The sequence below is a fragment of the Rathayibacter sp. PhB186 genome, from assembly GCF_003751825.1.
GTDB classification, from domain to species: Bacteria; Actinomycetota; Actinomycetes; order Actinomycetales; family Microbacteriaceae; genus Rathayibacter; species Rathayibacter festucae.
On sequence record NZ_RJKO01000001.1, the window covers coordinates 1016119 to 1071979 of the forward strand.

Here is a 55861-nt window from a genome sequence, read left to right on the forward strand (position 1 = left end):
AGCCCGAGCTCCTGCTCGTCGGTGAGGTTCGGCGGCACCTGGATCGTCATGTCCGCGCCGAGGACGAGGCGCGCGACGGCGACGTTCGCGACGTACTCCTGCAGCTCGAGGTCGACCTCGTTCTGCATCGCGGTCCGCGGCTTGGCGCGGAAGTTCTGCACGATGCACTCCTGCACGTGGCCCCAGAGCGCGTGCGAGTCGCGGATCGCGAACAGCGCGTCCGCCCGCTCCGCCGTGTTCTCGCCGATGCCCAGAAGCACGCCCGTGGTGAACGGGATCCGGCTGCGCCCGGCGTCGTCGAGCACCCGCAGCCGCAGAGCGGGGTCCTTGTCGGGCGAGCCGTAGTGCACGCCGCCCTTCTCGGACCACAGCCGTTCGGCGGTCGTCTCGAGCATCATTCCCATCGAGGGCGCGACCGGGCGCAGGCGCTGCAGTTCGGCCCAGGACATCACGCCGGGGTTGAGGTGCGTCACCATGCCGGTCTCGGTCATCACCAGCACCGCCATCGCGCGCACGTACTCGAGCGTCGAGGCGTAGCCGTGCTCGGCGAGCCACGCGCGGGCGACGGGCCAGCGGTCCTCCGGGCGGTCGCCGAGGGTGAACAGCGCCTCCTTGCAGCCGAGCGCGGCGCCCGCGCGGGCGACCTCGAGGATCTCCTCCGGCTCCATGAAGGTCGACTCGCGCTTCAGCGCCAGGCCGCCCGGCGTCTCGACGAACACGCAGTAGTGGCAGCGGTCGCGGCAGAGCTTGGTCAGCGGCACGAAGACCTTGCGGGAGTAGGTGATCACTCCCGGCCGGCCGCGGCGGGCGAGCCCCTCGTCGCGCAGCCGCCCGGCCGCCAGCAGCACCGCGTCGAGGTCGTCCCCGCGTGCCTCGAGGAGCACCTCGGCGCTCGCGCGCGTGATCGGCTCGCCCTCGGCGAGGCGGGCGAGGAGGGTGGGCACGGTCATGCGGAGGCGGCTCTTCCGGAGGGGTCGGTCGGCGGGCGCCGACGGGTCGGGGCACGGGAGGGTCGGACGGCCGGCGGCACTGCGCCGGCCGGTCGCGACGGAATCAGAGGGCGCGCAGGCGCGGCGCGAGGTCGCGCTCGAACGCGTCGAAGAATCGCTGCTGGTCGTCGCCCGGCGCGTGGAACACGAGGTGGTTGAAGCCCGCGTCGACGTAGGGCTTGATCTGGGCGACCGTCTCGTCCGGGTCCGAGCCGACGATCCAGCGCTTGGCGACCTGCTCGATCGGCAGCTCGTCCGCGGCGCGCTCCATGTCGACCGGGTCGGTCAGCGAGTGCTTCTGCTCGGGGGTCAGCGAGAGCGGCGCCCAGAAGCGCGTGTTCTCGAGCGCGAGAGCCGGGTCGGGATCGTAGGAGAGCTTGATCTCGATCATCCGGTCGAGTGCGGCGGAGTCGCGTCCGCCCGCCGCGATGCCCTCCTCGACCGCGGGGAGAAGCTTCTCGGTGTAGAGCTCCATGCCCTTGCCCGAGGTGCAGATGAAGCCGTCGCCCGCGCGGCCGGCGTACTTCGCGACGACGGGCCCGCCCGCGGCGATGTAGACGGGGACGCCGTTCTCGGGCTTGTCGTAGATGGACGCCTCATGGGTGGAGTAGTACTCGCCGTCGAAGGAGACGCGGTCGCCGGCCCAGAGGGCGCGCATGAGGCGCACGGCCTCGCGCAGCCGGGCGAAGCGCTCCTTGAAGTCGGGCCAGCTCTGCTCGCCGGCGCCCTGGTAGCCGGTCGCGACCTCGTTCAGCGCCTCGCCGGTGCCCACGCCGAGCATGATGCGGTCCGGGTAGAGCACGCCGAGCGTGCCGAACGCCTGCGCGATGACGGCGGGGTTGTAGCGGTAGTGAGGCGTCATCACCGAGGTGCCGAGCCGGATGGTCGAGGTGCGCTCGCCGGCCGCGGCGAGCCAGGCGAGCGAGAACGGCGCGTGGCCGCCGGTGTGGCGCCAGGGCTGGAAGTGGTCGGAGACCACCGCGCTCTCGAAGCCGTGCCGCTCGGCGCCGACGGCCAGCTCCACGAGCTCGCGCGCCCCGAACTGCTCCGCCGATGCCTTGTACCCGAGCGTGATCGTCATAGTGCCGCCTTCGTCAGAGGGAGGGGACCGCTCCGGACACCGGGCGGTCCCTCCATTCTGCGCCCGCGCGGGCGGCGATCGGGACGCTCAGGCGGACGCGCCCGAGATGTTGACCATCCAGTGCACGCCGAAGCGGTCGGTCAGCATCCCGAAGCGGTCGCCCCAGGGTGACGTGGTCAGCGGCTCCTGGACCGAGCCGCCGGCGGCGAGCCTGTCCCAGTAGCCGCCGAGCTCGGCGTCGTCGTCGCCGAAGAGCGCGACCGTGATGCGCGCGCCCTCCTCGAACGTCATCGAGCCCGGGGTGTCGGACGCCATCAGGATCAGCCCGTTCGGCGTGACCAGCTGCGAGTGCATGATCAGGTCCTGCTCGGCCGGATCCTCGCTCGCGTGGAAGTCCGCGAAGGTGCTGGACTGCAGCTCCCCGCCGAAGACCGAGTGGTAGAAGTCCATCGCCTCGCGAGCGTTGTCGCGGAAGCCGATGTAGGGGCTGAGACTCGTGGACATGACGGCGCCTTCCTGTCGAGGAGGGCCCCAGTATCGACCCGGCGACGATCCCGCTGCAACGGCCGCCCCCGCTGATCGCCCAGCCCGCGGAGCGGGGATCGCCATGCTGATCGGGCAGTCCGCGGAACGGGCATGCCCATGCTGATCGAGTAGCCCGCGCGGCGGGCGACCACATGCTGATCGAGTAGCCCGCGCAGCGGGCGTATCGAGATCCACGCGACCGGCAGGGACGGGTCTCGATACGCCGCCTGCGGCGGCTACTCGACCAGCATGAATGCCGCCACCTTCTTCTGATCGTCCCCGCATGCTGATCGAGTAGCCCGCGGAGCGGGCGTATCGAGATCCACCGGCGTCAGAAGGACGAGTCTGCAGACCCGCCCTGCTGAGGACGGCGGGTCTCGATACGCCCCTGCGAGGCCACTCGACCAGCATGGAGGGCCGCCGCCGCGTCCTCTGCCTCATCACCGAGACGCGAAGCGGTTCAACCGCTTCAACGACCGCCGCGGCGGCGCCGACACGACCGCACGCGGGAGGCATCGACGTAGAGAGCCAGTTCCGCTGCATCGACGTGACCGAAACCCGCGTCGTTCGCGACCAATCCGTTCGCGCCGACGTAGGCGGCAGTGGCGGCATGAGCGGCGTCGTACGACGCCAAGCCGTAGGCGGTCATGGTCGTCAGGACGAGGTCGGCGACCTCGTCGAGCTCGACGCGGAGATGGGGCACCGTCGTCAGCAGGTCACCCCAGGCGTCGAAGAGCTCCTTGCAGAGCCGACCGGCACGACGGCGGACTCGGCCGTCGGCGCGAAGTCGAGGCCACGCCTTCGCTCCGTGCTGCTCCTTGACGGCGATCTTGAACGCGATCTCGGCCAGCTCCAGCTCCAGCAGCCGGTTGTAGAAGACCGTGGAGTTGTTCTCCACCAGATCCAGCATGAAGCCGAGACTCGCGGCATGAAGGGGCTCGGTGGTCACCAGGACGTTCACCACGAAGGACGTGTCCAGCGCGACCTCAGCGGGAAGAACGAGCGCGGGATCCTCGTACGAGTACACGTTGCGAGGGAGCGCCGGTCGACCTGCAGGCACCTACTCGGCCCTGCGGCCGCGAGCCGCGTCCGTCGCCGCGTTCCTGCCCTCGGAAACAGCGAGTCGCCCCGACGCCGCCGCTCGCGCGACGATGCGCCCGCTCGCAGCGGATGCGGCGGCGCGACGCTGGGACGACGTCCCAGACGGTCTCACGATGCGCGACGCCTTGGCGCTCTCGCTCAACCGGTGGAGGGACATGGCGAAATCGTACGCCAAAGGCCTCGTCCGGCACCGAAGTGTTCGAGGATGCAGGGAGCGGTGTCGTGCGACGACGTGAGCCCGGGCCCGGCGGCCCGGCGCGCCCCCTACAGCTCCGCGCGGGTCGGGGGGTTCGCGCCGGAGCGGGAGGTGGTGATGCCGGCGACGCGGGCGGCCCAGTGGCCGATCGCGCGCAGTGACGGCTCGTCGAGGAGCAGGCCGTTCGGGGCGCCGAGACCCTGGCGGAACGCCTCGTCGAGGATCGCGCCCATCGCCGAGTCGCCCGCGCCGATGGTGTCGGCGACGACGATGCGGGCGGCCGGGACGGTGGCCCGGGCGACGGCGGAGGCGAGCAGCAGGCCCTCGCCGCCGCGGGTCACGACGGCGAGCCGGGCGCCCAGCTCCAGCAGGCGGGTCAGCACCTCGTCGAGCTGCATCGTCGGGTAGAGCCACTCCGCGTCCTCGTCGCTGAGCTTGACGATCTCGCAGGCCGCGGCGACGCGCTCGAAGCGGGCCAGTGCGTCGTTGTGCTCGCCGACGAGCGCGGGGCGGATGTTCGCGTCGACGCTCGCGGTGACACCGGCCGGCAGTGCCTCGAGCAGCTCGACGATCGCGGAGCCTCCCGGCTCGAGGTAGACCGCGATCGAGCCGGTGTGCACGTGGGTCGCGCTCGAGGGATCGGCGGCCGGCGGGTTCCAGGAGAGATCGAAGTCGTACTCGGCGGAGCCGTCCTCCTGCAGGCGGGCCCGGGCGGTCGAGGTGCGCTCGGCGTCGCCGTGCAGCACGGTGACGCCGGAGGCACCCAGGTGCTCGGCGATGCGGCGGCCGCGCGCGTCGTCGGCGATGTCGGTGACGAGGGTCGCCTCGCGGCCGAGGCGGGCGAGGGTGAGCGCGACGTTCGCGGGCGAGCCGCCCACGTGCTCGGTGCTCTCGCCGTCGCGCTCGACGATGTCGATCAGGGCTTCGCCGATGACGAGGATGCGGGGCGCCGCGCTGTCGCGGACGTCGGTGGAGGACATCCCGCCATCATGCCGGTCCGCAGGCCGTCGTCGCGAGACCTCCCGCGCGCTCACACTCCGGCACGGACGTCGGCCAGCACCTCGTCGACGGTCGTCAGGGTGATCAGCGGCCCGAACAGCGCCATCGCGTCGAGCGCGCGGGCGTGGTCGGCCTCGGAGGCGCCCGCGCAGGCGTCGGTCACGATCCGCACCTGCACGCCGGCGTCGGCCGCGGCGAGCGCCGTCGCCAGCACGCAGCAGTCGGTCGAGACCCCGGTCAGCACCATCGAGTGGGAGTCGTCGAGCAGCGCCTCGAGCTCGGGGCCCCACTTGCCGAACGTCGGCGCGGTGATCGTGCGGTGCCCCTCGAAGCCGGGGACCAGTGCGTAGAGCGGATCCTCGTCCGGGACGAGCGCGAACGGCCAGTCCCGGTAGTAGGGCACCCAGGCGCCGCGGGGCTCGGCCGGGGCGACGAAGCGAGTGGTGACCACCCGCTCGCCGAAGTGCGGGAGCAGCCGGGTCGTCCCCTCCGCCGCCCGGTCGAACTCCATCGACGCCCACGGCGAGGACGCGTCGGCGAAGACGTGCTGCAGGTCGATCGCGACGAGCAGGCTCACGCGTCGGCCTCCTGGCGCCGCACCGCGGAGCGCGAGAGGACGAGCGTGCCGGCGAAGCCGATCACGAGGGCGACCAGCACGCCGAGGTTCGCCCCGGCCCATTCGCCGTCGCGCCCGCCGATCGGGCCGAGCAGGTAGCCCTCCCACTCGAAGCCGGGGGAGTAGTTGACGACGAGGCCCCAGCCGATCACGGCGCCGATCACCACGAGCAGCACCGGCGCGATCGAGACGCTGCCGTAGCGGCCCCGCGAGTTGTAGAGCGCGTCCTGGTCGTAGTCGCGGCGGCGGAGGAGCAGGTCGGCCAGGAAGACACCCAGCCAGCCCGCGATCGGCACGCCGAGGGTGATGAGGAAGCCCTGGAACGGGCCGAGGAAGTCGCCCGCGACGAAGACGACGTAGATCGCGCCGAGCACCATCAGCACGCCGTCGATGCCGGCGGCCACCGGCCGGGACACCTTGAGGCCGGTGCTGAGCAGCGCGAGACCCGAGGAGTAGATGTCCATCACCGCGCCGCCGATCAGCCCCAGCAGGGCCACCACGATGAAGGGGAGCAGGAACCAGGTCGGCAAAATGCTCGCGAGCGCGCCGATCGGGTCGAGGCCGATCGCGTCGGAGAGCTCCTGCGAGGAGGCGGCGAGCAGCAGGCCGACCACCACGAGCACGACGGGCGCGACGGCGCCGCCGATCGTGGTCCAGCCGATGACCCCGGCGGTGCCGGCGGTGCGCGGGAGGTAGCGCGAGTAGTCGGCCGCCGCGTTCACCCAGCCCAGCCCGAAGCCGGTCATCATGAAGACGAGTCCGCCGATCACGGCTCCGGCCGAGCCCGAGGGCAGGCTGCCGACGGCGGCGAGGTCGATGCGGTCGAGCACGAGCACGACGTAGACGACGGTCAGCACGGCGGTCGCGATCGTGATCGCGAGCTGGAGCCGCATGATCAGCCGGAAGCCGGCGATCCCGGCGATGACGATCAGCGCCGCGACGACGATCAGCGCGACGACCTTGGTCAGCACGCCGCCGTCCCAGCCGAACTCCTCGAAGACGGTCGCCGTCGCGAGAACGGCGAGGGAGGCGAGCACCGTCTCCCAGCCCACCGTGAGGAGCCAGGAGATCACCGCGATCAGCCGGTTGCCGTCGACGCCGAAGGAGGCGCGGCTGAGCACCATCGTCGGGGCCGAGCCGCGCTTGCCGGCGACCGCGACGAAGCCGCAGAAGAGGAAGGAGACGACGATCCCGATCACGGCGACCGCGGTCGCCTGCCAGAAGGACAGGCCGAAGCCGAGCAGGAACGAGCCGTAGCTCAGCCCCAGCACCGAGACGTTGGCCGCGAACCACGGCCAGAACAGGTCGCGGGGGCGGCCGTGCCGCTCCGACTCCTGGATGGTGTCGAGACCGTTGAGCTCGATGCCGCCGGCGGGGCGGGGGGTCGGTTCGGGAGAGGTCATGACATCCCTCGTGTCGCGCGGAAGGCCCGGGCGAACGCCGGATCCTGTCGAATGTAGTGCAGGATCGGCGCCCGATCGCGGCGGGCCGGAAGACCGGTGGACGACTCCGCGAGGTCCGCTCCTGGGGAGGAGACCCGCGGCCGCGCCCGCTCAGTCCTCCGCGCGCTCCAGCAGCCCCCGCAGCGTCTCGAGGTCCGCCGCGACCCGGTCGCAGTCCTCGTCCCACTGCTCGAGCGTCATCCCGTCGTACCGGCGGACGGTGAAGGCGACCTCCGCGCCGTCGCCGTTGGCGAGGATCCGGAGCGGGTTGTCGAAGACCCGGCCGCCCTCGGTGATCACCCGGTGATCCGCCACGCCGTAGGGGTTCCGCGGCGCGAAGACGATCTCGACCCGGCCCATCGGCGAGTCGGCGAACCAGTGGCCGTCCACCTCCTCGACGGAGGCCTGCGCCAGCCCCGCCGCCCAGAGCGACAGGTTCGAGGGATCGACGACGAAGGAGTACACCTCGTCCGCCGGCGCGTCGATCACGACGCCGACCGGGCGCGACTCGTACAGGACCATCTCAGTCTCCCTCCGCGGCGAAGCTCGCCACCAGCAGCGCCGCGAGCGCGGTCCGCTCGAGCATCCCCTCGATGCTCACCGATTCTCCCCGGGCGTGCGCGCCCTCGCCAGGGGCGCCGAGCCCGTCGAGCACGGGGATCCCGAGCGCGGCGATCAGATTGCCGTCGCTGGCGCCGCCCACCGCCGTCTCGGTCAGCGGCAGGTCCATCGTCTTCGCCACCCGCTCGGCCCGGCGGTAGAGCGCGCCGACGGCGGCCGTCCGCTCGAAGACGGGCCGCTGCCACGAGCCGCGGACCTCGATCCGGATCCGCGGGTCCGACGCCTCGAGCGCGTTCATCTCGGCCTCCACCCGCGCCGCCTCGGCCGCGCCGCGGATCCGCACCTCGAGCTCGAGCCGCACCTTCGCGGTCGTGACGTTCACCCGGCTGCCGCCCTTGACCACGCCGATGTTGACGGTCGTCCCCGCCTCGGGCCGGGCGATGCCGAGCACGCGCGGGATCAGCGCGCCGAGCTCGTGGATCGCGCTCGCCCCCTTCTCCGGCTCGACGCCCGCGTGCGCCTCGACTCCGACGATGTCCACCACGAAGTTGCCGATGCCCTTGCGCGCCGTCTTCACCGCGGTGCCGATCGCCCCCTCGAAGACGAGCGCCGCCTCCGCCCCGCGGCTCTGGTGCTCGAGGAAGCTCCGCGAGGTGAGGCTGCCGACCTCCTCGTCGCCGTTCATCACCAGGCGGACGGCCGGGTGCGCGAGTCGGGCGTGCCGCAGCGCCAGCACCAGCCAGACCATCTGCACGAGGCCGACCTTCATGTCGTAGCTGCCCGGGCCGCTGAGGCGGTCGCCGTCGATCGCGAACGGCCAGCCGCGGGTGGTGCCGAGCGGCCAGACGGTGTCGTAGTGCCCCACCAGCGCCACGAACGGGCGGGACCCGCGCGGTCCGCGCCCCGGGGCGCTGCCCGGGAAGGTCCAGCTCGACGCGCTCGGGCAGTCCTGCTCGCGGAGGTGCTCGAGCTCGCCCGCGTGCCCGAGCCGCTCGCCGACCCAGTGCACGAGGAACGCGTGCAGCTCGTCGAGCGCATCGAGGGAGTCGCTCGGGCTCTCCATCATCACGAGGTGGCGGACGTCGTCGAGGATGCGCGCGCGCTGGTCGCGGAGGAAGGTGCGGACGCGGGCGGCGTCGGCGGCATCGGGGAAGGTCACCGCTCCGGAGTACCAGAGTGCGGCGCCCGGCGCGAACCGGGGCCGCGGGTGAACCGGACGCCGCCCCTCTACGTTGAAGGAGGAGAGGTGGAGATGTCCGAGGATCAGGCCGAGATGCTGCGTGCCCTGCACGACGAGCACTCGGCGGCGCTGTGGCGGTTCGTCCTCCGGCTCACGGGCGACCGCCAGCTGGCGGAGGACGTGGTGCAGGAGGCGCTGCTGCGCGCCTGGAAGCACCCGGAGATCCTGGCCCAGGGCGAGGCCGCGGCCCGCTCCTGGCTCTACACCGTCGCCCGCAACATCGTCATCGACGACCGCCGCAGCGCCCGGCACAACCGCGAGTTCGGCACCGATGAGGTGCCCGAGCGCGCGCACGGCGACCGCACCGACCAGGTGCTGGACGCCTGGCTGCTCTCGGAGGCGCTGAGCACCCTCAGCCACGACCACCGCGCGGTGATCGTGCACGCCTACTACGGCGGGCGCACGGTCGGCGAGATCGCCGAGCTGCTGGGCATCGCGCCCGGAACGGTGAAGTCGCGGATGCACTACGGGATGCGGGCGCTGAAGCTCGCCCTCCAGGAGAAAGGCGTGACCGAACCGTGAGCACCGAGCAGCAGAGCGACGACGCCTCCCGCGACGACGCCTTCCGCGACTGGGACGCGGCGTACCTCCTCGGCGCGCTCTCGCCCGCCGACCGCCGCGCCTACGAGCAGCACCTGCGGGTCTGCCCCGGCTGCCGCGAGGCGCTGGGCGAGTTCGTCGCGATCCCCGGCCTGCTCGCGCACCTGCCGCAGGAGGACGCGCTCGCGCTGCTCGAGACGGAGCAGCGCGTCGAGGAGTCCGCCCCGCCCGCCCTGCTCGCGCACCTCGCCCGGGCGACCGACGCGCTCCGCCGCCGCACCCGCTTCCGCATCGCCGGCCTCGTGCTCGCCGCCGCCGGGGTCTCCGCGGCTGCCGCGATCGCCCTCCCGCTCGTGGTCGGCACCCCGCCCACGGTGGTCGAGAACACGGTGGCGCTCGCCGCGGCGCCCGGCGTCCCGGTCGAGGCGTCGGTCCGCTTCGTTCCGGAGGCGTGGGGCACGCGGATCGACATGGACTGCAGCTGGGAGGAGAGCGGCGCGGCGACCGGGGGTGCGGCGTCCGTCGGCTACGTGATGTACGTGACCGACACGGCCGGCTCCACGGAGCCGATCGGCTCGTGGACGAGCACGCCCGGCTCGACGGTGGAGCCGAGCCTCTCGACCGGTCTGCCGCTGGCCGAGATCGCCTCGGTCGAGGTGCGCCTGCAGGGCTCCGAGCAGGTCGTCCTCACCGGCAGCCCCTGACGCGGGTCTCGCCCCGGCACGGGCAGCCCCTGACGCGGGGTCCGGCGCCGACCCCGATCTCCCAGGTGCGGAGCCCCGGGACTGAGTAGCTTCTCAGTCATGACGATCGCGACCCTCGCCCTCGCCCCTGCCTCCGTGACGGCGGCCTCCTCCACCGACAGCATCGACGAGCTCTCCGGTCTCGTCGGCGTCGCCGCCCGCGTGATCGCGGCACTGGGCGAGGCCGGGGTCGGTCTGCTGACACTGATCGAGACGGTCTTCCCGCCGATCCCGAGCGAGCTGGTGCTGCCGCTGGCGGGCTTCCTGGCCCAGCAGGGGCGGATGAACCTGGTGCTCGTCGTGATCACCGCGACCCTCGGCGCCTACCTCGGCGGCCTGATCCTGTACTGGCTCGGCTACCGCATCGGCACCGAGCGCTCGATCCGCCTGCTGTCCAGGCTGCCCCTGGTCGACCGCGAGGACTTCGAGAAGGCCGTCGGCTGGTTCCGCCGCCACGGCACCTGGGCGGTCCTGTTCGGTCGGCTCATCCCCGGCGTCCGGAGTCTGATCTCGCTGCCCGCGGGCGCCGAGCGGATGAACCTGCTGCTGTTCTCCGGGCTGACGATCCTCGGCTCCGGCGTCTGGAACGGCCTGCTGATCGGCCTCGGCGCGGCGCTCGGCACCCAGTACGAGCTCGTCGACCAGTACGCGGGCGTGCTCGACGCGATCATCTACGGCGCGATCGGCGTGGTCGTGCTGCTGCTGGTGGTCCGCAGCATCCGCCGGCACCGCGCCGCCCGCCGCACCGGGGCCGGCCGCCGGCACTGACCCGGGCCGCCGGCACCGCAGGGTAGCGGGCGCGCGGGCTGAGCGCGACCGCCCCCGTGTCCCGCTCGCCACGGGGCGGAAGTGCCCTAGCGTTCGAGGGGTCAGCCCCCGACGAGAGGACCCTCATGCCCGAGAACACGGCCGAGAACGCCGCCGCCGCGACTCCCTCTCCCGCACTCTCCCGCACCGCCGTCGAGCGCAGCTGGATCATCGGCGTCTCGCTGATCGCCATCGCCCTCGGCGTGATCGCGGTGCTGATCCCCGGCCCGACCCTGCTCACCGTCGCGATCGTCTTCGGCATCCATCTGATCGCCGCCGGCGTCTTCCGGCTCCTGCTGGCCTTCACCGCCACGCGCCTGCAGAACCGGGTGCGCTGGCTCGCGGGCCTGCTCGGCGCCCTGATCCTGGTCGCCGGCATCCTCTGCCTGTCCAACCCGTTCGAGTCGCTCAGCATCCTCGGCCTCGTGATCGGCCTCGGCTGGATCCTCGACGGCGTCTCGAGCATCACCAGCGGCCGCACCGTCGCCGGCCCGGTGTGGCTGCCGATCGCCGCGGGCATCGCCTCGGTGATCGCGGGCCTGCTCACGGTCATCATGCCGGTGCTCGCGCTGTCCGCCTTCGTCACCGTCGCGGCGATCCTGCTGATCGTCGTCGGCGTCTCCGGGCTGCTGCTGCTGCCGGGCCGGACGAGGACCGCGCCGGAGACCGCCGAGGCGCGCTAGACGCTCCAGAGCCCGAGCGCCTGCACCGGGATCGCGTAGGCGAACCAGGAGAGCGGCGCGAGGATCCAGTTCGCGAGGATCCGCCGCCGCCCGTCCGCGTGCGCGAGCACCACGGCGACCTCCGAGCGGGCGATCCGCGGGGAGTAGAGCAGGGGCGCGTTCGCGACGATCGACAGCAGCGCGCCGATGATCACGGGTCCGCCGGCGAGGACGAGGAGACCCGGCTCGGTCTGCAGCGCGAACGCGGTGGCGACGATCAGCCAGATCGCGAGCAGGGTCGCAGCGGTGGCCCGGGTCGCCCGCTGAGCGAGGCTGCGGCCGGAGGCGATCACCGCGTCGAGCGGCTGCGACCGGTCCGCCCGCACGGCGCGCACGGCGCTGAGGCGGAGCGCGACGGCGACGATCAGCGCGAGCACCGCATAGGGCAGGCCCGCCCGCGTCAGCGCCATCGGCAGCCACGGAGTGCTCAGGGCGAGGACGCTCCCGAAGAGGCCGCCGAGCACCAGCATCCCGACCGGGACGACGACCACCAGGCTGAGCGGGAAGCGCGGGGGCCCGTCGTGCGTCGCACGGACTTCCGCGTGCCCCGGCTCTCCGAACGGTCGCTCACCGGTCGCCTGCGCGGCCTGCTCGTGATCCCCGTCGTCCCCGACATCCGTGCTCCCGGCCCCCATGCCGTCGACCCTAGCCCGGCCGCCGTTCCGCAGCGGGTCCGTGGCGGGTCCGTGGCAGCATGGCGCCGTGACCGCCGTCGAGCCCGACTCCGCCGTCGAGCCCGACCTCGTCCCCGAGCTCCTCGTCGAGGACCTCGAGCGCAGCCTCGCGTTCTGGTGCGGCCCCTGCGGCTTCGCGGTCCGCTACGCGCGACCGGAGGAGGGCTTCGCGTACCTCGTCCGCGGCGGTGCCCACGTCATGCTCGACCGGATCGGCAGCACCCGCGACTGGATCACCGCGCCGCTGGAGCGCCCGCTCGGCCGCGGCGCGAACCTCCAGATCCGCGTCGACGACGCCGACGCCGTCGCGGCGGCCCTCGACGCGGCGGGGGTGCCCCTGTTCGCCCCTGCCGAGGCTCGCTGGTACCGGGTGGGGGAGGAGGAGGCGGGCGTCCGCCAGGTCCTCGTCACCGATCCCGACGGCTACCTCCTGCGCTTCCAGTCCTCGCTCGGGCGGCGCCGCGCGACGTGAGCCGAACGGCGCGCGCCATCATGCCAGCGGAGGACGCAGGAGACGGCCGCCGACTGGTTCCATCGGTTCCATGTCCACTCCGTCCACCGGCACCCTCGCGCTGCCGACCACCGACCCGGCCGCTGCTGCGCCTCCCGCTCCCGCCGCCCTCTCCGAGGACGACGAGGTCCTCCGCCCGGCCGATCTCGTCACCGCGCTGACCGGCGTCGCCCTCGGCTTCTTCGCCCTGTTCGTCCACGGCCTCACGCAGTGGTCGTACGTCGGGCCCACCGTCGAGCGGGCGGGCGTGCTCGGCTGGCTCGCGCCGGCGCTGGTCGGGCTGATCTGCGTCCTCACGGCCGTGACGTCGGTGGCGGTCCGCGCCGCCCGCCGGGCGAGCCGCGGGCCGTCCACGCCGACCGGAGCCGCCTCGTGACCGCCGCGCCCGCCGTCCCGTCCACCGCGACCCCCGCCGTCGCCCTCGCGCAGGAGCTGCTCCTGCGCACCGGCTGCGCCCGCCCGGGACTGCCGTGGGTCCGTGAGAGCGCAGCGGGATCGGCGGTCGACCTGGCGGTCCTCGAGCGCGGCGCGCACCTGCTCGACCTCTCCGAGGAGGCGGTCGCCCGGATCGCGCTGTCGCTCGCCACCGGCCTCCCGGTCGACCTGCGCGCGGCGTTCGGCCACCTGACCCGCGACCACGCCGAGGCCGTCATGATCGTCGTGGCCGCCGCCGGCGGGCACGACCGCGTCGAGAGCCGCGTCGTCGTCGTGGACGGCGAGCGCCGGGTCGAGAGCGTGCCCCCGCTCGGCGTGTGGCCCGATCGCGGAGCGCGATCCGGCGACGAGGGGCTCGCCCGCGCCGCGGCCTGACCGACCCGCACGACCCCCAGACGCGGGTGACGCGTCGGTCGTCCGGCCGATCCGAGTCGCTACGGCCTTTCGCAGATCCCCGGCTTAGGGTGTCCGTGTGCAACGTGTCGACGATTTCCCAGGAGCCGGACCGGTGGCGACCTCCCCCGAGTCCGGTGACCCGCGCGAGGCGTCCGCCCTCCAGCTCCCCTCCAACGCCACCACGCCCGTCCAGGTGACGAGCGGCGAGGCCGGCTACCAGGGCGGCAACGCGGCCGACCCGGTCTGGCAGTCCTGGCGGGAGGAGCTCGCCAAGGTCGGCGGCCCCTCGCCGCTCCTGCACTTCGTCGACTCCCCGCGCACCCGCATCGAGCTGTCCACCACGCACCCGGGCGGGCTGCCGCCGTTCATCTCGGGCAAGACGACCCTGCTCTCCTCCCTCATCCGCGACGAGCTGGCGCTGCGCACCGCGAAGAACGCCGCCGCCGCCATCACCGACAAGGGGATCGAGCTGCGCTCGGTCCGCGGCATCGAGGGCGTGCACCTCGCGATCGGCCTCGCCCAGTGGCGTGCCGGCGAGACGGAGTTCACCGCCCCCGTCCTGCTGCGCCCGCTCGCGATCCGCCGCTACGGCCGCGACTTCGAGCTCAAGCTGAAGGGTCAGCCCTACTTCAACCCGCAGCTCGCCCGCGCGCTCAAGCAGCAGTTCGGCATCACGATCGACCCCGAGCAGTTCGTCGAGCTCGCGGTGCAGAGCGGCGTCTTCAAGCCGCAGCCGGTCATCGACCAGCTCCGCGGTCTCACCTCGCACCTGCCCTGGTTCGCCGTGCACCCGCGCCTGGTGGTGTCGAGCTTCGCCGACGTCGCCGGCGACATGCTCCGCGACGCCCGGATGCTCGAGCACCCCGTCCTGGACGCGGTCGCCGGCAACCCGGCCGCCAAGCGCGCGCTGCAGCAGTCGCAGAAGGTGGCGTCGATCATCCCGCAGGACGAGCGTCCGCCGGCGACCGACAACCTCCTCCTCGACGCCGACGCCGAGCAGGAGCAGGTCATCGCGAACATCGCGGCCGGCAACTCGCTCGTCGTGAAGACCCTCCCCGGCACCGGCGGCACGCAGACGATCGTCAATGCGATCGGCGCGCTCGCCGCGCAGCACAAGCGCGTCCTCGTCGTCGGCGCCCGCCGCTCGAGCCTCGACAGCATCCACCAGCGACTGCTCTCCGCCGGCCTCGGCGGCATCGCCGTCAGCCCGCGCACGCTCCGCCGCGACCTGATCCAGTCGATCGGCCGCAACGAGAAGGCCGCGCGCCCCTCCGTCAGCGAGATCGACGACGCGCTGCTGCGCCTGCGCAAGGTGCTGCTCGACTACCGCGGCGCGCTCTCGCGTCGCGACCCCAGCTTCGGCGTGTCCGCGCTGCAGGCCCTCGAGGAGCTGGCGCGCCTCTCGCAGCTGCGCACGCCCCCGTCCACCGCCGCCCGCCTCGACCGCCGCGCCGTCACCGCCCTCGCGCACAGCCGCCCCGAGGCGACCCGGATGCTGATCGAGTCGGCCCGTCTCGGCGAGTTCCGCTACGGACCGGGCGACTCGCCCTGGTACGGCGCGCAGTTCGACTCGACCGCCGACGCGGAGGCCGCGCACGAGCTGGCCAAACGCCTGCACCTGCGCGACCTGCCGCGCCTGCTCGACCGCGCCCAGGACGTCATCGCGCAGACGCGCATGCGCCCGTTCGAGTCGGTCGCCGAGCTCGGCATCTACCTGCGCCTGCTGCAGGACGTCCGCGAGACGCTCGACAAGTTCCAGCCGGCCGTCTTCGACCGCTCGATCCAGGACCTCATCGTCGCCACCTCGCCGCGCCGCGAGGCCGCCGAGATGTCCTCGACCAACCGCCGCCGCCTGAAGAAGCTCGCCCGCGAGTACATGCGGCCCGGCGCGCACGTGACCGACCTCAACGCGTCGCTGCGCCGCGTGCAGCAGCAGCGCACGCTCTGGCAGCGCTACGCCGTCGCGGGCACCGTCCCCGAGGTGCCGGTCGGCGTCGCCGACGTCCAGGTCGGGTTCCAGCAGGTGTCCGACCAGCTCGGCCGGCTCGACGAGCCGCTCGGCCGTCGCGGCGGCAGCACGCCGCTCGCCTCCCTGCCGCTCGCCGAGCTCGTCTCGATGGTCTCCGGGCTCGCCGAGGACAGCGAGGTGCTCGCCAACCTGCAGGAGCGCACGACGCTGCTCTCGACGCTGCGCGAGTGGGGCCTGGACCCGCTGCTGACCGACCTCTCGCGCCGCCACGTGCCGGCCGAGCTGGTCGCGATCGAGCTCGACCTCGCCTGGTGGCGCTCGGCACTCGAGATCATGCTGACCGACGAGCGCGCCCTGCTCGGCGGCAACACCAGCGTGCTCGACCGCCTCGAGGCGGACTTCAAGCTCGTCGACGAGGCGCACGCCGCCTCCAGCGCCGAGCTGCTGGCCTGGAAGCTCTCGGAGACCTGGAAGATCGGGCTCGTCGACTGGCAGCTCGAGCGCGACGCCCTGCGCGCGCTGCTGCGCTCCGAGGCGTCGACCACGCCGCAGGAGCTGCAGAAGGCCGCGCCGCACCTCTCGCGGGTGCTCGCTCCGGCCTGGCTCGCCTCGCCCTACGAGGTGCACCGCATCGGCACCGAGACGACCTTCGACGCGGTCTTCCTCGTCGACGCCGGCGCCACGACCCTCGCCGAGAACGTCGGAGCGATCCGCCGCGCCAAGCAGGTCGTCGCGTTCGGCGACCCGGTGACGCAGACGCCGACGCCGTTCTCGCTCCGGGTCGACGAGACCGTCGAGTTCGGCAGCGCCGCCTCGCGCACCGACGTCGAGGCCCTGCACGCGCAGTCGGCGCTGGCCCGCCTCGGCGAGCTGCTGAACACCGTCACGCTCACCCGCAGCTACCGCGCGGGCGGCGAGGACCTCGCCGAGCTGGTGAACCGACGCTTCTACGGCGGCCGGATCGACTCGCTGCCGTGGGCCGGCTCGTTCCTCGGGCACGACTCGCTCCGCTTCCACTACATCGCCAGCGGACACGGCATGCCGGAGAACGACTCCGGAGCGGTCGAGTCCGTCGACGCCGAGGTCGCGAAGGTGGTCGAGCTGGTGCTCGAGCACGCGGTCATCCGGCCGCGCGAGTCGCTGATGGTGATCACCGCGAGCCCGCGGCACGCCGTCCGGGTCCAGCAGGCCGTGCTCACCGCGTTCGCGAAGCGCGCGGACCTCAACGACTTCATCCTCGGCGACCGGCCCGAGCCGTTCGCGGTGGTGACGCTCGAGCAGTCGGTGGCGCAGAGCCGCGACCGGGTGATCTTCTCGATCGGCTACGGCCGCACCCCGCACGGCCGCCTGCTCTCCAACTTCGGTGCGCTGGCCGAGCCGGGCGGAGAGCGCCTGCTCGCCGTCGGCATGACCCGGGCCCGCCGGTCGATGGACATCGTCTCCTGCTTCCGCCCCGGCGACATCGACGAGTCGCGGATGCGCTACGGCATGGTCGCGCTCGCCCAGGTGCTCCAGGAGGCGGAGGACCGCGTCCAGCCGAGCGACCGCGACGACTACTCCGAGCCGATGCTGGTCGACCTGGCCGCGCGCCTCGAGCGCCGTGGACTGCGCGTGAACATCGGCCACAAGGGCAAGCTCGCGCTGGTCGCGGCGCACGGCACCCGCGCCGTCGTCGTCGAGACCGACCGCGACGTCAGCACGCAGAGCCTCCGGGTCTCGCTGCGGCTGCGGCCGGAGCTGCTGCGCCGCCTGGGCTGGCACTACCTCCGCGTGCACAACTTCGAGCTGTTCGCCGACCCCGAGGCCGTGGCCGCGCGGGTCGCCGGGCTGATCGGCGCCCCGCAGGACGAGACGTCGACCGGTCCGATCGAGGTGCCGGTGGGCGCCGGCGCGCCGATCGTCGAGGACGCCGCCCCGGCGTCGAACGAGACGCAGCCGATCACGCCCCTGCCCGCCGACTGAGCGTGCCCGAGGACTCCCGGGCCGCCGCGCCCGCCGGCGCCGACCGACCGCTCCGGCGCTCGCGCGGCGGCCGGCGCGCGACCCTGCCCGCGAAGCCGGGCACCGACCCGTCGCCGCACGACGCCGTCGTCCCCGACCCCGAGGCGCCCGCCCTGCGCCCCGACACGGGCCCGAACGACGCCCGCCTCCGCCAGGACGTCCCCCCGCACTACTGACCCCCTCCGCGAGATGCCACTTGTGCGCGCGACACGCCGTGAAAAGCGTGCACAAGTGGCATCTCGCGGGCCGCGGACGACGGCGGCCCACCGTGCCGGAGCACGATGGGCCGTCGTCGTCGCGGGAGCGGGTCAGCCGCAGGTGCGGGCCGCGTAGGGAGCCTTGACCGTCGAGGTGACGGACTTGCCGCCGACGGAGGCGGTCGCCGTGACCGTCGCCTCGCCGGCCGCGAGCTGGGCGGCCCGGACGGTGAAGGCGGCGGAGGCGTTCGAGCCCGCCTTGACGCCGGCGAAGGACTTCGTGCCCGCCGTCGAGGTGACGGTGACGTCCATCGGGACGGTGTCGCCGTTGGTCGCGACGACCGTCAGCACCACCTTGCCGGCGACGCAGCGGGTGCTCGCCGCGGCCGTCAGCTTCAGCGACGACTGCACGGTGACCGTGGCGGTCACCGGCATCCGCGAGTCGTCCTGCGCCACTCCCCGCACCGTGAAGGTGCCGGCGGCGGCGTAGGAGGCGGGGGCGACGGCGTCCCACGTCACGGCGACGGTGCGCTTCGCGCCGTCCGCCGTCGTGAGCTCCGCGCTCGGCAGCACCGGGGCGACGCCGGCCGCGGTCGAGACCGCGATCGGAGCGACCGAGGTGACGGCGATCACCGGGGCGTACGCCTCGAGCATCCGCTGGTACTCGGCGCGGGTCACCGGGATGACCGTGCCGTGGCGGGGCTTGCCGCCGTCGGAGTTCTGCGGCAGGTTCTCCCGCAGCTTCGCTCCGAGCGGCTGCCAGGCGTCGGCGGCCAGGTCGTCGGTGCCGAACGGGATGTAGTGGTTCGGTCCCGCGTGGTAGTCCGGCTGGTCGATGAAGAGGAACCAGTCGAGGCCGTTCACGTCGCCCTCGTTCGCGGGGAAGACGTTCGGGCCCTCACCGCTGGTGAAGGTGCCGTTCGGCTCGCCGTTGGGCAGGCCGGAGGCGACGCGCTCCTTGACGAGGGTCCACTCGTCCGCGGGTCCGGAGGTGCCGGGCAGCGAGCCGCTGACCGTGGCGAGCAGGTCGGTGCTCTTCTCCTCGCGGAGCGTCATCGACGCCTCGTCCTTCGTGAAGCGGTAGTAGGTGTCGCCGTCCTTCGCGATGGTCGAGTCGATCGTGCCGCGGCCGGTGCCGCGCTGGACGTCGATCCACGGCTTCGCCTCCGAGAAGGTGACGAAGTCGTCGGTGGTCGCGTACATCATCTGGTTGTAGGTGACGGCGGTGCGGTCGGCCGCGTTCGTCGTCGGGTACATGTTCGAGGCCCAGAACACGACGTAGGTGTCGAGGTCGTCGTCCCAGTACGCCTCGGGCGCCCAGGTGTTGCCGGCGAAGTCGGTCGAGACCTTCACGTGGCGCTGCGCCGACCAGTTCACCAGGTCGGTCGACTCCCAGACCTCGATGTACTTCGAGCCCGACTTCTGCGCGGTGTCGAAGCCGCCGGCCAGGCCGTCGATCTTGAGGTCCGTCGCGAGCATGAAGAACGTGTCGCCCTCGTGCGAGCGGAGGATGAACGGGTCGCGCAGGCCCTTGGTGCCCTGGTCGGAGGTGAAGACGGGCTGTCCGCCGTTCAGGGTGTTCCAGTCGAGGGCGTCGTTCCCCTTCGAGGCGGCGAGGCTGACGCGCTCGGCGCCCGCGCCCTCACCGGTGAAGAAGGCCCAGACGTAGGCCTCGGTGTCGTCCGTGCCCGTGGGCAGCGGCTGGAGGCGGAGGGTGAAGTCGCGGGTGCGCGTCACCGATCCGCTGGTCGCGGTCGCGCGGACCGTCACGTCGACGGCCGGGCTGCCCGCGGCGGGGCGCTCGACGACGATGGTGCGGCTGTCGGCGGTGCTGCCGTCGCGGATCGTCGCGGCGCTCGAGCCGATGACGCTCCAGGCGATGCTCGAGCCGAGGGCGCCGCGCGCCGGGACCGAGATGTTGGTGCGGACGTCGCCGGCCTGGGCGACGGTCACGGCGTCGAGGTCGCGCTGGACCTTGTCGGCGTCGGCGAGCTGCGCGGTGACGAGCACCGGGTAGTCGACGGTGCGCGTGTCGCTGCCGGAGGTGAAGGTGGCGGTGAGCGTCACGGCGGCGTCGGGGGAGCCGGCGGCCGGTCGTGTCACGACGGCGCTGCCTCCGGAGACGGCGATGGCCGCGCTGCTCGAGCGCCAGGTCACGGCGACGCCGGCGCTGCTGGTGGGCAGCGCGAAGTCGGCGGTCGCGGTCGTCGGGATGCTGACGGAGACGACGGCTCGGTCGATCGCCTGGGACGAGTAGAGCGCGGTGACGGCGTCGGCGGTGAGCGCGCTGTCGTAGACCGCGAAGTCGTCGACGAGGCCGTTCCAGCCGGCGTCGTTGTAGGTCGAGCGGCCGAGGTAGCCGACCAGCGAGGCGCCGAAGGACGAGACGTTGCGCGCGATCGCGTTCTGGCCGATCCGGTTGCCGTTGACGTAGACGGAGAGCGTCCCGTTCGTGCCGTCGATGACCGTCGTGTAGAGCGAGTAGCCGGCGGGAGTGCGCAGGCCGGTGCTGGCGGCGTTCGTCGAGCCGGGGCCGACCTCGGTGCCCCACGGGGCGCCGGCGTTGGTCGCGTTCGTGACGACCGACTTGACGAAGCCGGCCGGGTTCGTCGGGTTGAGCAGGTAGTAGCCGGAGGAGTAGGACGCGCCGGCCGCGACCGGGGCGCCGAGGAACGCGGCCGCGGTGTTCGCGGGTCCGGTCCGGTTCGACAGCCAGGTGGAGACCGTGAGGTCCTTCTTGCCGACGAGGCCCGCCGTCGGGATGTCGACGTAGGGGGCCGCGGCGGCCGAGCCGCCCGGCAGGCTCAGAGCGCCCGCGGCGACGGTGGCGCCGCTGCCGCGCAGGGTGCCGTTGTAGCCGTTGCCGCTGGTGTCGGCGACGGTCGTGCCGGTCGGCGCGGTGTCGAAGCTGTAGTGGAGCAGCGGCTGAGCCGTCGCTCCGGAGGCGGAGACCGGGAGGGCGGCTCCGAGCAGCGCGGTGGCTGCGATCGTCGTGGTCGCCAGAGCGGTCCGCAACGTCGATCGTGATCGTCTCATGCAGGATTCCTCGTCGTCGAGAGGGCGACGAGGCCGCGGGCCCTCGGGAGTGAGGGTGCCGGTGCTCCGTCGCACGGGTGGTGAGGAACCACACACTAAAGGCTCGCGAGGGCGACACGCGAGCACTTTGTTACCGTTAACAAGAATTGACACGACGGACGCCGCGGGAGTGCGCTCCGCGGACACCGCCGGACGCGGCGAGAGGGGCGGCGACCTCGCGATCGCCGCCCCTCTCCGCCCGTCAGCGGGAGTCAGTCGACGTGCTTGCCGGAGTTCGCGGTGGTCGCGGTGCCGCCGTTGGCGAGCAGGTCGCGGATGTCGGCGAGGAGCTCGAGCTCGGTGGGAGCCTTGTCCTCGGCAGCCGGGGCGTCGTCCATCTTCTTCTTGAACGCGGCGTTCTTGAGGTGGTTGATCGGCAGGACGAACGCGAAGTAGAGCACGAACGCGACGATGACGAACTGGATCAGGGCGGAGAGGACGCTGCCCCAGGCGATGACCGACGCCTCCTGGCCGTTGCCCTCGGGGCGGATCGTCCAGACGAGCGTCTCGAGGGAGGAGGCGTCGAAGATGACGCCGATGATCGGATTGAAGATGCCCGTCACGATCGCGTTGACGATCGTGGTGAACGCGGCGCCGATGACCACGGCGACCGCCAGGTCGATGACGTTGCCGCGGAGGATGAACTCTTTGAAGCCGTTGATCATGATCTGTTCCGTTTCTGCCGGCGGGCGGAGTGAGGTGCGCGGAGGCGGGCTCGCTCCCGGGGGAGCGGCGGCCCTAGGAGGAGGAGGAGGAGGACCCCGACCCGGAGGACGAGGGCTTGGAGGAAGAGGAGGAGCCCGAGGAGCCGGAGCCGGAGCCGGAGCCGGAGCCGGAGCCCGATCCCGAGGACGAGGAGCCGGAGCCGGAGGATCCCGACCCGGAGGAGCCCGACGAGGCGCCGGAGCCGCCCGAGGACGACCCGCCGGAACCCGAGCCGGTCGACGCGGGAGCGGACGACCCTCCGCCCGACTCGCCCTTCGACTCCTTCGAGCCGGAACCGGACCCCGAGGCGCGCGAGTCGGTCCGGTAGAAGCCCGACCCGTTGAAGGTCACGCCGACCGCGCTGAAGACCTTGCGCAGCGCGCCCTGGCAGCTCGGGCACTCCGTGAGGGTGTCGTCGGTGAACTTCTGCTGGATGTCGAAGGCGTTGCCGCACTGGGTGCAGCGGTAGGAGTAGGTGGGCACTGGTGCTCCTGAAGCGGTGGCGGCGGCGGGGGAGAGAGGAGGAAGAGGGGGAGTGGATCAGCGGCGGATGTCGACGATGCCCGAGGGAGTGACGACGCCGTCGACCGCCTGGTCGTGCACCTCGCTGGGCACGTGCTCGACGAACTCGCTGTCGAAGACCACCGCGTAGACGGGCGGGCACTTCTCCATCGAGCCGAGCGTCTTGTCGAAGTAGCCGCGGCCCCAGCCCATCCGCATGCCCGAGCGGTCGACGGTGGCGGCGGGGACGATGATCAGGTCGACGTCGTTGATCGCGATCGGGCCGAGCAGCTGACCGACCGGCTCCGGCATCCCGAACAGGCCCTGGGTCTCGGTGTGGCCGTCGCCGACCGCCCAGTCGAGCAGGCCGTCCTGGCGGGAGATGGGGAAGAGGACCCGGATCCCGCGGCTCTCGGCCCAGCCGAGGAAGGGACGGGTGCTCGGCTCGTCCGGCGCCGAGAGGTAGCAGGCGATCGACCGTGCGCCGACCCGGGTCGCCAGCTCCTCGAGGTGCTCGGTGAGGTGCAGGGTGGCCTGCTCGCGGGCGGTGGCGGTCTGCGTGCGTCGGCGCTCACGGAGCTCGGCGCGCAGCGCCCGCTTCTCGTGGGTGATGTCGGCTGGCATGGGGCCCAGTCTAGATCGGGGGTGTCGGGCCGTCCTCGCGGCCGGAGCCGCGGTCGTGGAGGAGTCCGGAGTCGCGGTCGTGAGGAGTCCGGGGTCGCGATCGTGAGGAGTCCTGCGGCGGCTCTGTCCGCGAGCGGGGTACACCGTTGGCAAGCCCCTCTCGGGGCCGAAACGTGCCCGACCACGGCCGCCGCTAGTATGGCGCCCCATGGGCACTCGAATCCGCAAAGCCGTCATCCCCGCCGCCGGTCTCGGCACCCGCTTCCTGCCGGCGACCAAGGCCATCCCCAAGGAGATGCTGCCCGTCGTCGACAAGCCGGCGATCCAGTACGTGGTCGAGGAGGCCGCGGACGCCGGACTCCAGGACGTCCTCGTCATCATCGGGCGCAACAAGAACGCGCTCGCCAACCACTTCGACTCGGTCCCCGAGCTCGAGCAGAACCTCGCCAAGAAGCTGGACGACGCCAAGCTGGCGCACGTGCAGTACGCGAGCGACCTCGCCGACGTGCACTTCGTCCGCCAGGGCGAGCCGAAGGGCCTCGGCCACGCCGTCTCCCGCGCTCAGCGCCACGTCGGCGACGAGCCGTTCGCCGTCCTCCTCGGCGACGACCTGATCGACGCCCGCGACCCGCTCCTCACCCGCATGATCGACGTCGCGGAGCAGCGCGACACCACGGTCGTCGCGCTCCTCGAGGTCGACCCCGACCAGATCCACCTCTACGGCTGCGCCGCGGTCGAGACGACCGACGAGGACGACGTGGTGCGCATCACCGGCCTCGTCGAGAAGCCCTCCAAGGAGGACGCACCCTCCAACCTCGCGATCATCGGCCGCTACGTCCTCAAGCCCGACGTCTTCGGCGTGCTCGAGCACACCGCGCCCGGCAAGGGCGGCGAGATCCAGCTCACCGACGCCCTCGAGCGCATGGCGCAGGACCCGGCCGAGTTCGGCGGCGTCTACGGCGTCGTCTTCCGCGGCCGCCGCTACGACACCGGCGACAAGCTCGACTACATCAAGGCCATCGTGCAGCTCGCCTCCGACCGCGAGGACCTCGGCGTCGACCTCAAGCCCTGGCTGAAGGACTTCGTCGCGGGCCTCTGAGCGAGGAGCCCGCGGGGCGGGGCCCGCCCTTGAGCGGGGCCCGCTGCGCGGGCGCTGCTCTTCGCACGGCCCGCTGCGCGGCCCGCGCATGCTGATCGTGCAGCCCGCACAGCAGGCGTCCGTTCCATGCTGATCGAGTAGGCCGCGCAGCGGGCGTATCGAGATCCGCCGTCGTCTGCAGTCGGGTCTGCAGACTCGCCCTTCTGGTGGCCGTGGGTCTCGATACACCCCTCCGGGGCTACTCGACCAGCATGAAGTCCGACGGGTTCGCCTCTTCATGAGCGGGCGGGCCTCTGCATGCTGATCGAGTAGCCCGCGCAGCGGGCATATCGAGATCCACCGTCGTCTGCAGCTGAGCCTGCAGACCCGCCCTTCTGGCGGACGTGGGTCTCGATACGCCCCTCCGGGGCTACTCGACCAGCATGGAGTGGCGGCCCCCCGCTGCTCCGGCCCCTGCCGCGTTCCGGCGCTCCGGTCCACCCCCTTCGACCGCCGCGACCGCGCAGTAGGGTCAGCACATGCCGCTGCCGATACCGACGCTCACCGAGGGTCGTGTCACCATCCGCCCGATCCGGGTCCGGGACGCCCGCCCCCTCGAGCGCGAGCTGATCGCGAACCGCGCCTGGCTGCGGCAGTGGGAGGCGTCCGACCCGCGTGGCGGCGCGGCCTTCGACGTCCGGGCCAGCATCCGCTCGCTGCAGCAGAACGCGCGCGCCGGCGGCGGCGTGCCGTTCCTGATCGACTGGGACGGCGAGCTGGCCGGCCAGCTCAACATCTCCAACATCGGCTACGGCTCGCTCTCCTCCGGCTCGATCGGCTACTGGGTCTCCGAGCGCTACGCCGGCCGCGGCATCACCCCCGTCTCGGTGGCGCTGGCCACCGACCACGCCTTCTTCGACCTCGGCCTGCACCGGATCGAGATCTGCATCCGCCCCGAGAACCGGCCGAGCCTGCGCGTGGTCGAGAAGCTCGGCTTCCGCTACGAGGGCCTGCGCCGCCGGTTCATCCACATCAACGGCGACTGGCGCGACCACTTCTGCTTCGCCCTCGTGGCGGAGGAGGTGCCGCGCGGTGTCCTGCGCCGCTACCTCGAGGGCCAGGTGCCGAGCGACGTCGGCGTGCCGACCGACGCCGACCAGCGCGCCTCCCGCCGATCGGGCCTCTCCGGGCCGCCCGACGGCGCCGGTGTCCCCCCGACGGGGAGCCGATTGATCCGCGATCCGCACGGACACACCTACCCGTAATCACGGACGGGAGCGCCCCGTGCTCCTAGCGTTGGTCGCATGAGTAGCGACTGGCTGGGTGGGGGCGTCGTCTGGGCGCTCGCCGCCGTTCTGTGGGTCGCCTACCTCATCCCCGCGTGGATGCGCCGGCGGTCGTTCTACGCGACCGAGCGCAACGCGGTGAGGCTCCAGCAGACCCTGCGGATCCTCGCCGAGACCGCCGAGGTGCCCGAGCACGTGCGTGCGGAGGCGACGGCCCGCGAGGTCGCGCTGCAGCAGCGCACCCTCCGGGCGACCGAGACCAAACAACGAGCCGAAGAGAAGGCACAGGCGATGGAGCTGGCACAGGCGGAGAAGGCGGCGCGCGAAGCGCTGCGGCGGGCGGCCGTGAGCACGCGGCAGAGCACGCGGACGGCTCCCGGCGCGATGCGCTGGCGTCAGGGCGCGGCGCTGACGGTGCTGATCGGCCTCGTCGTCGCCCTCGTCGGGCTGGTCATGCTGCCCTTCGGCGGTGCGGGCGTCGTACCGCTCGTCGGCGTGCTGCTGCTGGCCGCGGGTCTGGGCACCCTGATCCTGCTCGCTCCGGGCCGGCAGCGCAGCGCTGCTCCCGCCGCGGTCTTGACCAGCACCGCCGAGGTGGCCCGCCGCCGCGCCGAGGTCTTCGAGGCCGAGCTCGCCGAGGAGGCCGCCGCCCCCGAGGAGGAGGCCGCCGCTGCCGAAGAGACGCGCTGGACACCGCAGCCGTTGCCGAAGCCGCTCTACCTGTCCCGCGGCACCGTCGCGGCCAGCGCGATGGCCTCGATCGACGCCGTGGAGCGCCTCCGCGCCGCCGCCGCGGACGCCGAGATCGCCCAGCGCGCCGCCGCGTCGGCCCCCGAGGTCGCGCCGATCCGCTCGCCGCGCACGACCGGCCCGGTCCCCGTCCCCGAGGCGCCCCGCCCGTCCTCGCGCTTCGCCTCGATGGGCGTCGTCGAGGGCGTCGACGCGATCGACCTCGACCAGGCCCTGCAGCGCCGCCGCGGAGCCTGACCGGTCCTCCGCCCCTCGGCCACGTGCTAATGTGGACGAGTTGTTCGGGCCGGTGACGGCTCGGAAGGCACGGGTCCGTGGCGCAGTTGGTAGCGCGCTTCGTTCGCAATGAAGAGGTCAGGGGTTCGAATCCCCTCGGATCCACCACCACACGGAAGGCCCGCTCGAGAGAGCGGGCCTTCCGTCGTTTCGGGGGCGGGATCGCTCGAGCGGGCGGCCCTCCCCGACTCTCGGGTGAGGCCGGCCGAGGATGCGGTGATCGACATGTCCGGGGAGTCGTGCGGGGGTGCGCGGCCGGGCTGCGTCTCGCGCCAGCGGCTCCACCAAGGGCAATACTCGTATTGACTCAGGGGAGTCGTTCGCGGGAGCGACGTGAACACTCCGGAGGTTGCGGGCATGGGTGGAGACGAGCCGACGGCGCAGGTGCGCTGGTGTGACGGTGACGGATCCGAGGCGACGACGCGTTGGCCTCGCTCGTCCCCGACTCCTTCCGTGGAGGTGCGTCATCGGGGCCCAGGCGACCGAGCGGATCGGACGACCGGGCCGTGACCATCGTCGCTCTCGTCGGAGGTCTCCTCGCGGGCCTGCTGATCGGAGGAGGGCGCGCACCGCGACGGCGGCAGGGCGTGCTCGCTGCAGGTGTCCTCGTCCTGGCCGTTCTCCTCGCGATGCTCGGTGCGAACTCCGTCGCCCTCGGGAACGCGCTGCTCGCGGGCACCGCCACCACCCTCGCCGCGACGGCGTACGGCGCCTCCGTCTGGAAGCGGCGGATCCCGGATCCGGAGGTCTCATGGGCCGGCTGGGCCTGGCGCGAGCTCGTCCACCCTCGGTGGGTCCGGGAGCGGTTCGAGCGGGTCGGTGGACGGTGACGCGTCGGACAGCGAGTCCCGCCCACCCCGTGCAGAGCCGGCCCGGCGGGCCGATCGGGAGGACGCTCGTCGCGCTGAGTGCCGCGCTTGTCCTCGGTCTGACCGCGTGCACGAGTGCCGCGGGTCCGGACGGGCAGTCCGAACCGGCTCTCGGCACGCCTGCTTTCAGTGGTCCTTGGGCATCGGAGTTCGCCGCCGCCTACGACCGGGCGACGGACGACTTCACCCGGTCCGTCATCGAGGACGGCGTGGTCTCGGAGCAGGAGCGCGCGGAGATGATCGACCGCTTCATCAGGTGCGTGGCGGACCTCGGCTACGGCATCGACGAGTACGCGCTCGACGGGTCGTTCCACCTGACGTTCGCTCCGGATACCGACGCCGACGCCGCCAACGAAGATGTGAAAGGCTGCTCCCGCAGCTCGGGCGAGACCGAGATCGGCGCCCTCTCCAGCTGGACGCACCGCAACCCCGAGCGCGCCGACGAGACCACGCTGGTCGTGGAGTGCCTCGCCCGCTCCGGCGTCGTGCCGACGTCGTACTCGACGTCCGACTACGCGAATGACGTCCCGCGTGACGACTACCCCTTCGCCGAGGAGGACGCGGGTCGGGAGGCGCTGCAACGGTGCCGCGTCGATCCCCTCGGTGTGGGCTTGTGACGCTGGTGCGGAGGGTCGGGGAGCCTTCTCCGGCGAAACGATAGGTCCTCGACCACTGCTGAGAGGAGCTTCGTAGCCCTCTCGGTGGTCGTGCTCACCACAGCCGCCGTCGCGATCGGTCGCTCCGTCGCTGGGATCGTGCTGTTGCTCAGCGGGCCGCCGCGTCAGGGTCGCGCCAGTTCTCGACGGTCTGCAGGATCCAGAAGGCGGTGAAGAGGGCGAGGGCGATCGCCTCGACGATCAGCAGCCACTGCTCGCCGAGGAGCTCTGAGGCCCGGCCGGTCAGCAGGAGGACGATCGCGGCGGCGTCGACCGCGGCCAGGAGGACGGCGAGCGCGGAGTAGGCGAGCGAGTAGGCGCGGAGCGAGCCCGGTCCGCGGACGCCCTGCGAGCGCACCGCGTGCGCGTGGATGCCGGCCACGGCGGCGATGAGCAGGAAGAAGAGCGCGGCGGCGGCGTAGTGGCCGAGGTCGGCGAAGGCCGGGGTGGTCGAGAACACTGCGAGGGCGGTGAGCAGCACGGCGGCACCGCCGGCGCGCAGCCAGGCGCCGCGGTCGAGTGCGCGGTCGACGGCGAGGAAGGCGAGCGAGGCGATCAGGGCCGCCGCGGCGACGGCGAGGTAGGCGAGCATTCCGACGGCGATCGCGTCCTCCGTGCCGGGGGCGACGCAGCGCGCGACGCCCGCGGGGCAGCCGGTGCCCGTCAGCAGCTCCAGCTCGTCGGAGGGGATCGGTGCGGGCACCAGGGCGATGACGGGAGCGGTGAAGCCGGCGATCACGAGCAGCGTGCGGCGGACGCTGCGCCCGGCGAGGACCACGAGGCCGACGGCGACGGCGAACAGCGAGCCGACGAAGATCGAGCGCACGGGGGTGTAGTAGGCGGCGCTGATGGAGCGCAGCGGGCCGAGCGTGACCAGGTGCCACGTCACTCCGACGCTGAGGAACAGCACCGCGGCCACGAGTGACACTCGGACGTAGCGGTAGGTCCGCAGCGACGAGACGGTGCCGTCGGCCCGCAGTGCGTCGGGGGAGTGCACGGGGCTAGTCCGCGCGCAGGCCCGAGGAGGCGAGGGCGAAGTCGACGTCGATGCGGATCGCGACGCGGAGCGGGTTCTCGCGGGGCGTCCGGTAGCGCTGCGAGTACAGCTCGACGGCGTGTGCGACGGCCTCGGGGTCCTCCTCGATCGAGGCCGGGCCGCCGAGGCTGAGCCAGCGGATGCCGTCGACCTGGCTGACAGTCGCGGTGCCGCCGCGGCGGACGTTGAGGACCTTCTGGCTTTCGCGCGAGGTGATGACGCGGACGACGCCGTCCTCGTAGGTGAAGCCGACGGCGACGACGTGCAGGCGTCCCTGCTGCCACGGGGTCGACAGGGTGGCCAGGTGCCGCTGGGTCACGAACTCGAGGCCGTCGGCGCTGAGGATGCTCATCCCGCGAGCGTAGCCGGGCCTGCTGACCCTCCCCGCGAGATGCCACTTGTGCACGCGACACGCCGCGAAAGGCGTGCACAAGTGGCATCTCGCGAGAGCCCGCCTGGCGTCGGGATCGACCAGGAGCGCAAACTGGGTATTGCCAGGCCTTGTGATGCAAGGCATTACGGCGGGCATGGCGACCGACACCGAGAAGATCCTCGCGAACCTCCGGAAGGGGGTTCTCGAGTTCTGCGTCCTGGCGGCCATCGCCGGGGGGCCGAAGTACGGGCGCGAGCTCGCGCTCACTCTCAGCCGCGCCGGCCTGATCGCCGGCGAGGGCACGCTCTACCCGCTCCTCTCCCGCCTGCGCGACAACGGACTGGTGTCGACCGAGCTCACCGACCCGAAGGAGGGACGCCAGCGGCGCTACTACTCGCTCGCCCCGGCGGGTCGGGCACGGCTCGACGATTTCCGCTCGGAATGGGCGCCGTTCCGCAGCACCGTTGACGACCTCCTGGAGACGAACCGATGACGACGACGCACACCACCGAGACCGGTCGGCGCGCTTACGACGCGCAGCTGCGACGCGAGCTCGCCGTCCTGCCGCGACGGTCGCAGCGGGGGCTCCTGCAGGACGCCGCCGAGCACGCGGCGGGGGCGGGAGACGAGGAGGGGTTCGTCGAGTCCTTCGGCGATCCCGCCGTCATCGCCCGCACCGCGATCGAAGAGCACGACCTCGATGCCCGCCGTCCGCTCCGTCCGAGCCTGCTTCTGCAGTCGAAACTCCTGCAGCTGGTCGCCGCCGTCGTGGCAAGCCCGTTCGTCGCGATCGCGCTGATCGCGGTCCTCGTCGACGGTTCCGTGTTCGGCCTGCCGAGCGTCGCGCTGTGGGCGCTCGTCACGCTCCCGCCGCTGCTGGCCCGCTGGACGGCGTGGTGGCGGACGTCCGTCGTCTGCACGATCCTGCACGCCTGTTTCCTCGCCGTGGGCCTCGTCATCCTCGTCGGGGGGATGCCGGTGCCGATGGCGGGAGTCGTCTTCCTGATGAGCGGCCCGCTTCTCGGCGCTCACTGCCTCTCGCTCGCGCTGTCGGTCCTGGCCCTCCTCCGGGCACCGAGGGTCCTCTGCACCCGCTGACGTCGCACCCGCGCACGGCGCCTTCCGCGAGATGCCACTTGTGCACGCGACACGCCGCGAAAGGCGTGCACAAGTGGCATCTCGCGGGGGCCGTCAGGCGCGGAGGAGGAGGGCCTCGCCCTGGCCGCCGCCGCCGCAGAGGGCGGCTACGCCGAGGCCGCCTCCGCGGCGGCGGAGGGCGAGGGCGAGGTGCAGGGCGAGGCGGGCGCCGGAGGCGCCGACGGGGTGGCCGAGGGCGATGGCGCCGCCGTCGAGGTTGACGGACTCGGGCGGCACGCCGAGGTCGTCGGTGGACCGCAGGACGACCGAGGCGAAGGCCTCGTTGATCTCGATCAGGTCGAGGTCGGCGACGGTTCCGCCGCGGCGGGCGAGGGCGCGGCGGATCGCGGCGGACGGCTGGGAGTGGAGCGAGTTGTCGGGGCCGGCGACCTGGCCGTGCTCGGCGATCTCGGCGAGCCAGGGCAGGCCGCGCGACAGGGCCCAGCTCTTGCTCGCGACGACGAGGGCGGCGGCGCCGTCGGTGATCGGGGAGGAGCTGCCGGCGGTGATGGTTCCCTCGGGGCTGAAGGCTGGGCGGAGGCCCGCGAGGATCTCGGCAGTGGTCTCGGGGCGGATGCCGTCGTCCTCGGACACCAGGAGGTCCGGGCCGCGGCGCTGCGGGACCTCGACCGGCACGATCTCCTCGGCGAGGACTCCGGAGTCGCGGGCCGCCGCCGCGCGCTGGTGCGAGAGGGCGGCGTAGGCGTCCTGGCGCTCGCGGCGGATCCCGCGCTCGGCGTTGCCGTCGTCGGTCACGCGGCCCATCATCCGGTCGTCGAAGGGGTCGAGGAGGCCGTCGTGCAGGAGCGCGTCCTCGAGAGGCCGCGCGCCGACGCCGAGGCCGGAGCGGGCGCCGAGCAGGAGGTGCGGGGTGTTCGTCATCGACTCCTGACCGCCGGCGACGACGACGGAGGCCTCGCCGGTGCGGATGAGGCGGGCGGCGTCGATCACGGCGGTGAGGCCGGAGAGGCAGAGCTTGTTGATCGTAATGGCGGGGACGTCCCAGCCGAGGCCGGCGCGGATCGCGGTCTGCCGGGCGGGGCCCTGGCCGGCGCCGGCCTGGATGACCTGGCCGAGGGTTACGGCGTCGATATCCGACGGCTGCGCGCCGGAGCGGGCGAGGGCCGCGCGGACGGCGGCGGCGCCGAGTTCGACCGCGGAGAGCGGGGCGAAGGCGCCCTGGAAGCGGGCGAAGGGGGTGCGGGCGCCGCCGAGGATGACGGGGGTGGTGTCGTCGGTGGTCATGGCGGGACTCCTTCGTCGGCGGGTGGATCTCGATACGCCCGCTGCGCGGGCTACTCGATCAGCATGGTGTGCGCGGGTCGCTCGATCAGCATGAGGTGCGCGGGGTGCTCGTGGTGGGTCAGGGGACGAGGAGGATCTTGCCGCGGGTGTGGCCGTCCTCGCTGAGGCGGTGGGCGTCGGCGACGTCGTCGAGGGCGAAACGCGGGCCGAGCTCGATCGAGAAGCGGCCGTCGGCGGCGAGCTGCGCGGCGCGGGGGATGCCCTCGCGGCGCAGCGCCTTCTCCTCGTCGGTCAGCGGGACGGGGCTGCCGCCCATCCAGGCGCGGATGCCCAGCTCGGCCGCCCGCGCGCCGACGACGACGGTGCCGACGTGCTGCGGGTCGCTCACGAGGGCGAGGGACGCGGCGAGCGCCTCGTCGGTGCCCGCGGCATCGAGCACGCGGTCCACTCCGCCGGGAGCCGCCGCGCGGAGGCGCTCCTCGAGGCCGGGTCCGTACGCGACGGGCTCGGCGCCGAGCTCGCGCAGCCGGTCGTGGTTGGCCGGGCTCGCCGTTGCGATCACGCGCGCACCCCGCTCCACCGCGAACTGCACCGCGGCCTGGCCGACGGCGCCCGCTCCCGCGTGCACGAGGAAGACGGAGCCCTCGGCGACGCCGAGCGAGACGACCGCCTGATAGGCGGTGCTGATCGGGACGCCGAGCGCGGCGGCCTCTTCGAAGCCGAGGCCCGCGGGCTTGCGGTCGAGGCTCTCGGGCGCGACGACGACGGACTCGCCGTAGGTGCCGACCGCGCTGCTCACGATCACCTCGTCACCGACGCTCCAGCCGGAGACGCCCGCGCCGACGGCGGTGATCACGCCGGCGCCGTCCGAGCCGAGGCGGCGGGGGAAGGGCGGCCCGGGGCGGATGCCGGAGCGCATCTTCCACTCGATCGGGTTCACGCCGGCCGCGCGGATCGCGACGACGACGCCTCCCTCGGGGGCCTCGGGCTCGGGCGCCTCGACGACCTCGAGCACCTCGGGGCCGCCGTTCTCGGTGTACTGCACGAATCGCGTCATGTCGTTCTCCTTCATCGGGCTGTGACCAGTCGGGCTACTACCCATCGAGCTGTGACCGGGAAGAGGGCGGAGCCGGCCGGCTCAGCCCAGCAGCGTCTCGCGCACCTCGCGGCGTAGCACCTTGCCGATCAGCGAGGTCGGCAGCGCGTCGGCCGTCACCACCCGCTTCGGCACCTTGTAGGCCGTCAGGTGCAGGCGGCAGAAGTCGCGCAGCGCCTCGGCCTCGACGACCGTCCCGGCGCGCAGCACGACCGCCGCGGCGACACTCTCGCCGCCCTCGGCACGGGGAAGTCCGACGACCGCGGCGCGCACGACGTCCGGGTGCGACTCGAGCACGCCCTCCACCTCGGACGGCGAGACGTTGAAGCCACCCGTGATGATCAGCTCCTTCGCCCGGTCGACGATCGTGACGAAGCCGTCTGCCGAGACCGTGGCGATGTCGCCGGTGCGGAGCCAGCCGTCGGGGAGCAGCGTCGCCGCGGTGTCCTCGGGGCGCTTCCAGTAGCCCTGGAACACCTGCGGTCCCTGCAGCAGCAGCTCGCCGGACTCGCCGGGTCCGCGGTCGACGGAGGGGTCCGCCGGGTCGACAAGGCGGATCCGGGTGCTCGGGAACGGCACGCCGACGGTGCCCGGCCGGCGGCTGGGGCCGACCGGGTTGCCGAGCGCGACGGGCGAGCTCTCGGTCATCCCGTAGCCCTCGACGAGGAGTCCGCGGCTGGCGCGCTCCCAGCGGTCGACGGTCGCGACGGGCAGGCTCATCGCTCCCGAGATCGCGAAGCGGATGCCGCGGAGGCCGAGCTCACCGCGCTCGGAGGCGCGGGCCAGCGCGTCGTAGACCGGCGGGACGGCGGGCAGGAAGGTGGGCGGCGACTTCTTCGCGGCGGCCTTGACCAGTCCGACGTCGAAGGTGGGGAAGAGCACGACCTTGGCACCGATGCTGATCGCGAAGGTGAGGCAGAGCGTGAGCCCGTAGGCGTGGAAGAGGGGGAGGACCGCGTAGAAGGTCTCGTCGCCCTCGCGCAGCCCGGGCACCCAGGCCTGGCCCTGCAGCGCGTTCGCGCGGAGGTTGGCGTGCGAGAGGATCGCGCCCTTCGGCGTGCCGGTGGTACCGCTCGTGTACTGGAGCAGCGCGGTGTCGGCGAGCGCCGGGCGCGGGTGCGAGCGGGCGATCTTCCGGCCGCCCAGGAGTCGGTCGAAGGGGATCAGCGAGCGGGTGCGCGGGCTCGTGGTCAGCTTGGCGCGCGCCTCCCGGGCCTTCTCCAGCGGGAGCCTCAGGGCGAGGCGCTTGCCGAGCGGGAAGGACGCGGTGAGGTCGACCGAGACGACGCGCTCGACGCCGAGGTCGGCGGGCAGCGCGGCGATGACGTCGGCGGTCTTGTTCCAGACCACCGCGACGCGGGCACCGTGGTCCTCGAACTGCCGGCGCAGCTCGCGCGGGGTGTAGAGCGGGTTGTGCTCGACGACGATCGCGCCGAGCCGCAGCACCGCGTAGAACGCGATCACGTGCTCGGGGCAGTTCGGCAGCACCAGGGCGACGCGGTCGCCGGCGCGCACGCCCAGGCGGCGCAGCCCCTCCGCGGCGCGGGCGACCTTCTCGCCGAGCTCGGCGTAGCTCGTCTCGGCGCCGAAGAACTCGAGCGCGATGCCGCGCTTGTAGCGGGCCACCGAGTCCTCGAGCAGATCGACGAGGGTCTGCGTGGGCGGGTCGATCTCGGCCGGGACGCCCTCCGCGTAGGAGGTCAGCCACGGCTTCATCGCCAGGTTCGAGGTTCCGGAGGTCACGGAGCGAGTATCCGGCACCCGCCTCCGGGGATCCTCCGAGCACTCGGCAGGGGGTGACGCGACACGGGCGCGGCGAGCAGACTGGCGGGATGACTGCAGCCATCGACCTCCTCCGCGACGCCTTCGACCGGGTGCACGGGACCGTGCACGCTGTCCTCGACGACAGCACCCCCGAGCGGCTCGGCTTCCGGGCCGACGCGCAGGCCAACTCCGCCGCCTGGCTCGTCTGGCACCTGACCCGGGTGCAGGACGATCACCTCGCCCCGCTCGCCGGCCGCGAGCAGCTCTGGATCTCCGGCGGCTTCCACGAGCGCTCCGGACTGCCGTTCCCGGCCGAGACGAACGGCTACGGGATGGAGCCTTCCGAGGTCGCGGCGCTCGCCGCGGTGCCGGCCGAGCTGCTCGCGGAGTACTACGACGCCGTGCACGAGCAGACGCTCGCCTACCTCGACACGCTGGAGGACGCCGACCTCGCCCGCGTGGTCGACGAGGACTGGGACCCGCCGGTGACCCTCGCGGTGCGGCTCGTCTCGGTGATCGACGACGACACGCAGCACGCGGGGCAGGCCGCGTTCTCGGCCGGCCTCGCGGAGCGCGCCGGGCTCTGAGCGACGCCGGCCGCCCCTACGGTGGGACGGTGCGGTGGGGGATCAGGGCGCGAGGGGTCGGGGCGGAGTCCATCCCGGCGAGCGCCGTCCTCCTCGTCGCAACCCTCCTGACCCTCCTCGGCTCCTGGATCCCCTCCTACTGGAACGACGAGGCCGCGACCCTCCGCCTCGCGCGGCTCCCGCTGCCCGAGCTGCTCGCCTTCGCGCAGCAGAAGGACGCCGTGCACGTCGTCTACGCGCTGCTGATGCACGGCTGGATCGCGATCGCGGGGGAGTCGGAGCTGGCCGTCCGCGCGCCGTCCGCCCTCGCGGCGGGGGCGGGAGCGGCGGGCGTGCTAGTGCTGCTGCGCTCGCTGGGCCGGCCGCGGGCCGCGCTGCTCGCCGCCATCGTGTTCGTGCTGCTGCCCCGGACGTCGTTCAACGGGACGGAGGCGCGCTCCTCCGCGCTCGCCACGGCGCTCGTCGTGTGGGCGGCGGTGCTGGCGGTCCGCGCGGCGCGGGACGGCGGGGTGCTGCGCTGGGCCGGCTTCGTCGCTGTGGCGGGGCTCGCGAACGCCGTCTTCCTCTACTGCGTGCTCGTGCTGCCGGCCTTCGTGCTGCTCGCGGCGGTCGTCGGGCCCCGGCGCGGCCGCGCCTTCGGTGCCGGCGTGCTCGGCGCGGTGCTGTCGGTCGGCGTCGCGAGCCCGGTGATCGTCACGGCGGCGGGCCAGAGCGGGCAGATCGGCTGGCTCCGCTCGCAGCCGGTCAACGCCTACACGGTGGTCGTCGAGTCGTTCTTCGGCTCGGCGTGGTGGCTGGCGGCGCTCGCCGTGGGGCTGCTGGTCGTCGCGGCGGTCCGGACGCGGGCGGTGCGGTCGCGCGCAACCGTGGCGGGGGCGGTCCACCCGCCGCTCGTCCTCGTGCTGGCCGTCTGGCTGCTCCTGCCGGCCGCGGTCCTGCTCCTCGGCACCGCGCTGATCGAGCCGATGTTCACCCCGCGCTATCTCAGCCTCAGCTCGCCCGCGCTGGCGACGGTGCTGGGGCTGGCCCTCGCCTCCTGGCGCCCGGTGACGGCGGGCGTCCTCGTCGGTGCCCTCGCCGTCGCGGCGCTGCCCGCCCTCGTCCTGATGCGGACGGAGACCGGGAAGCCGGCCGGACAGGACCTCCGCGCCCTCGCGCAGACGATCCAGGCCGGCGCGCGCCCGGGTGACGCGTTCCTCCTCGGCGACAGCGGGACCGTGTCGCTGCGGCCGCGGATCGCCCTCGCCGCCTACCCCTCGGCCTTCGCCGGGCTCGACGACGTCGCCCTCGAGCGCTCCTACGCCACGACGGGCACATACTCCGACGTCCTGGTCGGGGACGACGCGCTGCGCACCGCCCTCGCGGGCGAGCAGCGCGTCTGGACCGCCGCTCCCGCCTCCGACCCGGCGGCCTTCGACTGGCTCGCGGCGGAGGGCTTCGAGGCCGGCCTCGGCTCGACCGTGCCGACCGCGACGATCACGCTCTGGGAGCGGCGCTGACGCGTCCGCTCCGCCCCGAGCCGTTACCCTGGACCCCGGCACCGTCGCTGCGCGGCGGGGCTCGCGGTGCGAAGACCGCGCCACCGGAAGGACCTGCTCACGTGACGCTGCCCACCACCTCCACCCCCTCGGGCGAGACCGGCCTGAAGCGGAAGGGGCGCGACGTCGCCCCCGAGATCGCCCGCTCCTGGCTGCTGGTCAACGCGACCCGCACCGACACCTTCGACGCCGCGCACGCCTCGCGTGCCGACCAGGTCGTCCTCGACATCGAGGACGCGGTCGACCCGAAGGCCAAGCCCGAGGCCCGCGCCGACGTCGCCGCCTGGCTCAGTGGCGAGAAGCGCGCCTGGGTGCGCATCAACGACCACTCCACCCCGTTCTGGTCGGACGACGTCGACGCGCTGAAGGGCCTGCCCGGCCTGGCCGGCGTCATGCTCGCGAAGACCGAGGCCGGCGAGCACGTCACCGAGACCTTCGACCGCCTCGGCGGCGCGACCCCCGTGCTCGCGCTGGTCGAGTCGGCCCTCGGCATCGAGGAGGCGGTCTCGATCGCCCGCGCCCGCGGCACCTTCCGCCTCGCCTTCGGCAGCGGCGACTACCGCCGCGACACCGGCACCAGCGCCGACGACCTGGCGATGGCCTACCCGCGCTCGCGCCTCGTCGTCGCCTCGCGCATCGGCGACCTGCCCGGCCCGATCGACGGCCCGACCGTCTCCAACAGCCACCCGGTGCTGCGCGAGCAGTCCGCGCTCACCGTCTCGCTCGGCCTCACCGGCAAGCTCTGCCTCGACACCGAGCAGCTCGCGGTCATCAACGAGGTCATCAGCCCGACCCCGTCCGACGTGGCCTGGGCGCGCGACTTCCTCGACGACTTCGAGGCCCGCGGCCGCGTCATCCGCGACGGCAGCGACCTGCCGCGACTGGGCCGCGCGAAGAAGATCGACAAGCTCGCGACCGCGTTCGGGGTCAACCCGCTCTGACGCTCGAGCCGCTGACACGTCGGCGGCTCCGACCGCTCCGGCCCGCGACGGGGCACACTGGGGATCGACGAGGAGGCCGGCATGGGTGCAGTCAGCACGTTCCTGTGGTTCGACGACCAGGCGAGGGAGGCGGCCGAGTTCTACACCGAGCTCGTGCCGAACTCGCGGATCCTGAGCACCGAGGTGCTGCCCGAGGGCTCGCCCTCGCCGGGCACCGTCACCGTCGTGACCTTCGAGCTCGACGGGCAGCTCTTCCAGGCCATGAACGGCGGCCCCGGCTTCCCGTTCTCCGAAGCGGTCTCGATCTCGGTCTCGGTCGAGTCGCAGGCCGAGGTCGACCGGCTCTGGGACGCGCTGATCGCCGACGGCGGCGAGGAGAGCCAGTGCGGCTGGCTCCGCGACCGCTGGGGGCTCTCCTGGCAGATCGTGCCGACCGCGCTCGCGACCCTGCTCGGCGGCTCCGACGCGGAGGGCGCGGCGCGGGCGCTGCAGGCGATGCTCGGGATGACGAAGCTCGACGTCGCGGCCCTCGAAGCGGCCTATGCCGGCGCCTGAGCGGGGGCGCCCGCGGCGCTCGTCCACCTCGCTGCGCGCGGCGTACCTGCGCGACTACCGCTACGCCTACGGATCGCGGTTCACGCACCTGCGCGAGGGCTGGGACGTGTCGCGCTACGCCTCGGGCGACGGCGCGCCCGTCCTGCTGATCCCCGGGATCTACGAGACCTGGCAGTTCCTGCGGCCGATCGCCGACCGGCTGCACGCGGCCGGGCACCCGATCCACGTGCTGCCCGCGCTCGGCTACAACACCCGGCCGATCGTCGCGTCGGCAGCGCTCGGGCAGGAGTACCTGCGCGAGCACGACCTGCGCGGGGTCGTCGTCGTCGCGCACAGCAAGGGCGGCCTGATCGGCAAGCACATGATGGTCGTCGACGACCGCGACGAGGGCCGGATCGACCGGATGATCGCCGTCTCGACGCCGTTCAACGGCTCACCGCTCGCTCGCATCGCGCCGGCCCGGGCGCTGCGCGAGTTCGGCCCGCACCGGCCCGTGATCCGGACGCTGCTGGCCGAGCGCGACGCGGACCGCCGGATCGTCTCGATCTACGGGATGCGCGACCAGTACATCCCCGGCGGGAGCCGCCTCACCGGCGCGCGCGAGAACATCGCGGTGTCGGTGGTGGGGCACTTCGTGCTGCTGTCGCACCCGCGGGTGCTGGCGCTCATCGCGGCGCGGGTGGAGCCGGAGGGCGACGCGCCGGGGACGGACGACGTCGCTCCGGAGACGACCGTCGTCGCTCCGGAGTGACGGCCTGCCGGGTCAGGACCAGGGCGTGAGCAGCACCAGCGGGATCTGCCGGTCGGTCTTGGTCTGGTACTCGGCGTAGTCGGGCCAGGCCGCGACCGCGCGCTCCCACCAGGCGGCGCGCTCGTCGCCCTCGAGGACGCTCGCGGTGTAGTCCTTCTTCACCGGGCCGTCCTGCAGCTCGACGTGCGGCTCCTTGACCATGTTCAGGTACCAGACCGGGTGCTCGGGTGCACCGCCCTTCGAGGCGACGACGACGTAGGAGCCGTCGTGCTCGACGCGCATCAGCGCGGTCTTGCGCAGCTTGCCGCTGCGGGCGCCGACCGTGGTCAGGACGATGATCGGCTTGCCGCGGAGGAGGTTGCCCTCCGCGCCGCCGGTGGCCTCGTAGAGCTCCGCCTGCTCGCGGGCCCAGGCGGACGTGCTCGGTTCGTATTCTCCGGTGAGGGGCATGAGTCGATCGTATTGCGCGCAGAACATCAGCTGAGAAGGTCCTTCATCGGCGATGAGCGACGAACTCGGCTCGCAGCTGATGTTCTGCACCGCAGCCGCACCGTCCGGGCTCCGGGCGTGCACGAGGATGGAGCGGTGCAGCCAGCAGACCAGCTCGACCGAGCCCGCATCGCGCTCCTCGGCGACGACCTCTCCCGTGCCCGCTACCGCGTCGACGCCGTCCGCGAGCTGTGGGGCGAGGCCGCGGGCGAGGCGCTGCACCGCGGCGACCGGGTCCCGGCCCGGCGGGCGCTGGAGCGCAGCGGCGATCGCGGGCCGCTGGCCGTGCTGGCCCGGCTGTTCCTCCTCGCCGATCCGGTGCCGACGGAGCAGGCGGAGGCGGCGTTCCCGTCGCTCGGCCTCGACGGCGCCCTGGAGCTGGAGCTCGTGCGCTCCGAGGCCGGAGCGGTGGTCACCGCCGCGCTCGACCTGCGGCCCTACGACCTCGTCGACCTGCACGGCGCCGCCTCCTGGTGGATCGCCTCCGATCTCGGCGAGCTCGCGCTCGGCCGGCCGCTCGACGAGGACCACGTGCTCGGCGTCGGCGGAGCGAGCCTCACCCTGGCCGGGCTGATGATCCAGCGGCCGGTCGGCAGCCTGCTCGACCTCGGCACCGGCTGCGGGATCCAGGCGCTGCACGCCTCCCGGCACGCGGACCGCGTCGTCGCGACCGACATCTCGCACCGAGCGCTGGCGATCGCGGCCTTCAATGCGGCGCTGAACGGGATCGACTCGATCGAGTTCCGGCACGGCAGCCTCTACGAGCCGGTCGCGGGGGAGCGGTTCGACCAGATCGTCACCAACCCGCCGTTCGTGATCACGCCGCGGACCGCGGGCGTCCCCGCCTACGAGTACCGCGACGGCGGCCTCGAGGGCGACGAGATCGTCCGCCGCGTGATCGTCGGCGCGGCCGAGCACTTGGTGCCGGGCGGTGTCGCGCAGCTGCTCGGCAACTGGGAGTACCGGGCCGAGGCGGACGCCTTCGACCGGGTCCGCGCCTGGCTGGCCGACGACCGCAGCCCGCTCGAGCAGGCGCTCGAACCCGGGCACGCCGGACTCGCCGCCTGGATGGACGGCACCGCCTCGCCGCTCGACGTCTGGATCGTGGAGCGCGAGCAGCAGGATCCGGCGATCTACGCCGAGACCTGGATCCGCGACGGCGGAACCACGCGCGGCGCGGAGTCGGACGCCCTCGTCGACGCCTGGCTCGAGGACTTCGAGCGGCGCGGCGTGACCGGCGTCGGCTTCGGCTACGTGACCCTGCGGCTCCCCGCGACGCCCCGGCCGCCGATCCGCCGCCTCGAGCGGCTCGATGCGGCGTTCGCGACCGCGGGGCTGGGCGGGCACCTCGCGCACTGCCTCGACGCGCTCGACGCGCTGTCCGCGGTCGACGACGCCGACCTCTCGCGGCTGGCGCTCGTCGTCGCCGGCGACGTGACCGAGGAGCGGCACTACTGGCCGGGCAACGACGACCCGACCGTGCTGCGGCTGCGCCAGGGCGGCGGCTTCGCCCGGGTGGAGGAGGCCGACACGGCCCTCGCCGCGGTCGTCGGGGCGTGCGACGGCGAGCTGTCGGTGGCCGCGATCACGGCCGCGGTGGCCTCGCTCCTGCACGTGGAGGAGGCCGCCGTGCTGGACTCCGTGCTGCCGCGGGTGCGCGAGCTCGTCGCGACGGGGATGCTGCGGCTGCCCTGAGCGCGAGGTGCGCCCCCTCGGGTCAGAACAGGGTCGCGGGGGCGTCCTCGGTGTCGACGGCGGGGGTCACGGCGGGGGAGGCTCCCGGCCAGCCCGGACCGGCGTCGACGGCCGTGCGGCGCTGGTAGGCCGTCGCGGCCGCGCGGGCGCGCACGTCCGCGGCCTCGTTCATCCGGTGGTTGGCGTGCCCCTTCACCCACTCGAAGGTGACGGCGCGGCCCTGCAGCTCCTCGTCGAGCGCCTTGATGATCTCGACGTTCATCACCGGCTTGCCGTCGGCCTTCCGCCAGCCCTTCCGCTTCCAGCCCGGCAGCCACTCGGTGCAGGCCTTGATGGCGTACTGGCTGTCGCAGAGGATGTGCACGGGCTCGCTCTCCTGCGCGGTGGCGCGGAGCAGCTCGAGGACCGCGGTGAGCTCGCCGATGTTGTTGGTGCCGTGCGACCAGCCGCCGGCCGCCCAGCGCTCGTCGTCGACGTACCAGGCCCAGCCCGCGGGGCCGGGGTTGCCCAGCGCTGATCCGTCTGCGGCGGCGATGATGCTCACGTGCGGTCCTCCTCGAAGTCGGCGCGCCCTCGCGAGCGCCCTTCGAGGGTAGTCGCCCGCGCCGACGTCGGTCGCCGGGCGCAACCCGGTACCCGGTGTCGGGGGCCGCTGGCAGGGTGGAGGGATGACCAGCATCCCCACCCTCACTCTCAACGACGGCACGAGCATCCCGCAGCTCGGGTTCGGCGTCTTCCAGGTCGACCCCGCCGAGACGGAGCGCATCGTCTCCGAGGCGCTCGAGGCCGGCTACCGGCACATCGACACCGCCGCGATCTACGGCAACGAGGAGGGCGTCGGGCGGGCGCTCGCCTCCTCCGGGATCGCGCGCGACGAGCTGTACGTGACCACGAAGCTGTGGAACGACGACCAGGGCCGCGACACGGCGGCCGGGGCGCTCGACGCCAGCCTCGAGAAGCTCGGCCTCGACGCCGTCGACCTCTACCTCATCCACTGGCCGAAGCCGAAGCAGGACCGCTACGTCGAGAGCTGGGAGGCGATGCAGGAGCTGCAGGCCGCCGGACGCACCCGCTCGATCGGCGTCTCGAACTTCCTCGTGCCGCACCTGGAGCGACTGCTCGCCGCGACCGAGGTCGTCCCCGCCGTCAACCAGATCGAGCTGCACCCGTACCACCAGCAGCCCACGGTCACCGCGTTCGGTGCGCAGCACGGCGTCGCGACGGAGGCCTGGGGCCCGCTCGGGCAGAACAAGTACCCGCTGCTCGAGCTGCCGGTGATCACCGGCGCGGCTGAGGCGCACGGAGTGACGCCGGCGCAGGTCGTGCTGCGCTGGCACCTCGACCGCGGCCACATCGTCTTCCCGAAGTCGTCGACGAAGGCCCGCATCGTGGAGAACATCGACGTCTTCGGCTTCGAGCTCACGTCCGACGAGCGCGACGCGATCACCGCGCTCGAGCGCGCCGGCCGCGTCGGCGGCGACCCGAACGAGGTCTGACGCTAGGGTCTCGATACGCCGCTGGCGCGGCTGCTCGACCAGCATGATTCGACTCACGAGGCGGCCGTTCCATGCTGATCGAGTAGCCCCGGAGGGGCGTATCGAGATCCACATGTTCGGAGTGCGGTGGGTCTCGATACGCCGCTGGCGCGGCTGCTCGACCAGCATGCTCTGCGCCTGCGTTGCGCGGCTCAGCAGGTTCTGCGCCCGCCGTGACGCCCGGCGGAGCAGGAGCGGCATCCCGCTAGGAGGCGCGGTGGGCGATCGTGACGCGGGTCGCGTACGGCATGGCGACGCGGTCGCCGGGCAGTGCGTCGACGACCTCGCCGACGGCCGCGAGGACCGCGGCGCGCTCCTCCTCGGGCATCGCGATGACGTAGCTGCGCGAGGCGAACATGTCGAGCAGCGCCGGACGGTCGAGCTCGTACTTCAAGTCGAACTCGGCGTAGGCGACGCGCTCCAGCGCCGAGCCCAGCGGCGGCTGCACCGTCTCGAAGCGCTCGGCGGCCGAGGAGCCGGCGACCTCGCCGAGGCGCCGCACCCACGGCACCGACTCGTCGCGGATGTTCCAGACCAGCGCGAGCACGCCGCCCGGGACCAGCACCCGCGCGACCTCGGCGCTCGCGCGCTCGGGGTCGACCCAGTGCCAGGACTGCGCCGCGGTGACCAGCTCGACGGACGCGTCCGGCAGCGGGATCGCCTCGGCGGTCCCCGCCAGCGCCCGCACCGACGGCAGCTGTGCGGTCAGCCGCCCCAGCATCGCCGCGTCCGGCTCCACGGCGGTCACGTCGAGACCGCGCGCCACCAGAGACGCGGTGAACTTCCCGGTACCTGCCCCGAGGTCCGCGACGCGTACCCGGTCGGAGGCGTTCGCCCCGGCCGCCCGCGCGCGCTCGGGCACGAAGGCACCGGCCACGCGGGCGGGCGCGTGCCCGATGAGCCAGTCCACCGCGTCGTCGGGGTAGCCCGGGCGCCCGCGGTCGTAGGCGTCGACGGCCGAGCCGAAGGAGCGGCCGAGCTCGGCGGGAGAGGCGGAGGGTGTCGCGTCGGAGGGCGTCATGCTCCCGACGCTACGCCCCGGCGACTCGCCCCGGAGCTACGCGTCCGGAGCCGTCGCCCCCAGGGTCCGCGCGAGGACGTCCACCGCGTAGCCGTAGCCCGCGATGCCGGCGCCGACGATCACGGCGACCGCGATGTCCGACAGGTAGGAGTGCCGCCGGAACTCCTCGCGCCGATGCACATTGCTCACGTGCACCTCCACCAGCGGCAGCTCGGTGGCGAGGACGGCGTCGCGGATCGCGATCGAGGTGTGGGTGTAGGCGCCGACGTTGAGCAGCAGGCCGGCGGCCGTGCCGCGCGCCTCGTGAAGGCGGTCGATGATCGCGCCCTCCGAGTTGCTCTGGAAGAACTCGATCTCGAGGCCGAGCCGCTCCGCCGCGCGGGTGGCGAGCGCCTCCGCATCCGCGAGCGTGTCGGAGCCGTAGACCGCGGGCTCGCGGGTGCCGAGGAGGTTCAGGTTCGGGCCGTTCACGACGAGGATCTTCACGCTCCGACCCTAGCGACCCGGGAGTGCCGACCGGTCAGGCGAGCGTCGCCGCGATGCCGACCGGCAGCGCCGGCAGCTCGGCACGCAGCCGGATCAGCTCCCGCGCGTGCTCGTCCAGGCGGCGGTCCTCGTCGCTCCGCGGCTCGAGCGCCGGCACAGCCTCGGCCGCCCCGTCGTCGCCGCGCACCACGAACACGCTCATGCACTGCGTCGTCAGCTCGAGCTCGCCGGTCCGCGGGTCGCCCGAGCGCACGTGGATCGCGAGGTGCATCGAGCGCGGCCCGGTGTGGATCAGCCGCGCCTCCACCTCGACGAGGTGCCCGATCCGCACCGGCCGGTAGAAGTGGATGCCGCCGGAGTAGACGGCGACCGCGTCGCGGCCGCTCCAGCCCTGCGCGACGGCGTTCGCGGCCTCGTCGATCCAGCGCATCACGATGCCGCCGTGCGCGTTGCCGCCCCAGTTGACGTCTCCGGGCGCCGCGAGGAAGCGGAAGACGATCCGCGGGCCGGTGCCCGCCTCCGTGTACTCCTGCGCGCGCATCACCTCGTGCAGCGCGCGCCGGCCGTCGATGCGGGCGGCGGCGCCCTCGGCCAGGGCGAGGTCCTCGATCGTGCGGGGGCTCCACTCCGGCACCGGGCGCGGGCGCTTCTCCTCGTCGACGGCGACGAAGATCAGGAGGCAGTGCGTCGCCTCCTCGTAGCGCCCGGTGCGCGGGTCGGCCTGGGCGACGCGCACCAGCACGTGCATGCTCGTGCGGCCGGTGTGGATGACCTGCGCGGTCGCCTCGATCAGGTTGCCGACGGCGATCGGCCGGGTGAAGTGCACGTTGCCGACGTAGGCGGTGACGCAGTAGCCGCCGCTCCAGCCGACGGCGCAGGCGTAGCCGGCCTTGTCGATCCACTCGAGCACGCGGCCTGCCTGGGCGCTCCGGCCGTCGGCGGTCGCGTCCTGCGGCGCGGCGAGGAAGCGGAGGGTGATGCGGTCGTCCATGGTGCCCGTCTGGTCGTGCGGTGGGTGGGGGATCTCCACATGCTGGTCGAGTAGCCGCGTCAGCGGTCCTCACATGCTGGTCGAGTAGCCGCGGCAGCGGCGTATCGAGACCCACGTGCTCGGCGGTGGTGGATCTCGATACGCCCCTGCGGGGCTACTCGATCAGCATGAGGCCTGCCCTCCGGGCGGGGCTGCTCGATCAGCAGAGCGGGAGTGGACCCGCGGAGGGGGATGCGAAGAAGGGGATGGTTCCCCTCCGCGGGCCACAGGGGCGCCGGCGCGCGGCCGGCGGGATCCGGGTTCAGGCCGCGTGGGCGGCCGGCAGCTCCTCGGCGAGCAGCCGGAGCCGCAGCGCCCGCAGCTCGGCGGTCAGCTCGGGCGGCAGGCGGTCGCCGAAGCGGGCGAAGAACGCCTCCGTCAGGGCGCACTCGTCGAGCCACGCCTCCACCGGGACGGAGAACAGCTCCTCCTTCGCGGCGGCCGAGAGGTTCAGCCCGTGCGTGTCGATCGACAGCGGCAGGTCGCCGATCGCGCTGGGCCGCGACTCCGCGAGCCCCTCGATCCGCCGGACGAGCCACTGCAGGACTCGGGCGTTGTCGCCGAAGCCGGGCCAGAGGAAGGAGCCGTCGGCGCCCTTGCGGAACCAGTTGACCTGGAAGATCGCGGGCGCCTTCTCGCCGAGGTCCGCGCCGACCGCGAGCCAGTGCGCGAAGTAGTCGGCCATGTTGTAGCCGCAGAAGGGCAGCATCGCGAACGGGTCGCGCCGCAGCTCGCCGACCGTCCCCTCCGCCGCGGCCGTCTTCTCGGAGGCGATGGTCGCACCCAGGAACACGCCGTGCTGCCAGGAGGTCGCCTGGGTCACCAGCGGCACGTTGCTCGCCCGGCGCCCGCCGAAGACGATCGCGTCCAGCGGCACGCCCTCGAAGGCGTCCCACTCGGCCGAGAGAGTCGGGCACTGCTGGGCCGGTGCCGTGAAGCGCGCATTGGGATGCGCGGCCGGGGTCCCGGAGGCGGGCGTCCACGGCTCGCCCCGCCAGTCGGTGAGGTGCTCGGGCACCTCGTCGGTGAGGCCCTCCCACCAGACGTCGCCGTCCTCGCGGAGTGCGACGTTGGTGAAGATCGTGTTGCCCCAGAGGGTGTGCACGGCGTTCGGATTGCTGCTCTGCCCGGTGCCGGGTGCGACGCCGAAGAACCCGGTCTCGGGGTTCATCGCCCAGAGGCGGCCGTCCTCGCCCTTCTTCATCCAGGTGATGTCGTCGCCGAGCGTCTCCACGCGCCAGCCGGGGATCGTCGGCTGCAGCATCGCCAGGTTCGTCTTGCCGCAGGCACTCGGGAAGGCGGCGGCGACGTGGTAGCTGCGACCCTCGGGCGAGACGATCCGGATCAGGAGCATGTGCTCCGCGAGCCAGCCCTCCTCGCGGCCCATCGCGGAGGCGATCCGCAGGGCGAAGCACTTCTTGGCCAGCAGGGCGTTGCCGCCGTAACCGGAGCCGAACGACCAGATCTCGCGCGTCTCGGGGAACTGGGTGATGTACTTCGTCGCGTTGCACGGCCAGGCGACGTCGTCGCGGGTCGTGCCGTCGGCGTCGCGGAGCGGGAAGCCCACCGAGTGCACGCCGCGGACGAAGGCGGTCTCCTCGCTGAAGGCGGCGAGCGGCTCGGCGCCGACGCGGGCCATGATCCGCATGTTGAGCACCGCGTAGGCGGAGTCGGTCAGCTGCACGCCGAGCTGCGAGAGCGGGCCGCCGACCGGGCCCATCGAGAACGGGACGACGTACATCGTCCGGCCGCGCATCGAGCCGGCGAAGTAGGGGGCGAGCTCGGCCTTCATCGCGGAGGGCTCGCGCCAGTTGTTCGTGGGGCCGGCGTCGGCCTCGTCCGTGGTGCAGAGGAACGTGCGGTCCTCGACGCGGGCGACGTCGTCGGGGTCGGTGCGGGCGAGGAACGAGCCGGGCCGCCACTCCGGGTTCAGGGCGATCAGCTTCCCCTCCTCGACCATCCGGGCGGTGAGGCGGTACCACTCGGCAGGGGAGCCGTCGCACCACTCGATCGCGTCGGGCTGGAGGATCGCGGCCGTCTCGCGCACCCAGCGGCGCAGGGCCAGCGGGGCGGGCGGCACGACCGGTGCGGCGACCGGGGTCGGCGCGGTCATGGTGGTCGTCTCGAGGAGGAGGGTGTTGCTGTAGATGCTCATGCTGGCTCCGCTTTCAGTGCAGTCGTCGTCGACGGGGTGGGGAGTCGGTCCTCGTGGCGGTCGTGATCCGACGGTGCGAGGGGCGCTCTCTGGCGCCTGAAGCCAGGATGGAGGAGGATCGAGGGGTATTTGCGAAGCCTTGACCGTCAAGAATCACGGTTTTTGCGCCTCCGTCACAACCGATCGCTGGAGCTCGCCGTGACCGACACCACCGACCCCGCCACCGTCCCCACCGCCGGGACCGATGCCGCCCTGCTCGGGCAGCGCATCCGGCACTTCCGCACCCGCCGCGGGCTGACCCTCGGGCAGCTCGCCGAGCGCGTGGGTGTCTCGGGCAGCCAGCTCTCTCTGATCGAGACCGGACGCCGGGAGCCGCGGCTCTCGCTGATGCAGTCGCTCGCCACCGCGCTCGGCATCGAGCTCGCCGCGCTGCTCTCGGACGAGCCGCCGAGCGAGCGCGCCGCCCTCGAGATCGAGCTGGCGCGGGTGCAGAAGGGGTCGCTCTACCGTTCGCTCGGGCTGCCGGAGTTCAAGGTCAACAAGAGCCTGAGCACTCCCGTCCTCGAGGCGTTCCTCGGCGTCTACCGCGAGCTGGCGCGCCGCAAGAGCGAGGCCAACGCGACACCGGAGGAGGCGCGGCGCGCCAATACCGCCCAGCGGCTGCAGCTGCGCGAGCGCAACGCGTACCTGCCCGAGATCGAGGCGGTCGCCGGCGAGATGCTCCGCACGGTCGGGCACCGCGGGGGCGCGCTGACCCACAGCTCGGTCTCGAAGATGGCGCGGCACCTCGGCTTCGAGATCATCCACGTCGGCGATCTGCCGCACTCGGCCCGCTCGGTGATCGACCTCGCGAACGGACGGATCTACCTGCCGCCCGCCTCGATCCCCGGTGGCCACGGGCTCCGGGCGCTCGCGCTGCAGGCGATGGCGCACCGGCTGCTCGGCCACGAGCGCCCGGTCACCTACGCCGACTTCCTCCGGCAGCGGCTCGAGATCAACTACTTCGCAGCGGCCTGCCTGATGCCGCTGGAGCCCGCCGTGGCGTTCCTGGAGGAGGCGAAGCGCGATCGGGACATCTCCGTCGAGGACTTCCGCGACGGCTTCGGCGTCACGCATGAGGCGGCGGCGCTGCGCTTCACCAACCTGCTGACCTCGCACCTCGACATCCGGATGCACTTCCTCCGCGTGCTCGGTGACGGCTCGATCCAGAAGGCCTACGAGAACGACGGCCTGCCGCTGCCGACCGACGTGACCGGTGCGGTGGAGGGGCAGACCGTCTGCCGCTACTGGTCGGCGCGCTCCGCCTTCAGCCGCACCAACCGGACGACGGAGTACTACCAGTACGTGGACACGCCGGCCGGCACCTTCTGGTCGGCCTCGCAGACCGGCACCACCGCCACGGAGGAGTTCTCGATCACGGTCGGCGTCCCCTTCGCCGAGGCGCGCTTCTTCCGCGGCCGCGACACCGACCGCCGCGAGCAGTCGCGCTGCCCCGACGAGTCCTGCTGCCGCCGCGCCCCCGCCGAGCTCGCCCAGCGCTGGGACGGCAACGCCTGGCCGAGCGCCCGCCTGCATGCGCACGTCCTCGCCCCGCTGCCCTCCGGCACCTTCCCCGGCATCGACGACGCCGAGGTCTACGCCTTCCTCGACACCCACGCCCGCGAGTCCTGACCCTCCTCCCCAGCCCTGCCGCCCTCCGCGAGATGCCACTTATGAGGTGATTCCTCGGCGTGTCGTGCTCATAAGTGGCATCTCGCGGGAGGGGGCTGTGGAGAACGCGCGCGGGGGAGCGCGGGGTGCGGCAGGGTCCTCGCATGCAGGACGACACAGAGACCCGGATCGTGAACGCGTCGACGAGCGAGCTCGCGCGGCACCGGCTTGTGGCGGAGTACCCGGTCGCCGTGTTCCGCGGGGCACGCGCGGCGGTCGCGCCGATGAGCTACGGGGAGAGGATCACCGCGTTCGCCGCAGTGATGCGGCCGGGCGAGTTCTTCTCGCATGTCACCGCCGCTCATCTCCTCCAGCTGCCTGATCGGCGGGCGACGGAGACCACTCCGCTGCACGTCGCGGTCACGCCGCCGATGCGGGCCGCGCGTCGGGTCGGGGTGAAGTCGCACCACCTCTGGGACGAGGCGGTGACCGTCGTCGACGCCGGCTATCCGGCGACGGACCCCGCCTCGACCTTCTGCCATCTCGCCGACTCGCGGTCGCTCGACGAGCTGGTCGTCCTCGGGGATGCTCTCCTGCGGCCCGACGAGGAGCTCGGTCGCCGCGGCCTCCGCGTCGATCTCGAGGTCCTCGCGGCGCGGGCGGCACGGTACCGAGGGCGGGGCGGCCGGCGCGCTCGGGAGGCGGTCAAGTTCGTCCGGGTCGGCTCCGAGTCGCCGAAGGAGACGCTGCTCCGGCTGCTGCTGATCCGCGCGGGGCTGCCCGAGCCGGAGCTCAACGTCGAGCTGTACGACGCGGACGGTGTCTTCGTCGCGCGGGTGGATCTGCTCTATCGAAATCAGTGGGTCGTCGTCGAGTACGACGGTGATCAGCACCGGACGGACACGCGGCAATACGAGCGGGACATCGCGCGCAGCGAGGCTATCCAGGCGCTCGGTTACCGCCACATCCGCGTGCGCCTCTCCGGCCTCGTCGACCACCCCGAGGCGACGGCCGCCCGCGTCCGCCGCGCCCTCGGCCTCTGACCCCCGCCGCGGCATGCCACTTATGACGCGATTCTGCGGCGTGTCGTGCTCAAAAGTGGCATCTCGCGGGAGGCGCCGGGGGTCAGCCGGAGATCAGGGCGCGGGCCGTGCCCTCGTCGAGGATGAGGTCGGTGAGGAGGCCGGCGGCGAGGGCGCCGCGCAGGCCCGGGAGCTTCGAGGCGCCCGAGACGACGCATATGCGGCGGGAGGCGCGGCGCACGGTGGAGAGGTCCGGGCCGCTTGCACGTTCGTTCATGGGGATGTCGTCCCAAGTGCCGTCGGCCCGGTAGAACACGGTGGCGACGTCGCCGACCACGCCGGACGCACTGAGCGAGGTGAAGTCGCTCGGCTCCAGGTAGCCGCCGATGTAGACCTTCGAGGGCACCGCCGCGAACGGCGAGCCGAGGCCGAAGAGCGCGACGTCCATCCGCTGCTGCAGCTCCAGCACCCGCTTGGTCGAGCGCTCGCGCCAGACCGCCTTCTTGGTCATCGGGTCGTCGAAGAACGCCGGCACCGGGAACTGCTGCACCTTCGCGGCGTACGCGTCGCCGAAGCGCCGCAGGATCTCGCTGGAGTAGTTGATGCCGGTGGTCTCGGTGTTGCCCGCGCCGTTGAGCTGCACGATCTGGGTGTTGTGCGTCTCCTTGGCGATCAGGTGCCGGCTCATCGCGCTCATCGTCGAGCCCCAGGCGATGCCGACGATCATGTTCGAGTCGATGAACGGCCCGAGGATCCGCGCGGCCGACAGCGCGACGCGCTCGAGCCGGTCGATCTCGCTGGTGTGGTCCGGCACCGGGACGATGTGCGCCGTGATGTCGAAGTGCGCGCGCACCTCCGCCGACAGGGCGCTCGCCCGGTCGAGGGGGGAGCGGATCTGGATGTCCACCAGTCCCGTCGCGCGGGCGTGCGAGAGCAGCCGCGACACCGAGGAGCGCGAGGTGTGCAGCTCGTGCGCGATGGCGTCCATCGTCAGGTCCTGCATGTAGTACAGCTGCGCGGCCCGGAGCGCGTCGCGCGTCTTGTCCGGGTGGGTCGCGTGCGTCGTCTCGTCCAGCTCGACGACCGGTCGGACAGGGGTCATTGCCACTCCTTGCACGTATTTCCACCCGTCTTGACCGGATGTGTTGTCGGGTCAAGGATGGCTGTATTCCCTCGCGATATCAACCGTCCATCTGGGGCGGCCACACTCGCACGAGGCATTCGACGCAACACCTACGACACGAAGGCGAGTACGAAGTGGCACAGTCTGTCGGAACTCCCGGAAGCTCCTCTCTCCGCGAGAGCGTCTCCGCACTGCGGGACACCCCCCGCGCGACCGTCCTCGTGATCGGCGGTGGCATCAACGGCATCGGGACGTTCCGCGAGCTCGCGCTCAACGGCGTCGACGTCGCCCTCGTCGAGCGCGGCGACTACGTCTCGGGCGCGTCCAGCGCCTCGAGCCACATGATCCACGGCGGCATCCGCTACCTCGAGAACGGCGAGTTCCGCCTCGTCAACGAGGGCGTGCACGAGCGCAACGGCCTGCTCAAGATCGCTCCGCATTACGTGAAGCCGCTGCAGACCACGATCCCGATCTACTCGACGTTCTCGGGCATCCTGGCCGCGCCGCTGCGCTTCCTCACTCACAAGTCCGGCAAGCCCCAGGAGCGCGGCGCGCTGCTGATCAAGGTCGGCCTGACCCTGTACGACTTCTTCTCCCGCGACGGCGGCGTCGTCCCGCGCCACCAGTTCCACGGCCGCAAGCGCTCGCTGAACGAGCTGCCCAAGCTCGACCCGAAGATCAAGTACACCGCCACCTACTTCGACGCCTCCGTGCACGAGCCCGAGCGCCTGGCGCTCGACGTGCTGCGCGACGCGCTTGTCGGCGGCACGAAGGCCCGCGCGGCCAACTACGTCGAGGCCGTCGGCACCTCCGAGGGCGGCGTGCTGCTGCGCGACCGCGAGAGCGGCGAGGAGTTCGCCTTCCAGGCCGACGTCGTCGTCAACGTCTCCGGACCGTGGACCGACTTCACCAACACGGCGCTCGGCACGACCACGAAGTTCATGGGCGGCACCAAGGGCTCGCACATCGTGCTCGACAACCCCGAGCTGGTCGAGGCCTGCGAGGGCCGCGAGATGTTCTTCGAGCACAGCGACGGCCGCATCGTGCTGATCTACCCGCTCAAGGGCCGGGTCATGGTCGGCACCACCGACATCGAGGCCGACCCCAACGAGCCGGCCGTCTGCACCGAGGAGGAGATCGACTACTTCTTCGACCTGGTGAACCACGTGTTCCCCTCCATCCCGGTCACCCGCGAGCAGATCGTCTTCAAGTTCTCCGGCATCCGCCCGCTGCCCCGTCACGACGACGAGACCCCCGGCTTCGTCTCCCGCGACTACCGCATCGAGCCCTCGACCCTCCCCGGCGGGAAGACCCCCGTGCTGAGCCTGGTCGGCGGCAAGTGGACGACGTTCCGCGCCCTGTCCGAGCACCTCTCGAACGAGGTCTTCAAGCGGATCGGCGTCACCCGCCGCGTCTCCACCGTGAAGACCGCGATCGGCGGCGGCAAGGGCTTCCCGCGCACGGACGCCTCGCGCGCCCAGTGGATCAGCCAGCACCGCTCCGGCCTGTCCTCGGCCCGCACCGGCCAGCTGCTCGAGCGCTACGGCACCCGGGCGGAAGAGGTCATCGAGGCCCTGGCCGACGGTCACGACGAGGCGCTCGACTTCGACAAGGACTTCACCACCGGTGAGATCCGCTACCTCGCCCAGCGCGAGAGCGTCGTGCACCTGATCGACCTGGTCATGCGCCGCACCAACCACGCCTTCACCGGCGGCCTGAGCCGCGAGCTGCTCGAGGAGCTCGCCCAGCACACCGGCGAGGTCCTCGGCTGGGACGAGGCGGAGCGCGCCCAGGAGGTCGACGCGACGATCGAGCACCTGAAGAAGTACAACGGCGTCGATGTCGGCGGCACCTCGGTGCAGGCGCCGACGGCGGTCGCGGCCTCCTAGCGGGGCGACTGGCGCGGATCGACGGGAGTCCCGGTTCGAGGAGTGATCTCGAGCCGGGACTTCCGTCGTCACAACGCACAAACGTGCACGCGGCGTTCCTTGTCCCCGGTACGGGGCGCCGATAACTTCACACTCGTCGGGCATCGATGCCCGGCGCGGACGCGCTCGCGCGTTCCGACCGATGAAAAGGAAATGGTCAACGTGGACAATCTCGGAGTGGTGTTCCTCGCGGAAGTCGTGGGAACAGCGATGCTCGTGCTCCTCGGCTGCGGCGTGGTCGCCAACGTCGCGCTCGTGAAGAGCAAGGGCCTCAACGGCGGAACTCTGATGGTCAACATCGGCTGGGGCTTCGCCGTCTTCGCCGGTGTGATCGTCTCCTACAACTCGGGTGCGCACCTCAACCCGGCCGTCACGCTCGGCCTCGTGGCCAGCGGAGCGACGGAGTTCGGCTCGGGCGTCCCGGTCAACATCGTCTCGATCCTGATGTACATCCTCGCCCAGATGATCGGTGCGATCCTCGGCGCCGTCTTCTGCTGGCTCGCCTACAAGCAGCACTTCGACCAGGAGCCCGACCCGGCCAACAAGCTCGGCGTCTTCTCCACGGGTCCTGCGATCCGCAGCTACGGCTGGAACTTCGTCACCGAGGTCATCGGCACCTTCGTCCTCGTCTTCGTCGTCATCGGCTTCGGCGGCGGACGCCAGGGCGACGGCGGACTCGCGGCGCTGGGCGCCCTGCCCGTCGCCATCCTGGTGATCGCGATCGGCGCCTCCCTCGGCGGCCCGACCGGCTACGCCATCAACCCGGCCCGTGACCTCGGCCCCCGCATCGCCCACGCGCTGCTGCCGATCAAGGGCAAGGGCTCGAGCGACTGGAGCTACGCCTGGGTACCCGTCGCGGGCCCGATCGTCGGCGGTGTGCTCGCCGGCCTGCTGTCGACCGCGCTGCTGCCGATCCTCTGAGCGTCGACCCTCCGAACTCTGCGACACACGAGTCGCACTCCACTTCACCCGTTACGAAGGAGTAATCATTCATGGCTGACTACGTCATCGCTATCGACCAGGGGACCACGTCGTCCCGCGCGATCATCTTCGACAAGAAGGGCTCGATCGTCTCGACCGGGCAGAAGGAGCACGAGCAGATCTTCCCGCGCGCGGGCTGGGTCGAGCACGACCCGATCGAGATCTGGAACAACGTCCGCGAGGTCATCGGCCAGGCGCTCTCCCGCGCCGACCTGACCCGCCACGACATCGCCTCCGTCGGCATCACCAACCAGCGCGAGACCGCGGTGGTCTGGGACAAGACCACCGGCAAGCCCGTCTACAACGCCATCGTCTGGCAGGACACCCGCACGCAGTCGATCGTCGACCGGCTCGCCGGCGACGAGGGCGCGGACCGCTTCAAGTCGATCGTCGGGCTCCCGCTCGCGACCTACTTCTCCGGCACCAAGATCGTCTGGATCCTCGAGAACGTCGAGGGCGCCCGCGAGAAGGCGGAGGCCGGCGACCTGATCTTCGGCACCACCGACACCTGGGTCCTCTGGAACCTCACCGGCGGAGTCGACGGCGGCGTGCACAAGACCGACGTCACCAACGCCTCGCGCACCCTCTTCCTCGACCTCGAGACGCTCGAGTGGCGCGACGACATCCTCGAGGCCTTCGGCGTGCCGAAGTCGATGCTCCCCGAGGTGTGCTCGTCCTCCGAGGTCTACGGGCAGGTCGAGTCCTCCTCGCTGCTGCGCGAGGTCCCGATCGCCGGCATCCTGGGCGACCAGCAGGCCGCGACCTTCGGCCAGGCGGCGTTCGATCCGGGCGAGGCGAAGAACACCTACGGCACCGGCAACTTCCTGATCTTCAACACCGGCACCGAGATCGTGCACTCCAAGAACGGGCTGCTCACGACGATCGGCTACAAGCTCGGCGACGGCGAGGTGCACTACGCGCTCGAGGGCTCGATCGCGGTCTCCGGCTCGCTGATCCAGTGGCTGCGCGACAACCTGGGCCTCATCGGCTCGGCCCCCGAGGTCGAGGCGCTGGCCGCGACGGTCGAGGACAACGGCGGCGCGTACTTCGTGCCCGCGTTCTCCGGCCTCTTCGCGCCGTACTGGCGAGCGGACGCGCGCGGTGCGCTCGTCGGCCTCACCCGCTACGTCAACAAGGGCCACATCGCCCGCGCGGCGCTCGAGGCGACGGCGTTCCAGACCCGCGAGGTCCTGGACGCGGTCAACGCCGACTCCGGCGTCCCGCTGCAGGAGCTCAAGGTCGACGGCGGCATGATCGCCAACAACCTGCTGATGCAGTTCCAGGCCGACATCCTCGGCGTGCCGGTCGTCCGGCCCGTCGTCGCCGAGACCACCGCGCTCGGCGCCGCGTACGCCGCGGGCCTCGCGGTCGGCTTCTGGGAGAACCTGGACGACCTGCGCCAGAACTGGCAGGAGGACTCGCGCTGGACCCCGCAGATGGACCAGGACGAGGCCGCGCGCCAGTACCGCCTCTGGAAGAAGGCCGTCACGAAGACCTTCGACTGGGTCGACGAGGACGTGCAGTAGCACCGCACCACTGAACGACGAGGGCCGGCGCACGCGACGTGCGCGGGCCCTCGTGCGTGGATCCACGGGGAAGAGACGCCCGCAGACATGCTGGTCGAGTAGCGCGCAGCGCGTGTCGAGACCCGCCCCCGGCGGAGCTCCGTCAGAGCAGCGGGCGGCGACGCCCCGTCGCGACCGCGACGAGCGCGAGTGCCAGCAGCCAGGCCGGGCCCGCCAGCACGGCCGCGACCGTGGGCGGCGCGGACGCCGACAGCGCAGCGAGGGGCGTGACGTCCTCGAGGGCGGTGCCACTCGTGAAGGTCACAACGCTGAGTGGCGCCAGGGCCGCGAAGAGCACGAAGAGCGGTGCTCGGACGATCGTGCCGACCAGCGCGCCCCAGATCGCACCTCCGATCCCGGTCATGGGAACGAGGGTCACGACGCCGAGGTCCGGAGTGACCCTTCCCGCCGAGACGACCGCGACGCCGGCGACTCCGATCGCGACCGCCGCCGTCGCGAGCACCGCACCGGCACCGGCCGCCACCAGGAATCGTGCCGCGAGCGCCGGCCGGAGCCCCGACGAGAGCACGTCGCGTGCGAGGATCCCCTTCTCGAAGGCGCTCGCCGTCCGCAGTGCTCCGAAGGCCGCCGCC

Annotated in this window: 55 protein-coding genes and 1 tRNA gene (2 of these 56 running past the window's edge); 29 read left to right on the forward strand and 27 right to left on the reverse strand. The window is 72.6% G+C overall.

Translation table 11 applies throughout. The features are described from left to right. From cofG to EDF45_RS04870, 9 genes are all read right to left on the reverse strand, one after another. Nucleotides 1-950 carry the 5' portion of a 7,8-didemethyl-8-hydroxy-5-deazariboflavin synthase CofG gene (gene cofG, locus EDF45_RS04825; protein ID WP_123735144.1) on the reverse strand. It extends 1435 nt beyond the left edge of the window, so 950 of the gene's 2385 nt are visible here — the first part of the coding sequence; it begins with the start codon at nucleotides 948-950; the stop codon falls past the left edge of the window. Nucleotides 951-1053: 103 nt separating this feature from the next. After that, nucleotides 1054-2070 carry a glucose-6-phosphate dehydrogenase (coenzyme-F420) gene (fgd, locus tag EDF45_RS04830; RefSeq protein ID WP_123445218.1) on the reverse strand — a complete coding sequence of 339 codons (1017 nt, stop codon included), beginning with the start codon at nucleotides 2068-2070 and terminating at the stop codon, nucleotides 1054-1056. A gap of 87 nt (nucleotides 2071-2157) precedes the next feature. Beyond that, the gene (locus tag EDF45_RS04835; RefSeq protein WP_123735145.1) at nucleotides 2158-2574 is read right to left on the reverse strand and encodes a VOC family protein; all 417 of its coding nucleotides are present in this window, start codon (nucleotides 2572-2574) and stop codon (nucleotides 2158-2160) included. Between the two features lie 490 nt (nucleotides 2575-3064). Next, the gene (locus EDF45_RS04840; protein ID WP_123735146.1) at nucleotides 3065-3655 is read right to left on the reverse strand and encodes a PIN domain-containing protein; all 591 of its coding nucleotides are present in this window, start codon (nucleotides 3653-3655) and stop codon (nucleotides 3065-3067) included. 305 nt (nucleotides 3656-3960) lie between these two features. Further along, the gene (locus EDF45_RS04850; RefSeq protein WP_123735148.1) at nucleotides 3961-4872 is read right to left on the reverse strand and encodes a carbohydrate kinase; all 912 of its coding nucleotides are present in this window, start codon (nucleotides 4870-4872) and stop codon (nucleotides 3961-3963) included. 50 nt (nucleotides 4873-4922) lie between these two features. After that, nucleotides 4923-5468 carry a cysteine hydrolase family protein gene (locus EDF45_RS04855; protein WP_260311807.1) on the reverse strand — a complete coding sequence of 182 codons (546 nt, stop codon included), beginning with the start codon at nucleotides 5466-5468 and terminating at the stop codon, nucleotides 4923-4925. Then, entirely contained in the window at nucleotides 5465-6910 is a 1446-nt protein-coding gene (locus EDF45_RS04860; RefSeq protein WP_123735150.1) for a cytosine permease, read from the reverse strand. Before EDF45_RS04860 ends, EDF45_RS04855 begins: the two co-directional genes overlap by 4 nt. Before the next feature lie 150 nt (nucleotides 6911-7060). Next, entirely contained in the window at nucleotides 7061-7471 is a 411-nt protein-coding gene (locus EDF45_RS04865) for an SRPBCC family protein (protein ID WP_123445222.1), read from the reverse strand. A gap of 1 nt (nucleotide 7472) precedes the next feature. Then, entirely contained in the window at nucleotides 7473-8669 is a 1197-nt protein-coding gene (locus EDF45_RS04870) for a M20/M25/M40 family metallo-hydrolase (RefSeq protein WP_221181082.1), read from the reverse strand. A 93-nt stretch (nucleotides 8670-8762) separates the two neighbouring features. On the opposite strand from EDF45_RS04870, the gene EDF45_RS04875 reads away from it, so the two are divergent. From EDF45_RS04875 to EDF45_RS04890, 4 genes are all read left to right on the forward strand, one after another. After that, the gene (locus tag EDF45_RS04875) at nucleotides 8763-9272 is read left to right on the forward strand and encodes a sigma-70 family RNA polymerase sigma factor (RefSeq protein WP_123702456.1); all 510 of its coding nucleotides are present in this window, start codon (nucleotides 8763-8765) and stop codon (nucleotides 9270-9272) included. After that, a complete protein-coding gene (locus EDF45_RS04880) occupies nucleotides 9269-9994 on the forward strand; it encodes an anti-sigma factor (RefSeq protein ID WP_123735151.1) in 726 nt (241 codons plus the stop codon). Before EDF45_RS04875 ends, EDF45_RS04880 begins: the two co-directional genes overlap by 4 nt. Nucleotides 9995-10093: 99 nt before the next feature. Continuing rightward, the gene (locus EDF45_RS04885) at nucleotides 10094-10801 is read left to right on the forward strand and encodes a DedA family protein (RefSeq protein WP_123735152.1); all 708 of its coding nucleotides are present in this window, start codon (nucleotides 10094-10096) and stop codon (nucleotides 10799-10801) included. Nucleotides 10802-10926: 125 nt separating this feature from the next. Continuing rightward, complete coding sequence (locus EDF45_RS04890) at nucleotides 10927-11523, forward strand: HdeD family acid-resistance protein (RefSeq protein ID WP_123735153.1); 597 nt, start codon at nucleotides 10927-10929, stop codon at nucleotides 11521-11523. Here the strand turns inward: EDF45_RS04890 and EDF45_RS04895 are convergent. Then, complete coding sequence (locus EDF45_RS04895) at nucleotides 11520-12197, reverse strand: hypothetical protein (protein WP_123735154.1); 678 nt, start codon at nucleotides 12195-12197, stop codon at nucleotides 11520-11522. The two genes, EDF45_RS04890 and EDF45_RS04895, sit on opposite strands and share 4 nt — an antisense overlap. Nucleotides 12198-12264: 67 nt before the next feature. Here EDF45_RS04895 and EDF45_RS04900 point away from each other — a divergent pair, with 67 nt between their 5' ends. The 5 genes from EDF45_RS04900 to EDF45_RS04920 all read left to right on the forward strand — a co-directional run bounded on the left by EDF45_RS04900 (nucleotide 12265) and on the right by EDF45_RS04920 (nucleotide 17724). Next, nucleotides 12265-12708, forward strand: coding sequence for a VOC family protein (locus EDF45_RS04900; protein ID WP_123735155.1), 444 nt, complete (start codon nucleotides 12265-12267; stop codon nucleotides 12706-12708). A 70-nt stretch (nucleotides 12709-12778) separates the two neighbouring features. Continuing rightward, nucleotides 12779-13123 carry a hypothetical protein gene (locus EDF45_RS04905; protein ID WP_123735156.1) on the forward strand — a complete coding sequence of 115 codons (345 nt, stop codon included), beginning with the start codon at nucleotides 12779-12781 and terminating at the stop codon, nucleotides 13121-13123. Beyond that, on the forward strand, nucleotides 13120-13557 hold the full coding sequence (locus tag EDF45_RS04910) for a hypothetical protein (protein ID WP_123735157.1): 438 nt from the start codon (nucleotides 13120-13122) through the stop codon (nucleotides 13555-13557). Before EDF45_RS04905 ends, EDF45_RS04910 begins: the two co-directional genes overlap by 4 nt. A gap of 133 nt (nucleotides 13558-13690) precedes the next feature. Next, nucleotides 13691-17509, forward strand: a complete 3819-nt coding sequence (locus tag EDF45_RS04915; RefSeq protein ID WP_397459995.1) for an ATP-binding protein — start codon at nucleotides 13691-13693, stop codon at nucleotides 17507-17509. Between the two features lie 2 nt (nucleotides 17510-17511). Next, nucleotides 17512-17724 (forward strand): hypothetical protein, encoded by a 213-nt coding sequence (locus EDF45_RS04920; RefSeq protein ID WP_123733856.1) that lies wholly within the window; start codon nucleotides 17512-17514, stop codon nucleotides 17722-17724. A gap of 132 nt (nucleotides 17725-17856) precedes the next feature. Here EDF45_RS04920 and EDF45_RS04925 read toward each other — a convergent pair whose 3' ends face one another. The 4 genes from EDF45_RS04925 to EDF45_RS04940 all read right to left on the reverse strand — a co-directional run bounded on the left by EDF45_RS04925 (nucleotide 17857) and on the right by EDF45_RS04940 (nucleotide 22650). After that, nucleotides 17857-20781 carry an immunoglobulin-like domain-containing protein gene (locus EDF45_RS04925; RefSeq protein WP_123735158.1) on the reverse strand — a complete coding sequence of 975 codons (2925 nt, stop codon included), beginning with the start codon at nucleotides 20779-20781 and terminating at the stop codon, nucleotides 17857-17859. A 251-nt stretch (nucleotides 20782-21032) separates the two neighbouring features. Then, a complete protein-coding gene (gene mscL / locus EDF45_RS04930) occupies nucleotides 21033-21485 on the reverse strand; it encodes a large conductance mechanosensitive channel protein MscL (protein ID WP_185020085.1) in 453 nt (150 codons plus the stop codon). A gap of 73 nt (nucleotides 21486-21558) precedes the next feature. Next, nucleotides 21559-22008: an FmdB family zinc ribbon protein gene (locus EDF45_RS04935; protein ID WP_123735159.1), complete on the reverse strand. Its 450-nt coding sequence runs from the start codon at nucleotides 22006-22008 to the stop codon at nucleotides 21559-21561. Nucleotides 22009-22065: 57 nt separating this feature from the next. Beyond that, entirely contained in the window at nucleotides 22066-22650 is a 585-nt protein-coding gene (locus tag EDF45_RS04940) for a 5-formyltetrahydrofolate cyclo-ligase (RefSeq protein WP_123735160.1), read from the reverse strand. Between the two features lie 208 nt (nucleotides 22651-22858). On the opposite strand from EDF45_RS04940, the gene galU reads away from it, so the two are divergent. The 6 genes from galU (at nucleotide 22859) to EDF45_RS04970 (ending at nucleotide 27526) form a co-directional block, all read left to right on the forward strand. Next, nucleotides 22859-23749: a UTP--glucose-1-phosphate uridylyltransferase GalU gene (gene galU / locus EDF45_RS04945; RefSeq protein ID WP_123445235.1), complete on the forward strand. Its 891-nt coding sequence runs from the start codon at nucleotides 22859-22861 to the stop codon at nucleotides 23747-23749. A 518-nt stretch (nucleotides 23750-24267) separates the two neighbouring features. Then, nucleotides 24268-24993 (forward strand): GNAT family N-acetyltransferase, encoded by a 726-nt coding sequence (locus EDF45_RS04950; RefSeq protein ID WP_123445236.1) that lies wholly within the window; start codon nucleotides 24268-24270, stop codon nucleotides 24991-24993. A gap of 39 nt (nucleotides 24994-25032) precedes the next feature. After that, the gene (locus EDF45_RS04955) at nucleotides 25033-26001 is read left to right on the forward strand and encodes a hypothetical protein (protein WP_123735161.1); all 969 of its coding nucleotides are present in this window, start codon (nucleotides 25033-25035) and stop codon (nucleotides 25999-26001) included. A 71-nt stretch (nucleotides 26002-26072) separates the two neighbouring features. Then, a tRNA-Ala gene (locus EDF45_RS04960) sits at nucleotides 26073-26148 on the forward strand. 398 nt (nucleotides 26149-26546) lie between these two features. Then, nucleotides 26547-26870 (forward strand): hypothetical protein, encoded by a 324-nt coding sequence (locus tag EDF45_RS04965; protein ID WP_123735162.1) that lies wholly within the window; start codon nucleotides 26547-26549, stop codon nucleotides 26868-26870. Beyond that, nucleotides 26867-27526 (forward strand): hypothetical protein, encoded by a 660-nt coding sequence (locus EDF45_RS04970; protein ID WP_148060220.1) that lies wholly within the window; start codon nucleotides 26867-26869, stop codon nucleotides 27524-27526. Before EDF45_RS04965 ends, EDF45_RS04970 begins: the two co-directional genes overlap by 4 nt. A 148-nt stretch (nucleotides 27527-27674) precedes the next feature. Here EDF45_RS04970 and EDF45_RS04975 read toward each other — a convergent pair whose 3' ends face one another. After that, on the reverse strand, nucleotides 27675-28562 hold the full coding sequence (locus tag EDF45_RS04975) for a hypothetical protein (RefSeq protein WP_123735164.1): 888 nt from the start codon (nucleotides 28560-28562) through the stop codon (nucleotides 27675-27677). Between the two features lie 4 nt (nucleotides 28563-28566). After that, on the reverse strand, nucleotides 28567-28953 hold the full coding sequence (locus EDF45_RS04980) for a pyridoxamine 5'-phosphate oxidase family protein (protein WP_123702493.1): 387 nt from the start codon (nucleotides 28951-28953) through the stop codon (nucleotides 28567-28569). 175 nt (nucleotides 28954-29128) lie between these two features. Here EDF45_RS04980 and EDF45_RS04985 point away from each other — a divergent pair, with 175 nt between their 5' ends. Both EDF45_RS04985 and EDF45_RS04990 read left to right on the forward strand, forming a co-directional pair. Next, complete coding sequence (locus EDF45_RS04985; RefSeq protein ID WP_123735165.1) at nucleotides 29129-29467, forward strand: PadR family transcriptional regulator; 339 nt, start codon at nucleotides 29129-29131, stop codon at nucleotides 29465-29467. Next, on the forward strand, nucleotides 29464-30072 hold the full coding sequence (locus tag EDF45_RS04990; RefSeq protein ID WP_123735166.1) for a hypothetical protein: 609 nt from the start codon (nucleotides 29464-29466) through the stop codon (nucleotides 30070-30072). Before EDF45_RS04985 ends, EDF45_RS04990 begins: the two co-directional genes overlap by 4 nt. Nucleotides 30073-30165: 93 nt before the next feature. On the opposite strand, the gene EDF45_RS04995 is transcribed toward EDF45_RS04990, so the two are convergent. From EDF45_RS04995 to EDF45_RS05005, 3 genes are all read right to left on the reverse strand, one after another. After that, on the reverse strand, nucleotides 30166-31356 hold the full coding sequence (locus EDF45_RS04995; protein WP_123735167.1) for an acetyl-CoA C-acyltransferase: 1191 nt from the start codon (nucleotides 31354-31356) through the stop codon (nucleotides 30166-30168). Nucleotides 31357-31474: 118 nt separating this feature from the next. Continuing rightward, a complete protein-coding gene (locus EDF45_RS05000) occupies nucleotides 31475-32413 on the reverse strand; it encodes an NADP-dependent oxidoreductase (RefSeq protein ID WP_123735590.1) in 939 nt (312 codons plus the stop codon). A gap of 81 nt (nucleotides 32414-32494) precedes the next feature. Continuing rightward, a complete protein-coding gene (locus EDF45_RS05005) occupies nucleotides 32495-34168 on the reverse strand; it encodes a long-chain-fatty-acid--CoA ligase (protein WP_123735591.1) in 1674 nt (557 codons plus the stop codon). A 116-nt stretch (nucleotides 34169-34284) separates the two neighbouring features. On the opposite strand from EDF45_RS05005, the gene EDF45_RS05010 reads away from it, so the two are divergent. From EDF45_RS05010 to EDF45_RS05030, 5 genes are all read left to right on the forward strand, one after another. Continuing rightward, a complete protein-coding gene (locus tag EDF45_RS05010) occupies nucleotides 34285-34803 on the forward strand; it encodes a mycothiol transferase (protein WP_123735168.1) in 519 nt (172 codons plus the stop codon). A 29-nt stretch (nucleotides 34804-34832) separates the two neighbouring features. Next, entirely contained in the window at nucleotides 34833-36302 is a 1470-nt protein-coding gene (locus EDF45_RS05015; protein WP_123735169.1) for a glycosyltransferase family 39 protein, read from the forward strand. Nucleotides 36303-36445: 143 nt separating this feature from the next. After that, complete coding sequence (locus EDF45_RS05020) at nucleotides 36446-37282, forward strand: CoA ester lyase (RefSeq protein ID WP_123445387.1); 837 nt, start codon at nucleotides 36446-36448, stop codon at nucleotides 37280-37282. Between the two features lie 81 nt (nucleotides 37283-37363). Continuing rightward, nucleotides 37364-37837, forward strand: coding sequence for a VOC family protein (locus tag EDF45_RS05025; protein WP_123735170.1), 474 nt, complete (start codon nucleotides 37364-37366; stop codon nucleotides 37835-37837). Continuing rightward, nucleotides 37824-38588: a triacylglycerol lipase gene (locus EDF45_RS05030; protein ID WP_123735171.1), complete on the forward strand. Its 765-nt coding sequence runs from the start codon at nucleotides 37824-37826 to the stop codon at nucleotides 38586-38588. The genes EDF45_RS05025 and EDF45_RS05030 overlap by 14 nt, the downstream gene beginning before the upstream one ends. Nucleotides 38589-38600: 12 nt before the next feature. Here the strand turns inward: EDF45_RS05030 and EDF45_RS05035 are convergent, their stop codons facing one another. Next, complete coding sequence (locus tag EDF45_RS05035) at nucleotides 38601-39038, reverse strand: nitroreductase family deazaflavin-dependent oxidoreductase (RefSeq protein ID WP_123445252.1); 438 nt, start codon at nucleotides 39036-39038, stop codon at nucleotides 38601-38603. A 135-nt stretch (nucleotides 39039-39173) separates the two neighbouring features. Here EDF45_RS05035 and EDF45_RS05040 point away from each other — a divergent pair, with 135 nt between their 5' ends. After that, a complete protein-coding gene (locus tag EDF45_RS05040) occupies nucleotides 39174-40772 on the forward strand; it encodes a methyltransferase (protein ID WP_123735172.1) in 1599 nt (532 codons plus the stop codon). Nucleotides 40773-40794: 22 nt separating this feature from the next. Here the strand turns inward: EDF45_RS05040 and EDF45_RS05045 are convergent, their stop codons facing one another. Further along, a complete protein-coding gene (locus EDF45_RS05045) occupies nucleotides 40795-41316 on the reverse strand; it encodes a ribonuclease H (RefSeq protein WP_123735173.1) in 522 nt (173 codons plus the stop codon). Nucleotides 41317-41440: 124 nt separating this feature from the next. Between EDF45_RS05045 and EDF45_RS05050 the strand changes: the two genes are divergently transcribed. Beyond that, nucleotides 41441-42268, forward strand: coding sequence for an aldo/keto reductase (locus tag EDF45_RS05050; protein WP_123735174.1), 828 nt, complete (start codon nucleotides 41441-41443; stop codon nucleotides 42266-42268). A 244-nt stretch (nucleotides 42269-42512) separates the two neighbouring features. Here the strand turns inward: EDF45_RS05050 and EDF45_RS05055 are convergent, their stop codons facing one another. The 4 genes from EDF45_RS05055 to EDF45_RS05070 all read right to left on the reverse strand — a co-directional run bounded on the left by EDF45_RS05055 (nucleotide 42513) and on the right by EDF45_RS05070 (nucleotide 46957). Further along, the gene (locus EDF45_RS05055) at nucleotides 42513-43328 is read right to left on the reverse strand and encodes a class I SAM-dependent methyltransferase (RefSeq protein ID WP_123735175.1); all 816 of its coding nucleotides are present in this window, start codon (nucleotides 43326-43328) and stop codon (nucleotides 42513-42515) included. Between the two features lie 36 nt (nucleotides 43329-43364). Next, entirely contained in the window at nucleotides 43365-43814 is a 450-nt protein-coding gene (aroQ, locus tag EDF45_RS05060; protein ID WP_123735176.1) for a type II 3-dehydroquinate dehydratase, read from the reverse strand. A gap of 34 nt (nucleotides 43815-43848) precedes the next feature. Continuing rightward, on the reverse strand, nucleotides 43849-44805 hold the full coding sequence (locus tag EDF45_RS05065) for an acyl-CoA thioesterase (RefSeq protein ID WP_123735177.1): 957 nt from the start codon (nucleotides 44803-44805) through the stop codon (nucleotides 43849-43851). A gap of 301 nt (nucleotides 44806-45106) precedes the next feature. Continuing rightward, a complete protein-coding gene (locus tag EDF45_RS05070; protein ID WP_123735592.1) occupies nucleotides 45107-46957 on the reverse strand; it encodes a phosphoenolpyruvate carboxykinase (GTP) in 1851 nt (616 codons plus the stop codon). Nucleotides 46958-47197: 240 nt separating this feature from the next. Between EDF45_RS05070 and EDF45_RS05075 the strand changes: the two genes are divergently transcribed. Together EDF45_RS05075 and EDF45_RS05080 are read left to right on the forward strand one after the other, a co-directional pair. Further along, on the forward strand, nucleotides 47198-48670 hold the full coding sequence (locus tag EDF45_RS05075) for a helix-turn-helix domain-containing protein (RefSeq protein WP_123735178.1): 1473 nt from the start codon (nucleotides 47198-47200) through the stop codon (nucleotides 48668-48670). Nucleotides 48671-48813: 143 nt separating this feature from the next. Further along, the gene (locus EDF45_RS05080) at nucleotides 48814-49692 is read left to right on the forward strand and encodes an endonuclease domain-containing protein (protein ID WP_123735179.1); all 879 of its coding nucleotides are present in this window, start codon (nucleotides 48814-48816) and stop codon (nucleotides 49690-49692) included. A gap of 82 nt (nucleotides 49693-49774) precedes the next feature. On the opposite strand, the gene EDF45_RS05085 is transcribed toward EDF45_RS05080, so the two are convergent. After that, nucleotides 49775-50773: a sugar-binding transcriptional regulator gene (locus EDF45_RS05085; protein WP_123445261.1), complete on the reverse strand. Its 999-nt coding sequence runs from the start codon at nucleotides 50771-50773 to the stop codon at nucleotides 49775-49777. 155 nt (nucleotides 50774-50928) lie between these two features. Here EDF45_RS05085 and EDF45_RS05090 point away from each other — a divergent pair, with 155 nt between their 5' ends. From EDF45_RS05090 to glpK, 3 genes are all read left to right on the forward strand, one after another. Continuing rightward, nucleotides 50929-52683, forward strand: coding sequence for a glycerol-3-phosphate dehydrogenase/oxidase (locus EDF45_RS05090; protein WP_260311816.1), 1755 nt, complete (start codon nucleotides 50929-50931; stop codon nucleotides 52681-52683). Between the two features lie 192 nt (nucleotides 52684-52875). Further along, a complete protein-coding gene (locus EDF45_RS05095) occupies nucleotides 52876-53643 on the forward strand; it encodes an MIP/aquaporin family protein (protein WP_123735181.1) in 768 nt (255 codons plus the stop codon). A gap of 71 nt (nucleotides 53644-53714) precedes the next feature. Continuing rightward, nucleotides 53715-55229, forward strand: a complete 1515-nt coding sequence (glpK, locus tag EDF45_RS05100; RefSeq protein ID WP_123445264.1) for a glycerol kinase GlpK — start codon at nucleotides 53715-53717, stop codon at nucleotides 55227-55229. A 142-nt stretch (nucleotides 55230-55371) separates the two neighbouring features. Here the strand turns inward: glpK and EDF45_RS05105 are convergent, their stop codons facing one another. Beyond that, on the reverse strand, nucleotides 55372-55861 hold the 3' portion of the coding sequence (locus EDF45_RS05105; RefSeq protein ID WP_123735182.1) for a hypothetical protein. 227 nt of this gene lie beyond the right edge of the window; only the last 490 of its 717 coding nucleotides appear in the window; its start codon lies beyond the right edge, outside the window; the stop codon is at nucleotides 55372-55374.

Coding starts and splice junctions, on each gene's coding strand:
- EDF45_RS05080 (WP_123735179.1), top strand. CDS start 48,814: ATGCAGGACGACACAGAGACCCGGATCGTGAACGCGTCGACGAGCGAG.
- EDF45_RS05005 (WP_123735591.1), bottom strand. CDS start 34,168: ATGAAGCCGTGGCTGACCTCCTACGCGGAGGGCGTCCCGGCCGAGATC.
- mscL (WP_185020085.1), bottom strand. CDS start 21,485: ATGATCAACGGCTTCAAAGAGTTCATCCTCCGCGGCAACGTCATCGAC.
- EDF45_RS05010 (WP_123735168.1), top strand. CDS start 34,285: ATGACTGCAGCCATCGACCTCCTCCGCGACGCCTTCGACCGGGTGCAC.
- EDF45_RS05025 (WP_123735170.1), top strand. CDS start 37,364: ATGGGTGCAGTCAGCACGTTCCTGTGGTTCGACGACCAGGCGAGGGAG.
- EDF45_RS04895 (WP_123735154.1), bottom strand. CDS start 12,197: ATGGGGGCCGGGAGCACGGATGTCGGGGACGACGGGGATCACGAGCAG.
- glpK (WP_123445264.1), top strand. CDS start 53,715: ATGGCTGACTACGTCATCGCTATCGACCAGGGGACCACGTCGTCCCGC.
- EDF45_RS05065 (WP_123735177.1), bottom strand. CDS start 44,805: ATGGACGACCGCATCACCCTCCGCTTCCTCGCCGCGCCGCAGGACGCG.
- EDF45_RS04940 (WP_123735160.1), bottom strand. CDS start 22,650: ATGCCAGCCGACATCACCCACGAGAAGCGGGCGCTGCGCGCCGAGCTC.
- EDF45_RS04890 (WP_123735153.1), top strand. CDS start 10,927: ATGCCCGAGAACACGGCCGAGAACGCCGCCGCCGCGACTCCCTCTCCC.
- EDF45_RS05030 (WP_123735171.1), top strand. CDS start 37,824: ATGCCGGCGCCTGAGCGGGGGCGCCCGCGGCGCTCGTCCACCTCGCTG.
- EDF45_RS04950 (WP_123445236.1), top strand. CDS start 24,268: ATGCCGCTGCCGATACCGACGCTCACCGAGGGTCGTGTCACCATCCGC.
- EDF45_RS05035 (WP_123445252.1), bottom strand. CDS start 39,038: ATGCCCCTCACCGGAGAATACGAACCGAGCACGTCCGCCTGGGCCCGC.
- EDF45_RS05050 (WP_123735174.1), top strand. CDS start 41,441: ATGACCAGCATCCCCACCCTCACTCTCAACGACGGCACGAGCATCCCG.
- galU (WP_123445235.1), top strand. CDS start 22,859: ATGGGCACTCGAATCCGCAAAGCCGTCATCCCCGCCGCCGGTCTCGGC.
- EDF45_RS04885 (WP_123735152.1), top strand. CDS start 10,094: ATGACGATCGCGACCCTCGCCCTCGCCCCTGCCTCCGTGACGGCGGCC.
- EDF45_RS04860 (WP_123735150.1), bottom strand. CDS start 6,910: ATGACCTCTCCCGAACCGACCCCCCGCCCCGCCGGCGGCATCGAGCTC.
- EDF45_RS04835 (WP_123735145.1), bottom strand. CDS start 2,574: ATGTCCACGAGTCTCAGCCCCTACATCGGCTTCCGCGACAACGCTCGC.
- EDF45_RS05070 (WP_123735592.1), bottom strand. CDS start 46,957: ATGACCGCGCCGACCCCGGTCGCCGCACCGGTCGTGCCGCCCGCCCCG.
- EDF45_RS04905 (WP_123735156.1), top strand. CDS start 12,779: ATGTCCACTCCGTCCACCGGCACCCTCGCGCTGCCGACCACCGACCCG.
- EDF45_RS04850 (WP_123735148.1), bottom strand. CDS start 4,872: ATGTCCTCCACCGACGTCCGCGACAGCGCGGCGCCCCGCATCCTCGTC.
- fgd (WP_123445218.1), bottom strand. CDS start 2,070: ATGACGATCACGCTCGGGTACAAGGCATCGGCGGAGCAGTTCGGGGCG.
- EDF45_RS04955 (WP_123735161.1), top strand. CDS start 25,033: ATGAGTAGCGACTGGCTGGGTGGGGGCGTCGTCTGGGCGCTCGCCGCC.
- EDF45_RS05000 (WP_123735590.1), bottom strand. CDS start 32,413: ATGACGCGATTCGTGCAGTACACCGAGAACGGCGGCCCCGAGGTGCTC.
- EDF45_RS04985 (WP_123735165.1), top strand. CDS start 29,129: ATGGCGACCGACACCGAGAAGATCCTCGCGAACCTCCGGAAGGGGGTT.
- EDF45_RS05095 (WP_123735181.1), top strand. CDS start 52,876: ATGGTCAACGTGGACAATCTCGGAGTGGTGTTCCTCGCGGAAGTCGTG.
- EDF45_RS04875 (WP_123702456.1), top strand. CDS start 8,763: ATGTCCGAGGATCAGGCCGAGATGCTGCGTGCCCTGCACGACGAGCAC.
- EDF45_RS04865 (WP_123445222.1), bottom strand. CDS start 7,471: ATGGTCCTGTACGAGTCGCGCCCGGTCGGCGTCGTGATCGACGCGCCG.
- EDF45_RS04990 (WP_123735166.1), top strand. CDS start 29,464: ATGACGACGACGCACACCACCGAGACCGGTCGGCGCGCTTACGACGCG.
- EDF45_RS05055 (WP_123735175.1), bottom strand. CDS start 43,328: ATGACGCCCTCCGACGCGACACCCTCCGCCTCTCCCGCCGAGCTCGGC.
- EDF45_RS04995 (WP_123735167.1), bottom strand. CDS start 31,356: ATGACCACCGACGACACCACCCCCGTCATCCTCGGCGGCGCCCGCACC.
- EDF45_RS05085 (WP_123445261.1), bottom strand. CDS start 50,773: ATGACCCCTGTCCGACCGGTCGTCGAGCTGGACGAGACGACGCACGCG.
- EDF45_RS04980 (WP_123702493.1), bottom strand. CDS start 28,953: ATGAGCATCCTCAGCGCCGACGGCCTCGAGTTCGTGACCCAGCGGCAC.
- EDF45_RS04925 (WP_123735158.1), bottom strand. CDS start 20,781: ATGAGACGATCACGATCGACGTTGCGGACCGCTCTGGCGACCACGACG.